Source organism: Enterobacter cloacae complex sp. IR5441, assembly GCF_049238215.1.
Taxonomy (GTDB): domain Bacteria; phylum Pseudomonadota; class Gammaproteobacteria; order Enterobacterales; family Enterobacteriaceae; genus Enterobacter; species Enterobacter hormaechei_C.
Genome location: NZ_JBMKIA010000005.1, coordinates 1 through 57,671, shown reverse-complemented (window position 1 = coordinate 57,671; position 57,671 = coordinate 1). Strand labels below are relative to the sequence as shown.

Below are 57,671 nucleotides of genomic sequence, written 5' to 3'. Positions count from 1 at the left end.
GAAACCATTCTGCCACGCCTGAAAAGCGGCGAGCGCGTCATTATCGCTGCTCACGGTAACTCCCTGCGTGCGCTGGTGAAATACCTGGACAACATGGGTGAAGATGAAATCCTCGAGCTGAACATCCCTACCGGCGTGCCGCTGGTGTACGAGTTCGACGAAAACTTCAAGCCAGTTAAACATTACTACCTGGGTAACGCCGACGAAATCGCTGCAAAAGCGGCGGCCGTGGCGAACCAGGGTAAAGCGAAGTAATATTCGCCGGACATAAAAAAAGCGTGGAGCAATCCACGCTTTTTTATTGCCCGGGACAAACTTAGCCGCGACGCGCTTTAACCGCATCCGCCAACTGACGCAGGATCGCATCGGTATCGTCCCAGCCAATGCAGGCATCCGTCACGCTCTTACCGTAGACCAGCGGCTCGCTGCCCTCCAGGTTCTGGTTGCCTTCCACCAGATGGCTCTCAATCATCACCCCAATCACTGCGCGTTCACCGCTGGCGATTTGCTGACACACATCTGCGCCAACTTCCATCTGCTTTTTAAACTGTTTGCTGGAGTTGGCATGGCTGAAATCGATCATCACCTGCGGTGCCAGACCCGCTTTCTCCAGCCCTGCTTTTACCTCCGCTACGTGTTTAGCACTGTAGTTAGGCTCTTTACCGCCGCGCAGTATGATATGGCAATCGCCATTACCGCTGGTATTCACGATAGCGGAGTGGCCCCACTTGGTCACCGACAGGAAGCAGTGCGGCGCGCCAGCCGCATTAATGGCGTCAATAGCGACTTTAATGGTGCCATCAGTGCCATTTTTGAAACCCACCGGGCATGACAGGCCAGACGCCAGCTCACGGTGAACCTGAGATTCCGTCGTACGCGCGCCAATAGCGCCCCAGCTCATCAGGTCAGCCAGATACTGCGGGGTGATCATATCGAGGAATTCTCCGGCAGCAGGCAGCCCGCTGTCGTTGATCTCCAGCAGCAGCTTACGCGCAATGCGCAGGCCGTCGTTGATCTGGAAACTGTTGTCCATATGCGGATCGTTGATCAACCCTTTCCAGCCCACGGTGGTACGCGGTTTTTCGAAATAAACGCGCATCACGATTTCCAGTTCGCCTTTCAGCTCTTCACGCAGGGCGAGCAGACGGGACGCATACTCTTTGGCCGCAGCAGGATCGTGAATGGAGCACGGCCCAATGACCACCAGAAGACGATCGTCGCTACCTTTCAGGATCTTGTGGATCGCCTTGCGGGCATGAGACACCGTGTTGGCGGCATTTTCGGTGGCAGGGAATTTTTCAAGGAGCGCTACGGGAGGTAATAACTCATTGATCTCTTTAATGCGTAAATCGTCGTTCTGATAATTCATCTTCTTTCCGGCTCTGCCATATCTTTAGTAATGAAAGCAATCCTTTCAATCTAACTTGTCGGCCACGAAGTGTAAACGGGCTTTTACACTTCGCGCAGATAATTCCTGGAATTCGCCTAAAATACACAACAAAATAGCGAAAAATGAGATCTGGCCTAAGCTTTTTACTTGTAACGACTGTTTTTAAATATTTATACGCGATTCCATCCTGACATAACTCAGGAAACTGGGATCTTTCGCCACTGAACAAGATGCACTGTTGGAGAATGTTATCCAGCGTAACGATAAGAACAGGAGCACCATGATGAAAATGACGAAACTGACTACGCTTTTCCTGACGGCAACCCTTACTCTGGCAAGCGGTAGCGTACTGGCTGCTGACGCAGGCTCATCCGGCAGCAACGGCGACGCGAATGCCGCTGCCGAAGCAGGCCAGGTTGCGCCGGATGCAAAACAGAATATTGCGCCAAACAATGTTGATAACAGTAATATCAACACGGGCAATACCAACACCGGCGGGACGAACACAGGCACGATGAACCATGAGGGTATGACTACCGACGAGGTTCATAAAAACTCAGTGTGTAAAGACGGGAAATGCCCGGACCCGAATGACAAAGTAGGCAGCGATGCCAATACCAAAACGGACGGTACTACCCAGTAACCTTCCGTAAGGTAAAACAGGGAGAGCGAATGCTCTCCTTTTTTATTTAAGCTCTTAAAAACGCTAAACTAAAAATAATAATAAATCAGGAACGATACCATGGCGCACTCCCACTCCCACTCCCACTCCCATTCCCACTCCACTGGCGATGAAAATGCCAAACGGCTTCTGCTGGCTTTTGGCGTCACTGCCACCTTTATGATAATTGAGGTCACAGGCGGACTGATATCCGGATCGCTGGCGCTGCTGGCCGATGCCGGGCATATGCTGACCGACGCTGCCGCGCTCCTGTTTGCTCTGCTGGCCGTGCAGTTTGCCCGTCGCCCTCCCAATACCCGCCACACCTTTGGCTGGCTCAGACTGACCACGCTTGCCGCCTTTGTGAATGCGATTGCACTGGTGGTCATTACTCTTCTTATCGTCTGGGAGGCTTTTCAGCGCTTTCGGCATCCACAACCGATAGCCGGGACGACAATGATGGTTATCGCCATTGCCGGGTTGGTCGCCAATATTCTGGCGTTCTGGATATTGCACCGCGGCAGCAGTGAAAAAAATCTGAACGTACGGGCCGCGGCGCTTCATGTGCTGGGCGATCTGCTGGGTTCCGTAGGTGCCATCGTAGCCGCGCTGATCATTATGGGCACGGGCTGGACTCCCATCGACCCGATTCTTTCCGTGCTGGTATCGTGCCTTGTATTACGCAGTGCCTGGCGGCTGTTGAAAGAGAGCGTCAATGAGCTGCTGGAAGGCGCTCCCACGTCGCTGGATATTGGCGAGCTAAAACGCAATCTGTGTCGTTCCATTCCTGAAGTCCGTAACGTTCACCACGTTCACGTCTGGCTGGTGGGTGAGAAACCGCTTATGACGCTGCACGTTCAGGTTATTCCGCCCCACGATCACGATGCGTTGCTTGAACGTATTCGGCACTTCCTTGAGCATCACTACGAAATTGCGCACGCCACCATCCAGATGGAGTATCAGCCATGTAACGGGCCAGACTGTCACCTGAACGAGGCGCAGTCCGGCCACTCACACGCCCATCACCATTAACGGGAAAGCGCGCGCGAGCCACGCTCACGCGCGCTGTTAATCCACATGCGACTGCCGTTCAGGGCAATGACCGTCAGCAGCATGTACTCCAGCGACATGGCATAAACACCCTGGCGGGCAAAAATCACCACGCTAATGACGTTGATGACCACCCACAGCAGCCAGTTCTCAACGTATTTACGGGTCATCAGGATCATTGCGGCAATCGACAACACCATCATGCAGGAATCCCAGAACGGGAAGGCATCCGGCTGAAGCTCAGGCATCGTCACATTTAATCCCAGACCCGACATGACCGAGACCGCCACGCGCGTCAGGAAGGCAAATACCGGATCAATAAAGACGGTCATAAAGCCGATAGCCACCACGCAGGCCGCGAACCAGGCGATGGCTTTTGGCAACGGCAGCCAGCGGATTTGCAGTTCCGCCTCCTGCTGACTGTTTTGCCGAGACCAGGCGTACCAGCCATAGATATTGGCTGCGAAGAAGAACAGCTGTAGAAGCAGGCTGGCGTAGAGCTGGATCTGGAAAAAGATGATCGCAAACAGCGTGACGTTTATCAGCCCGAACGCATAGTTGCTGATCTTCTCAAGGCTGGCCAGCCAGATACAGAGTAAACCGGCCAGCGTACCCACCGCTTCAATCCACGACAGGTCATAGCCGCCCGCACCAATCGGGATATGAACCAGGATGTTCTGTGTGCTAAAAAAATCCATTTTTTCTCCGGGGCGTAATAAGTTAAGTACGTAGTGTAGCCGCAAAATCCAGCATACGGTTAAGTGGAATTAACGCGCCTTCACGCAGAGCGGCATCCACGTGGATCTCATGCGCTGCGCCACCGTTTTCCAGCCCCTCCGCAATCGCTTTGAGCCCATTCATCGCCATCCACGGGCAATGCGCGCAGCTTCGGCAGGTCGCCCCTTCTCCGGCGGTCGGCGCTTCGAGCAACGTTTTTTCCGGCACGGCCTGCTGCATCTTGTAGAAGATACCGCGATCGGTCGCCACAATGAGCTGCTTGTGTGACAGGGTTTTCGCAGCATGAATGAGCTGGCTGGTTGACCCGACGGCATCCGCCATGTCGACGATGGACTGCGGGGATTCCGGGTGCACCAGAATCGCGGCGTCCGGGTATAATCCTCTCATGCGCGTCAGGGCCTGGGTCTTAAACTCGTCGTGAACGATACAGGCGCCCTGCCAGCACAGCACATCCGCACCGGTTTGTTTTTGTACATAGTTTCCCAGGTGACGATCGGGCGCCCAGATGATTTTCTCCCCCAGGCTGTCCAGATGCTCAATCAGCTCAACGGCGATACTAGAGGTCACTACCCAGTCTGCCCGGGCTTTCACCGCCGCAGACGTGTTGGCATAGACCACCACGGTACGATCAGGGTGGGCATCACAGAAGGCGGTGAACTCATCAATCGGGCAACCGAGGTCAAGGGAGCATTCGGCATTCAGCGTCGGCATCAGTATGGTTTTTTCCGGGCTGAGAATTTTTGCCGTTTCGCCCATGAAGCGCACACCTGCAACCAGCAGCGTGGAGGCAGGATGTTTTGCACCGAAACGCGCCATTTCCAGGGAATCTGAGATACAGCCGCCCGTCTCTTCTGCCAGCTGCTGAATTTCCGGGTCGGTGTAGTAATGCGCCACCATCACCGCATCACGCTCTTTAAGCAGGCGCTTGATTTTTTCACGATAGAACTGTTTTTCATCCCGGCTTAGCGGAGCGGGCTTCGGCGGGAAGGGATAGATTGCGGTTTCGGGATCAAACATCACACTCATTATGGCTTCTCGTTTTACTGGCTTAACAATATTGCCTTTGTTTTGCATGAGATAACAAAAATGAGGCAATGGTGTTTTGTATACTAAACAAGATAGCGAATTTGAGGGGGAATGTCATCGGGAATTGATGCCGGTAGCATCTGTCGGGTGGCGGCTTCGCCTTACCCGACCTACAAGGCACTGGCGAACGACAGATAGCAAAAAGGCGCCTTTAGGGCGCCTTTCAACACTGGTGGGTCGTGCAGGATTCGAACCTGCGACCAATTGATTAAAAGTCAACTGCTCTACCAACTGAGCTAACGACCCCTTGCGGGATGTACTTCAAATCTATTCAGGCTGGTGGGTCGTGCAGGATTCGAACCTGCGACCAATTGATTAAAAGTCAACTGCTCTACCAACTGAGCTAACGACCCCTTGCGGGATGTACTTCAAATCTATTCAGGCTGGTGGGTCGTGCAGGATTCGAACCTGCGACCAATTGATTAAAAGTCAACTGCTCTACCAACTGAGCTAACGACCCATTCGGGTGTTGCCTGAATTATCACTCGGCACCAATAAAATTGGTGGGTCGTGCAGGATTCGAACCTGCGACCAATTGATTAAAAGTCAACTGCTCTACCAACTGAGCTAACGACCCGAGTGGTGGGTGATGACGGGCTCGAACCGCCGACCCCCTCCGTGTAAAGGAGATGCTCTACCAACTGAGCTAATCACCCACTCTGTACTGCCAGAACTGCTTTAAGTGGTGGGTCGTGCAGGATTCGAACCTGCGACCAATTGATTAAAAGTCAACTGCTCTACCAACTGAGCTAACGACCCACTTTTGCGCTGCTTTCACGTTGTTTGATATCCCGTGGCAACGGCGGCATATATTACTGATTTAAGAATTCTGCGCAACAAAAATTTCGATGAAGATCACTTAACTGCTTAGGAATCATGCTGCACGACCAGAAATGACGCGATTTCTGGTCATGCGATAATCAACCCATCGAACTCAAACGTTTTTGCGCTTGTTTGGCGCCGTCTGTACCCGGGAATTTTGCAACCACCTGCTGATAAACCGCTTTGGCTTTTGCAGTGTCGCCTTTGTCCTGCATGATCACGCCGACTTTATACATCGCATCAGGCGCTTTCGGTGATTTCGGGTAATTTTTCACCACAGAGGCAAAATAAAACGCCGCATCATCCTTTTTACCCTTGTTGTAATTCAACTGACCCAGCCAGTAGTTCGCATTTGGCTGGTAAGTGGAATCAGGGTACTTCTTAACGAAGTTCTGAAACGCAACGATAGCATCGTCCTGGCGCGATTTGTCCTGCACCAGGGCAATGGCCGCGTTGTAGTCCGTATTCGCGTCACCGCTCTGTACAGGCGCACCAGACGACGCGGAGGCATCTGCCGCAGGTGCAGGCGTTGCCGCACCGCTTTGATCGCCTGCTGCTGGCTGTGCTGCTGCTCCGCCGCTGTTCAGGCTATCCATCTGCAACAAAATTTGCTTCTGGCGCTCCACAACCTGATTAAGCTGATACTGATTCTCCTGGATCTGACCACGAAGGGAATCAATATCATTCTGGTTATCGGAAAGCTGCTGCTGGAGTTGAGTTAAAAGCTGGCTGTGAGCGTTAGAAATACGCTCGAGTTGAGTGACCCGGTCTTCTACCGAGCCTGAGCCGACACTACTGATTGGTGCCTGAGCAAAAGCGGCCCAGGGGGCCGCTATTCCAACCAGTAACGACAGACTCATCAGATGATGTCTGAAGTTACTGCTCATGCAATTCTCTTAGTAAACGAGTACGGCACGACGGTTTTTGGAGTAAGCCGCTTCGTCGTGACCCAGTACTGCTGGTTTTTCTTTACCGTAAGAAACGATGGAGATCTGGTCAGCAGAAACGCCTTTACCCTGGAGGTACATTTTAACAGCGTTTGCACGACGTTCACCCAGGGAGATGTTGTACTCTGGAGTACCACGTTCGTCCGCATGACCTTCTACGGTGACTTTGTAAGACGGGTTGCTACGCAGGAAGTTTGCGTGCGCATCCAGCATTGCAGCGAAGTCAGAACGGATGTCGTATTTATCCAGATCGAAGTAAACGATGTTGTTCTGCTGTAACTGCTGCATCTGAAGACGCGCTTGCTCTTCAGAAGACATATTGCCATTGCCGTTAGCGTCCATACCGGTGCCGGCACCCATCATGCCTTCGCCGCTCTGGTCATTGCTTGCATTCTTGTTAGAAGAACACGCTGCGATTGCCATAACAGGCAGAGCGATCATCAGCCCCTTCAGCACTTTGTTCAGTTGCATTTCTAAGATTCCTTTAGTAATCAATTAATTATTATTACAGATACGGCGACCAGGCAGGTGATTTTACCTGTCCATCAGTTGCCGGAAGACGCGCTTTGAAACGCCCATCTGTAGAAACCAGATTCAGCACGGATCCCATCCCCTGAGAAGAGCTGTAGATTACCATGGTGCCGTTAGGTGCCAGACTTGGCGTTTCATCCAGGAACGTTGACGACAGTACTTGTACGCCCCCCGTTACCAGATCTTGTTTGGCAATGTGCTGCTGACCACCCGCAGTACTGACCATTACCATCGTTTTACCATCGGCACTGACGTCAGCATCCTGGTTCTGAGAACCTTCCCAGGTAATACGCTGCGCTGCTCCGCCGTTGATATTCACTTTATAAACTTGTGGACGACCTGCCTGGTCAGACGTAAAGGCCAGATTCTGGCTGTCCGGGAACCAGGTTGGCTCAGTGTTGTTGCTACGACCATCCGTGACCTGACGGATCTGACCAGAACCAATATCCATCACGTACAGGTTCAGGCTACCGGTTTTAGACAGGGCAAACGCCAGTTTGGTACCGTCCGGAGAGAACGCAGGCGCACCGTTGTGACGCGGGAATGACGCAACCTGACGCACAGCACCGTTAGAGAGCGTCTGGATAACCAGCGCGGAACGGCCGCTTTCGAAGGTCACGTACGCCAGCTTAGAGCCGTCCGGAGACCATGCCGGAGACATCAGCGGCTGTGGTGAACGGTGTACGGTGAACTGGTTGTAGCCATCGTAATCAGAGACGCGCAGCTCATAAGGGAACTGGCCGCCGTTGGTCTGTACTACGTACGCGATACGAGTACGGAACGCACCTTTAATACCGGTCAGCTTCTCAAACACTTCGTCACTCGCCGTATGGCCTGCGTAACGCAGCCACTGCTTGTTCACCTTATACGTGTTTTGAGCCAGAACGGTACCCGGCGCACCGCCGGTATCCACCAGCTGATAAGCGACGTTATAGCCGCCGTCTGGCGCAGGAGTAACCTGTCCGACAACCACGGCATCAATACCCAGTGCAGACCATGCAGCAGGTTGAACTTCCTGAGCGGTACCCGGCTGCTGCGGCAGACGAGAACGATCTAAGGGGTTAAATTTACCGCTGTTACGCAGGTCAGCTGCAACAATGCCGCCAATATCTTCAGGCGCAGCGCCCGGGCCTGCCCACTGGAACGGAACGACACCGATTGGACGCGCTGAGTCGTTCCAGTCGGTAATGTCGATGCTTACTGTGGCATGCACTGCTGACGTCAACAGTACTAAAAAACCAAAAGCTAATCGTAATGCCTGCTTCATCATATCTCCCTTATCCGAACAATAAGTCCTGGATAATTTAGCAGAAGGTTAACAAACTCAAATACACAAAACTATCAGAACCCGATAACCGCAGCTCTGCTTATGGCTTAAAGTTCAGCGAAGCGTCTTTGAACACTTCATAGACAGCCTGTGATGGAGGTTTTGGCAGTTTTGCCTGATTCACTGCCACAAGTGCAGCCTGGCATAACGCTTCATCTCCCCCTTCTGACTCAACGCTCAGCACCATACCATCCGTAGCCAGTTTAATATGCAGTCGGCACGTTTTCCCGGTATAGAGCGATTTATCGTTAAGTCTGCTGGCAATAGCCGCAGCAATCTGATTCTTATAGTCGTTGATCTCAGCGCCAGAAGCACCGTTGTTCTTAGTGTTACCACTTCCTGCCGGTGCTGCGTTACTTCCTTTCGCCCCACCGCCCGTTTTCGGTGCATTCTTACCGGAGCTCAGGTCGCCCAGCAGATCGTCAACCCCTGCGGCAGCGGCTTTTTCCGCAGCAGCGGCCTTTTTAGCTGCGGCTTTTTCGGCAGCCGCTTTCTTATCAGCAGCGGCTTTCTCAGCTGCCGCTTTTTTATCAGCAGCGGCTTTTTCCGCAGCGGCGGCTTTTTCTGCCGCAGCTTTCTCGGCGGCGGCCGCTTTTTTCGCAGCATCGGCAGCCGCTTTCTTCTCTGCTTCCTGCGCAGCTTTTTTGGCGGCTTCCGCTTCGGCTTTCTTCTGTGCGTCAGCGGCCGCTTTTTTCGCCGCTTCGGCTTCTGCTTTCTTCTTCGCATCAGCCGCCGCTTTCTTCGCTGCTTCGGCTTCCGCTTTCTTCTGCGCATCAGCAGCCGCTTTCTTCGCCGCGTCTGCGGCTAACTTAGCCTGAGCATCTGCCTGCGCTTTCGCGTCTGCTGCGGCTTTGGCTGCCGCCTCTTCCGCCTGCTTCTGCTGTTCCTGCGCCTTCTTCGCTGCGGCTTCAGCCTGTTTCTGCTGCTCCGCCTGCTCTTTAGCGGCTTCCTGCGCCTGCAAACGCTCTTTCTCAAGCTGCTTCAGACGTTCCTGCTCGGCGGCCTGCTTTTCACGCAGCTCTTCCGCCTGCTGTTGCGCCTGTTTTTCACGCTGTTCTTCCGCGCGTTTTGCGCTCGCCTGCTGCTGTTGCTGGCGATTATAGTTCTGCACTACCGCACCGGGATCCACCATGACGGCGTCGATGGACGAGCCCCCACCGCCGCCTGATGCATCAAGGTGCTCATCGAACGAACTCCAGATCAGCGCTGCAAAAAGAATTACGTGCAGCACTGCGGAGACGATTATCGCTCGCTTAAGCTTGTCGTTCTGTTCGGTTGCCTTTGACACTATCGGTTCCCAAAAACTACGCAGATGATCAAATAGGCTGAGTCATTAAGCCAACTGACTTAACGCCCGCGCTATGTAGCAAGTTCAGCGCTTTGATAATTTCATCATATGGTACGTCTTTCGCACCACCGATTAAGAAGACCGTCTTCGGATTTGACTCCAGGCGTCGTTGCGCTTCAGCAATAACCTGCTCTGGCGGAAGCTGATCCATACGATCTTTCTCTACCACCACGCTGTACTGCCCTACGCCGGAAACCTCAATGATGACCGGAGGATCGTCATTGGTGCTTACCGCCTGTGATTCTGTCGCATCCGGCAGATCAACTTCCACGCTCTGGGTGATGATGGGCGCCGTCGCCATAAAGATCAGCAGCAGCACCAGCAGCACGTCCAGTAACGGAACGATATTGATTTCGGACTTGAGCTCGCGACGACCTCGTCCACGCGATCTGGCCATGGTTTACCCCTTGTTGCTCTCGGTGCTGGTAAACGCCTGACGATGCAGAATCGCGGTGAACTCTTCCATAAAGTTGTCGTAGTTCAGTTCCAGTTTGTTCACGCGCTGGTTCAGACGGTTGTACGCCATTACCGCCGGAATTGCGGCGAACAGACCGATTGCGGTCGCGATCAGTGCTTCTGCGATACCCGGCGCAACCATCTGCAACGTTGCCTGCTTCACCGCCCCAAGGGCGATAAAGGCGTGCATGATCCCCCACACCGTACCAAACAGGCCGATATACGGGCTGATGGAGCCAACGGTTCCGAGGAAAGGAATATGCGTTTCAAGATTTTCCAGTTCGCGGTTCATGGAGATGCGCATCGCACGCGACGCCCCTTCTACCACGGCTTCCGGCGCATGGCTGTTAGCGCGATGTAAGCGAGCGAACTCTTTGAAACCGCTGTAGAAAATTTGTTCGGAGCCTGAAAGGTTATCACGGCGTCCCTGGCTTTCCTGGTACAGACGAGAAAGCTCAATACCCGACCAGAACTTATCTTCAAACGCTTCGGCTTCGCGGCCAGCGGCATTGAGGATACGCGTTCTCTGGATGATGATGGCCCAGGATGCGATTGAAAAACCAATCAAAATCAACATGATAAGTTTAACCAGAAGGCTTGCCTTCAGGAACAAATCAAGGATATTCATGTCAGTCACTGCTTAAACTCCGCGACAATAGACTTAGGAAGCGCACGAGGCTTCATTATGGTTGGATCAACACAGACAATCAGGACTTCAGCTGAGTTCAGTACCGTGTTCTCTGCATTGACTATCCGCTGCGTGAAAACCAGTGAAGTTCCGCGCATTGATGTAATTTCTGTTTGGACTTCGAGCATATCGTCGAGTCTGGCAGGCGCAAAATACTCAAGCGTCATCTTGCGTACCACGAAGGCAACTCGCTCAGCCAACAGCACCTGTTGACTAAAGTGATGATGGCGCAGCATCTCTGTGCGTGCCCGTTCATAAAAAGCAACGTAGCTGGCGTGGTAGACCACACCACCGGCATCGGTATCTTCGTAATAGACACGTACCGGCCATCGAAACAGCGTTGTATTCACTTTACATCCCGGTAATACAAGAAAAGTTGGAGCTTTCAAACTTCGCTACTATACGCGCGGGAATGATGGTTTGGAATGGGAGAAAGTAAACGGAGAGTAAATTTTTATGGGCCAGGGTAAGCCCATAACGTTAACGGACATTTCTTATTCAGAAGAAGAAGAAAATCAAACCGGCGAGAAGAACCAGATCGGCAATCAGTGGGCAGAAGATGCCCTGCCAGTGTAGCGCTTTCGGACGAAAGCCGACACCGTGAATCACGCCTGCGCACACCGCCCACATAATCAGGAAGCCGTGCCAGATTTCAAGCTCGCTGGTTTTCGCCGCGAAGCGCGACGGGTCCCAGAAGATACAGCCTGCCAGCAGTAATGCCATAATGAGGGAAAGCGCCCTCAAGGGGCGCTTATCCATTACCGCATATAACGTTGCGATAATATTCATTAGTGCTTTTCTTCACCTGCTTTGGTCGCTTCTACATGCTCAAGCGCCAGGGCAGTGATGACACCAAACGCACAGGCAAGAAGCGTCCCTAAAATCCATGCGAAATACCACATATTCAGCTCCTTACTTAGTACATAGAGTGGGTGTTGCTTTCGATATGTTCTTTAGTGATACGACCGAACATTTTCCAGTAACACCAGATGGTGTAAGCCAGAACAATCGGAACGAACACGCAAGCCACATAGGTCATTAAGTTCAGCGTCATATGGCTGGACGTTGCATCCCACATGGTCAGGCTGGCATTCATCATGGTGCTGGATGGCATCACGAACGGGAACATCGCAATACCGGCCGTCAGGATGATGCACGCCAGCGTCAGGGAAGAGAATACGAACGCCAGAGCGCCTTTCTCCAGACGAGACGTCAGCACGGTCAGCAGTGGCAGCAGCACACCCAGAGCCGGGATAGCCCACAGCACAGGGGTATTGTTGAAGTTCACCAGCCATGCACCGGCCTGACGCGCCACCTCTTTGGTCAGCGGGTTAGACGGTGCAGCATGGTTGATAGCGGACGTCACCACGTATCCATCAATACCATACACCACCCACACGCCTGCCAGAGCGAAGCAGACCAGCGTCACCAGCGCTGCCACCTGAGCGGTAGCGCGGGAACGCAGATGCAGTTCACCTACGGTACGCATCTGGAGATAGGTTGCCCCCTGGGTGATGATCATCGCCACGCTCACCACGCCTGCCAGCAGACCAAACGGATTCAGCAGCTGGAAGAAGTTACCGGTGTAGAACAGACGCATATATTCGTCGACGTGGAACGGTACGCCCTGCAACAGGTTACCGAACGCCACACCAATGACCAGCGGTGGAACGAAGCTACCGATGAAGATGCCCCAGTCCCACATGTTACGCCAGCGGGTGTCTTCAATCTTGGAACGGTAGTCGAAACCCACCGGACGGAAGAATAAAGAAGCCAGCACCAGAATCATCGCCACATAGAAACCGGAGAACGCAGCCGCGTAGACCATCGGCCAGGCAGCGAACAGCGCGCCGCCTGCGGTGATCAGCCACACCTGGTTACCGTCCCAGTGCGGGGCGATGGAGTTGATCATGATTCGACGCTCGGTGTCATTACGACCGAGGAAACGGGTGAGCATGCCCACGCCCATGTCGAAACCATCGGTGACCGCGAAACCAATCAGCAGAACACCGATCAGCAGCCACCAGATAAAACGCAATACTTCATAATCGATCATTTGATGACTCCTGTCTTAGCGTGCCGGCTGAGTAGTCGCAACAGACTGCTCGTAGTGGTAGCGACCGGTTTTCAGGCTGCTTGGGCCAAGGCGCGCGAACTTGAACATCAGGAACAGTTCAGCCACCAGGAACAGGGTGTACAGACCGCAAATGAGCAGCATGGAGAAGATCAGGTCGCCTGCGGTCAGGGAGGAGTTCGCTACCGCTGTTGGCAGCACCTCACCGATCGCCCACGGCTGACGGCCATATTCCGCAACAAACCAGCCGGACTCGATAGCAATCCATGGCAGTGGGATACCGTACAGCGCGGTGCGCAGCAGCCATTTTTTCTCACCGATACGGTTACGAATGACTGACCAGAACGAGGCCGCGATGATCAGCAGCATGATAATGCCGCAACCCACCATGATGCGGAACGCGAAGTACAGCGGCGCAACGCGTGGAATAGAGTCTTTGGTTGCCATCTGAATCTGCGCTTCCGTCGCGTCGGAGACGTTCGGGGTATAGCGTTTCAGCAGCAGACCGTAACCGAGGTCTTTCTTCACGTCGTTAAATTGATCGCGAACGGCCTGGTCGGTAGAGCCGGCGCGCAGCTGTTCCAGCAGCGAGTAGGCTTTCATCCCGTTACGGATACGCTCTTCATGCTGCACCATCAGATCTTTCAGGCCAGTCACCTGTTTGTCGACGGAGCGCGTGGCGATAATACCCAGAGCGTAAGGAATTTGAATGGCGAAGCGGTTTTCCTGCGCTTCCTGGTCAGGCACACCGAACAGGGTAAACGCTGCCGGTGCCGGCTGGGTTTCCCATTCAGCTTCAATTGCGGCGAGTTTGGTTTTCTGCACGTCGCCCATTTCGTAACCGGATTCATCACCCAGAACAATCACGGACAGAATCGCGGCCATACCGAAGCTTGCTGCGATAGCAAAAGAACGCTTGGCGAACGCGAAGTCACGGCCGCGCAGCATATAGTAGGAGCTGATGCCCAGCACGAACATCGCGCCGCACACATAGCCAGACGCCACGGTGTGAACGAATTTAACCTGAGCAACCGGGTTCAGGACCAGCTCAGCGAAGCTGACCATCTCCATACGCATGGTTTCGAAGTTGAAATCAGATGCGATTGGGTTTTGCATCCAGCCGTTCGCCACCAGGATCCACAGTGCGGACAAGTTGGAGCCTAATGCCACCAGCCAGGTTACCGCCATATGCTGGACTTTACCCAGACGGTCCCAACCGAAGAAGAACAGACCTACAAAGGTGGATTCGAGGAAGAAGGCCATCAGACCTTCAATGGCCAGCGGCGCACCGAAAATATCCCCTACATAGTGGGAATAGTAAGACCAGTTTGTCCCGAACTGGAACTCCATGGTCAGACCGGTTGCCACGCCCAGCGCAAAGTTGATACCAAACAACTTGCCCCAGAACTTGGTCATATCTTTATAAATCTGTTTGCCGGAGAGGACGTAAACCGTTTCCATGATGGCCAGCAGGAACGCCATACCGAGCGTCAGCGGCACAAACAGGAAGTGGTACATCGCGGTCAAGGCAAACTGTAAGCGCGACAGTTCGACTACGTCTAACATTATGACTCCTTGCTCATCGCATGAAGACTCCGAGAGTGAACCCCGTTAGATAAGGATCCACACGCATGCCCCAATACAAAGTTATCTGCTTCCCATCTTCGTTGCTTATTCTCTTCAGAAGGAAAAAGCAATGATGAAAGGTTACAAATACGTTAAGAAAAAACCAAATTGATCCCGTAAATATAATACGCTGCAAAACCCTTACAATAAACAGGTTTTTATTCGAACAGATTTACGTTTTTCGACGGCGATCAATTTATAGCAAAATTACCACTTTTCGGCCATTTTGATCGGGAACAATTTAACGCCTTTCGGAGGCTTTTTCCAAGGATTAAACATTGATTTAAATCAAAAACAGTCAGAGCTGTTAATGATGTTTCTTTGTGGTGCGGATAGTAAAAACCTTGTTAACAATATGTATATTTAAAGGCGTTATTGGTTATAAAAGCCAGAAGATAATATAAACAGTTGTGATTTTTATTAACGCGCAAGAAAAAACGCATTTTGCCGGAAGATAACCATATAATGTTATCTGCTTCACAGTATTTTTCTTTCGCTTTGCTACCCGCCGAAACGATTACATTTCATTCACCTTTAATAATCTTAAAATTAACACCCTTTCGTGACTATTTGATGAAATAAAGGCCGCAGGAATGCGGCCTTTATTTTGTTCGGAGGGTTACCTTTCAATTTTTATGCTAAAGGTGCGTGACTGGCATGGCCGGAACGACCCCGTAATGGCTGAACCCTCCTCCCCTTGCGCCTTGCGCACCTCATTCATGTCCGTTTCGCAACAGGCCTGGACCTCACGGTTCACAGACAAAGCCACGTCACAGGAGCGGGTCTCCGCAGGGTTGTACAGACGAAGAATCATCTCGTCACGATCCTCCGCTTTTTTCAGCGCACTGAGTACGCATCCGTTAGGCGCCAGCGTTAACAGGCTATAGCTACAAGGGGTGGTGAAAGAGGCGCGGTTAAGCTTCATCGCATTCCACGGGATTTTGTTATAGCAGTGCACTGGCGTTAACCACGACTTCGCCTGCTGCGCAACGCCAGCACTGACGGGCGTACCATTAAAACTGAACAGGCTAAAGCGACAGGTTAACTGGCCCCGCATCTGCGAATCAGGCACCGGCATTTTGATCCCGGACGGTCTGCCGGGGCGCAGCAGTAAATCTTCCTTCCCAAGCACCCCCACGCCGCGAAGCAACGTCAGGGCAAACGTTTTTTGACGCTCGCCAGTCACTTCAAATTCGCGCAACCCTTCGGTAAACAGCGCCATCCCGTTACGCCGTTCCTGGAGCACAGCGTAGTTAAGCAGATTCCACACCGGCAGCGGCGCTTCCTTCCAGCCCTCCTCCTGCCAGTTCGCCATCGCTTCATCCTGTACAGGACGCGTCAGCGAACCGAACTGGGTATCGGCTAACACCGTGTCTGTGGTAAATGGCGTCGGGATCAGCACCCGCACACGGTGGTCATCCGCGTGATTTCCGAGACGCGCCTCAACGTCGATACGTCGGCTGTTATGGCTGAGCGTGACCGTGAGTTCTGCCTCAAGCGTTCCCGTCTGCTGACGCGCAGAACGTTCGGCGAGATCCGCCGGCACCGCCATGCGATGGCGGATCACCGCCCTGCTCTGCCAGGCCTCGTGGATCACCTCAACCTCATGCTCGCCCTGAGCGGAAGTGAGTCTCCACTCTTCCCGTGAAGGCGAGTAGTCGTACTCATCGCCATCATCCGAGCTCTCTTCTATTTCCAGCGCGCGGTCATAGATAAGCCCGGACGCTTTATCGAGCAGACGCAGGGTGCCGTCGTCGTTTAACGTTATTTCCCAGAAAGCATTTTCCAGCAACGCCTCCGACGATTTTTCTGCCGCCAGCAGCTTGCCGGCCACGTGCGGCTCGATATAGAGCGTGCGGTAACCCATTGATGGCAGGATCTGATTGAGCTGGATATCAAACTCCATAAAGGGATCGTAGTTGCCGTAATGCACAATTTGCCGGTCAATCAAGCCGGGGTCGATTTCACGCGCGCTGCGCAGGCAGTAAGGGATTTCATTCCCCCTATCGTCCAGCAGGCGGAACTGGCTGGCGCGCAGACGTATCGTGGTGTTAATCACTTCCTCACGCGGCCAGGGCGTGAGGTTAAACATCACCAGTTTGTCTTCCTCGCTCTGCGGCATGTTGTCGACAATCTTGCGCATATAAAAGCACGTCAGGTTATCGGCCATGTCTTCCGCCAGCTCGAAGCGGGACATCACCTCACGATGCACTTTGTCACTACAGCAGCAGCCGATACTGTCATGGGCGTGATTCTTGAGGATCTCTTTCCACATTTTTTCCAGCAAGCCGTGGTGATACTCAAAGCCCAGCGTCCAGGCAAGCGTGGCCAGCGGCTCAAGGACGTTGACGATTTTATTCTCTATCCGGGCATGGGCGATTTTGATATCCATCCGCGTGGAGCCTATCGTCCGGTGCACGCGCATATATTTACCGTCAATAAACTCCCCTTTCAGCGTCGCCAGTTCATCGCGGTGCGCGTCAATGTGGTCAAACACCTCCTCGAAGCGGCTCATCACAAACTGACGCTGCGGATAGATTTCGCGCAGCTTATCCATCACCGCAAAGATGTTCTGCTGGAGCGGCATCTGATCATGGCCGTTAGGCAGTAAGATTTCTTTCGTCACGGAGGCTTTTTCAAGCACCTCGAAGTACGTGTCGAGCCGTTTGCGCAGCCCGGCCTCATCCTCCGGTAAGTACTTACCAATCGCGTAGCCCAGCGGCAGCACCTGTGCCGTCACTTCGCTGCCGTCCTGACTTTGCCAGAGAAATTCGGTTTTATCGGTACCGTGCCGCTCGGAACACCCGCGCCAGAACATGGTGCGCGTGATGCCAAAACCGTTGTAAATGTGCGGCAACTGGGAGGACATGCCGAAGGAGTCCGGCAGATAGCCAATTTTCATGGGCTCGCCAAAGGCCAGACAGTCGCGTATACCGTACATCAGATTTCGGACGATCGACTCGCCGGAAACAAGGGTGGTATCCGTCTGGGTATACCACGGCCCGATAATCAGCTTCCCGGCCGCCACCAGTGCCTTCACGCGTGGCCTGTTTTCCGGTTTCACGGCAAAATAATCTTCCAGCACCGCCGTCTGGCCGTCGAGTACGTAGTATTTATACTCTGCGTCCTGCTCAAGACGAGTGAGGATCTCTTCCATATTATTGACCAGAAGAATACGTGACGCTTCGGTGGTGAAGTACCACTCCCGGTCCCAGTGCATATGTGGCGTGATATGAACGCGAGATACAGCTTTCATCTTCGTTTCCTGTCGGTGCGTGTTTAGGAGGGTATGTCTTCAGTCACGTAGGTGCCGCTCTTCACGGCCTGGCGTCGCCAGAGCAGTAAAATGAGCGTAGAGATTGCGGCGCCAGCCAGCGCGGCGCCAAACCAGCCGACAGCGGCCATCACGCCGCCCAGCCCGGCATCATGCAGTAAGAAGAGCGAGAAAATGCCCGCGCCGGGGGTGGATAGCCCAATCCCCATCGCCCCGACAATCGCTCCGGTCACCATTGACCCCAGAACAAATGAGCCAATGACCCGCAACGGATCCTCGATAGCCATCGGAATTGCCCCTTCGGTGATGCCCGCCAGCCCCAGCAGCCAGGTGGACTTGCCGGTTTCAATTTCGAACTGTTTGAACAGGTTCGGAGCCAGCATCGTTGATGCCGTCACGGTAAAGGCCGATACCATTTTGACGGAGGCAAAAATCGCATAAGGCCCGTATACGCCATTGGCCATCGCTCCCAGACAGAACGCGTAAGAGGCTTTGTTGACCGGACCGCCCAGATCGAACGAGCACATAAAGCCCAGGATCGCCCCCAGCAGCAGCGCGTTCGCGCCGGACAGACCGTTAAGCCAGGCGGTCAGGGCATTATTGATCCAGGCCACCGGTTCGCCGATCACAAACAGCATCAGGCTGCCTGCGCCCAGCACGCCAATCACCGGATAGAGATAAAAGGTCAGAAAGCCGTTGTAGCGGCTACTCAGCCGGATGTGGTTTTTCACCCAGCGCATCAGGTAGCCCGCAATCAGCCCGCCGACGATGGCCCCGAGAAAACCAGAGCCGATCATATTGGCGGCAAGACCCGCCGCAAAGCCCGGCGTTAGCGCAGGTTTATCCGCCAGCGAGTAAGCGGTATAGGCCGCCAGAACAGGCACCATCAGAATACCAAGCATCCCGCCGCCCAGTTTGCGGTACATCCACAGCCACGAGTTTTCCTGATCGAACAGATGCTGCAAGCCCAGGATTTGCGCCAGCAGTACCGACACGGCCAGCACCGTGCCGCCAGCGACAATCAGCGGCACCGCAAAAGAGATACCGCTGAGCAGCGCCTGCTTGAGTTCGGTTTTAACGCACTTTTTCGCGTCCGTGTCGACGTGCGCAGGACGCGCATCGGATACAGGCTGTAGCGCCAGCGCACGCTCAATGAGCGCTTCCGCATGGCGTAAGGGTTCCGCGACGGGCACGGAAATGGCGGGGATCCCCTGAAAACGCTCACGCTCTTTGATCGCCACTTCCGCCGCGAAGATACACGCTTTTGCCTCCTGCAACTGCTGCGCGGTGATGCGCCCCTCAATACCATTTGCCCCCTGCTTTTCGACCACCACATTGACGCCGAGCTTACGTCCCGCTTTTTCGAGATATTCCGCTGCCATGTAGGTATGGGCGATCCCGGCCGGACAGGCGGTAACGCAGACGAGCGTCGGGGCATTCCCCGCAACGGCGGTTTCTTGTGCGTCAGGCGCCGTTTCCAGCGCCGCAAGCACCGCTTCCGCGCTGGTCGCCGTCATCACGCGCGCCCTGAGCTCGTCATCCGCCAGGCGAGACGTTAGTTCCGTCAGGACCTGAATATGCGTTGATCCCGCTTGTGCGGGAGGAATGGCGAGCAGAAAAATTAGCTCGACCTCCTCCGGTCCGTCCACACCTTCCCAGGCCAGCGGCTCACGCAGTGTGGCCACGGCAAAAGCCGCTTCGTTTACCGCCACTGATTTACCATGAGGTACGGCCAGCCCCTCGCCCAGCGCCGTCGGGCCAAGCGATTCCCGATGGAAAACGTCAGCCAGAAACGTATCGGCGTTGGCTATTTTGCCCAACGCCACCAGCCGCGTCGCAAGCTGACGGATTGCCTCATCACGGCTGGTAAACTGCGCCTGCACGCAGACAGCACGGGGGTCGGTCAGAGTCGTCAGGTTCATAAGATCCTCACCTATCCAAAGTTATTGTCTGGGCAGGATTGTGGCAGACCGGACAATACATTTATGTGATCATTTTCACTAACACTGATATTTGTATCTTATTTGTATTATTTACAAATTCACCACTGAAGGCATAATTCTCTGAAAAGGTATTAAAAAGGCGCGACACAATGGGCAATAAACCGATGTACCGGCAGATCGCCGATGCGTTCCGCGAGAAAATTAATGCCGGTGAGTTAAAACCTGGCGACGCGCTGCCGACGGAATCCAGCCTTCAGGAGGCGTTTAGCGTCAGCCGGGTCACCGTGCGGCAGGCTTTGAAGCTGCTCGCCGACGAGCAGATCATCGAAAGTATTCAGGGCAGCGGCTCGTATGTAAAAGAGGAGCGGGTGAATTACGATATTTATCAGCTCACCGGTTTTTACGAAAAATTAGCGGATCGCAACGTCGATACGCACAGCGACGTCAGCATCTTCGAAGTGGTGAAAGCCGATGAGCGGCTCGCGGCAAAACTTGCGCTCAATCCGGATGATAAGGTCTGGCACGTCAAGCGCGTACGCTTCATCAGGGAAAAGCCGGTGAATCTGGAAGAGACATGGATGCCGCTGGCGATGTTCCCCGACCTCACCTGGGAAGTGATGGAACAGTCGAAATACCATTACATTGAGCAGATCAAAAAGATGGTGATCGATCGCAGCGAGCAGGAGCTGGTGCCAGTCATGCCATCGGATGAGGCGATTGCCGCCCTGGCGCTCGATCCGGCAAAACCGATTCTGGAAAAAGTCTCTCGTGGCTTTCTGAAAGACGGCCGGGTATTTGAATACAGTCGCAACGTGTTTAACACCGACGACTATAAATTCACTCTGGTGGCTAAACGCAGGCAATAAAAAAAGGCCGCTTTACAGCGGCCAACCATGTCGAAACGGACATTTTTTTATACTTCAACGCGCCCCATTCGGGGAGCAGAGAGGACTTACTTAATGATGGATTTCAGTGCTTCACCGATATCCGCCAGGCTGCGAACGGTTTTCACGCCTGCGGCTTCCAGTGCTGCGAATTTCTCATCAGCCGTACCTTTACCGCCTGCGATAATCGCGCCCGCGTGACCCATACGTTTGCCTTTCGGCGCGGTCACACCCGCGATGTAACCCACCACCGGCTTGGTCACATGATCTTTGATGTAAGCAGCCGCTTCTTCTTCCGCGCTACCACCGATCTCACCGATCATCACGATCGCTTCGGTCTGTGGATCTTCCTGGAACAGCTTCAGGATGTCGATGAAGTTAGAGCCCGGGATCGGGTCACCGCCGATGCCCACGCAGGTGGACTGGCCGAAACCGTAGTCGGTGGTCTGCTTAACCGCTTCATAGGTCAGGGTACCGGAACGGGACACGATACCCACTTTGCCTGGGCGATGAATGTGGCCCGGCATGATACCGATTTTGCATTCGCCTGGAGTGATAACGCCTGGGCAGTTCGGGCCGATCATGCGCACGCCTGCTTCGTCCAGCTTCACCTTCACGGTCAGCATATCCAGCGTCGGGATGCCTTCGGTGATGGTGATGATCAGCTTAATGCCTGCGTCGATCGCTTCCAGAATAGAGTCTTTGCAGAACGGCGCCGGTACGTAGATCACGGTCGCGGTTGCGCCCGTCGCTTCTACCGCTTCACGCACGGTGTTGAACACCGGCAGGCCCAGGTGCGTGGTGCCGCCTTTACCTGGCGTTACGCCGCCAACCATCTGCGTACCGTAGGCAATCGCCTGTTCGGAGTGGAAAGTCCCCTGGCTACCGGTGAAGCCCTGGCAGATAACCTTGGTATCTTTATTAATTAAAACGGACATTATTTCCCCTCCACTGCGGCAACAACCTGCTGAGCTGCATCCGTCAGACTTTTCGCTGCAATAATATTCAGGCCGCTGTCAGCCAGTTTTTTCGCGCCGAGTTCAGCGTTGTTCCCTTCCAGACGTACAACAACCGGAACGTTAACGCCCACTTCTTCTACCGCGCCGATGATACCGTCGGCGATCAGGTCGCAACGTACGATACCGCCGAAGATGTTCACCAGAACCGCTTTCACGTTGCTGTCAGAGAGAATGATTTTGAACGCTTCGGTTACGCGCTCTTTAGTTGCGCCACCGCCCACGTCGAGGAAGTTCGCTGGCTCACCGCCGTGCAGCTTAACGATGTCCATGGTGCCCATTGCCAGGCCCGCACCGTTAACCATGCAGCCGATGTTGCCATCCAGCGCGACGTAGTTCAGCTCCCACTGTGCAGCCTGTGCTTCACGCGGATCTTCCTGAGACTGATCGCGCATTTCACGCAGATCGGACTGGCGGAACAGCGCGTTGCCGTCAGCGCCCAGCTTGCCGTCGAGGCAGATCAGGTCGCCCTGGGTGGTGATCACCAGCGGGTTGATCTCGATCAGCGCCAAATCGCGCTCCAGGAAAATGGTCGCCAGACCCATGAAGATCTTGGTGAACTGCTGAACCAGCTTGCCTTCCAGACCCAGTTTGAATGCCAGCTCACGACCCTGGTAAGGCATTGGGCCCGCCAGCGGATCGATAGCCACTTTGTGGATCAGGTGCGGGGTTTCTTCCGCCACTTTTTCGATTTCCACGCCGCCTTCGGTAGACGCCATGAACACCACGCGACGGGAGCTACGGTCTACGACTGCGCCGAGGTACAGTTCTTTCGCGATGTCGGTTGCCGCTTCCACCAGGATCTGGTTAACCGGCTGGCCGTTCGCATCTGTCTGGTAGGTTACCAGACGCTTGCCGAGCCAATGTTCAGCAAACGCACGGATCTCTTCTTTGCTCTTAACAACCTTCACACCGCCCGCTTTACCACGGCCACCAGCGTGAACCTGACATTTAACTACCCACGGGCCGGAACCGATTTTAGACGCGGCTTCTTCTGCTTCACGCGGGGTAGTACAGGCATAACCCACCGGAGCCGGTAAGCCATACCGGGCAAACAGCTGTTTGGCCTGATATTCATGTAAGTTCATGTGTTCTATCCATCCTTCAGGTAATCGTTAGGTAGTGCTTTTGTAGGCCCGGCAAGCAACGCGCCGCCGGGCAAGACTGCAAAAACTAGACGTCCAGCAGCAGACGCGTTGGATCTTCCAGCAGCTCTTTAATGGCAACCAGGAAGCCTACGGACTCGCGGCCGTCGATCAGGCGGTGATCGTAAGAGAGCGCCAGGTACATCATCGGCAGGATCTCCACTTTACCGTCTACCGCCATTGGACGATCTTTAATGGCATGCATACCCAGGATCGCGCTCTGCGGCGGGTTGATGATCGGGGTAGACATCAGCGAGCCGAACACACCACCGTTGGTAATGGTGAAGTTACCGCCAGTCAGGTCCTCAACGGTCAGCTTGCCGTCACGGCCTTTCACGGCCAGCTCTTTGATTTTCTTCTCGATGTCAGCCATACCCAGGGTATCCACGTCACGCAGAACCGGGGTAACCAGGCCGCGCGGGGTAGAAACCGCCATGCTGACGTCGAAGTAGTTGTGGTAAACCACGTCATCGCCATCGATAGACGCGTTCACTTCCGGGTAGCGTTTCAGCGCTTCAACTACCGCTTTCACGTAGAAGGACATGAAGCCCAGACGGATACCGTGACGTTTTTCAAACGCGTCACCGTACTGCTTGCGCAGATCCATGATTGGCTTCATGTTGACTTCGTTAAAGGTGGTCAGCATCGCGGTGGAGTTTTTCGCTTCCAGCAGACGCTCGGCCACGCGCTTACGCAGGCGGGTCATCGGCACGCGTTTTTCGCTACGTGCGCCCAGAGCTGGCTGTGCCGCTGGTGCTGCCGCAGGGGCTTTCGCTTCCGCTTTCGCCTCAGAAGGCGCTTTTGCCAGATGCTTGTCGATGTCTTCGCGCGTCAGACGGCCACCCACGCCGGTGCCTTTGATGGCTGCCGGATCGAGGCTGTGCTCAGCCAGCAGGCGACGGATCGCCGGGCTGAGCGCGTCATTGGTCTGATCGGACAGAGACGCCTGCTGGCGCTGGGCCGGAGTAGACGCTTTCTCTTCAGATTTGGCGCTGGACTCTTTGCCCGCGCTATTGCCTTCACGCAGGCGACCCAGGATCTGGCGAGAAGTGACGGTCGTACCTTCATCTTCCAGGACTGCATCCAGAATGCCATCCGCTGAAGCCGGTACTTCCAGTACCACTTTGTCAGTTTCGATTTCTACCAGCACTTCGTCACGGGTTACCGCGTCGCCTGGTTTTTTGTGCCAGGTGGCGACGGTTGCATCTGCTACGGACTCAGGCAGGTCGGGAACAAGAATATCTACGCTACTCATTATGTATCCTTTAATTAATCGACGTTCAGCGCGTCATTGACCAGATCTTGTTGCTGCTTCTGGTGAACGGACATATACCCTACCGCCGGAGAGGCGGAGGCCGGGCGACCTGCATAACGCAGGGCAGACCCAAATGGAATCACTTCACGGAAATGATGCTGGCTGCAATACCATGCGCCCTGGTTGAGCGGCTCTTCCTGGCACCAGACAAAATCATGAACGTGAGCGTACTGTTTCAGCACTTCCTGCATCGCCTGATGCGGGAACGGATAAAGCTGTTCGATACGCACGATGGCGACATCTTTCTGATCGTTCTTACGGCGCTGTTCCAGCAGGTCGTAATAAACCTTACCAGAACACATTACGACACGCTTAACGGCCTGCGGATCCAGCTCGTCAATTTCACCGATGGCCGGCAGGAAGGTGCCGTTTGCCAGCTCTTCCAGGCTGGAGACCGCCAGTGGATGGCGCAGCAGGGATTTTGGTGACATGACTACCAGCGGACGGCGCATACCGCGCAGCGCCTGACGACGCAGCATGTGGTAAACCTGAGCCGGAGTGGACGGCACGCAAACCTGCATATTCTGCTCGGCGCAGAGTTGCAGATAACGCTCCAGACGCGCGGAGGAGTGCTCCGGACCTTGTCCTTCATAGCCGTGCGGCAGCAGCATCACCAGACCGCACATACGGCCCCACTTCTGCTCACCGGAGGAGATGAACTGGTCGATGACGACCTGCGCACCGTTGGCGAAGTCACCGAACTGCGCTTCCCAGATGGTCAGGGTGCGGGGTTCTGCGGTGGCGTAGCCGTATTCGAAGGCCAGAACCGCTTCTTCTGACAGCACGGAGTCCCAGACCTTGAACTGGCCCTGACCGTTATGCACGTGCTGAAGCGGAGTGTACGTTGAACCGTTAGACTGGTTGTGTACAACCGCATGACGGTGGAAGAAGGTGCCACGACCCGCATCTTCACCGGACAGACGAACCGGAATACCTTCGTCAACCAGCGTCGCATAGGCCAGCGTTTCCGCGCCGCCCCAGTCGAACAGCTTCTCACCCGCCGCCATTGCCTGGCGATCGCCATAGATCTTGGCCACGCGGGACTGCATCTCGATCGCTTCCGGCACGGTGCTGATGCGTTTAGCCAGTTCCTGCAAACGCTTCATCTCAACCTTGTTCGGGTAGCTCTCGTCCCACTCGTGGTTGAGGTACGGCGACCAGGTAAAGGAGTGCATGTTCATTGGGCGCAGCTCTTTGACCACGCATTCACCCGCGTCCAGCGCGTCGCGGTAGAGGTTGACCATCTCGGTCGCATCTTCCAGCGTCGCCACTTTTTCGCTTTCCAGCTTGTCAGCGTAGATTTTACGCGGCGTCGGGTGTTTTTTGATTTTCTGGTACATCAGCGGCTGGGTTGCACTTGGCTCATCCGCTTCGTTGTGGCCGTGACGGCGGTAGCAGAAGAGGTCAATGAACACATCGCGCTTGAAGGTGTTACGGAAGTCCAGCGCCAGACGGGTAACGAAAGCAACGGCTTCAGGGTCATCCGCGTTAACGTGGAAAATTGGCGCCTGAACCATTTTACCGATGTCGGTGCAGTACGGGGTGGAACGCGCATCCAGCGGGTTAGAGGTGGTGAAGCCCACCTGGTTGTTGATTACGATGCGAACGGTACCGCCCACTTCATAACCACGCGCTTTCGACATGTTCAGGGTTTCCTGAACCACGCCCTGCCCTGTGACCGCCGCATCACCGTGAATAGTGATTGGCAGTACTTTATTGCTGCTCGGCTCGTCCAGACGATCCAGACGCGCACGCACGGAACCGATAACCACCGGGCTGACGATTTCCAGGTGCGACGGGTTAAACGCCAGCGCCAGGTGAACCTGACCGCCCTCGGTTTCGATATCCGACGAGAAGCCCATGTGGTACTTCACGTCACCGGTGCCGAGGTGCTCTTTATGTTTACCCGCAAATTCGTCGAACAGATCCTGCGGCTTTTTACCCAGCACGTTAACCAGCACGTTCAGGCGACCACGGTGCGCCATGCCCAGCACCACTTCGCGCGTGCCGCTCTTACCGGCATGACGAATCAGCTCTTTCAGCATCGGGACTAACGCATCGCCGCCCTCCAGTGAGAAGCGTTTTGCGCCAGGGAATTTCGCGCCCAGATAGCGCTCAAGGCCTTCCGCTGCGGTCAGTTCGCTGAGGAAACGTTTTTTCTCTTCTGCTGAGAAATTCGCGTGGCCTGCCACGGATTCGATACGCTGCTGGATCCAGCGTTTCTCTTCGGTGGAGGTAATGTGCATATATTCCGCGCCGATGGAGCCGCAGTAGGTTTGCTTGAGCGCGTCAATCAGATCGCCCAGCTTCATCGTGTCTTTGCCGATGGCAAAGGAACCTACGTTAAAGCTTTCCTGGAAATCGGCCTCGGTCAGATCGTGATAAGCCGGATCGAGATCCGCTACACGTTCCTGCTGCCACAGTCCCAGCGGATCGAGATTCGCATGCTGGTGACCACGGAAGCGATAAGCGTTGATAAGTTGCAGGACTTTAACCTGCTTCGCATTGGTGTCAGGGTCGGAAATCGCAGAAGAGTAACGTGAGGCATCCTTCGCCAGACGACGGAAATAATCACGTGTTTTTGAATGGAATTGATCCGGTTTGACCCCTGTACCAGGCAACTGCTGGAACATGGAACGCCAGTTTGCGTCCACTGAGTCAGGATCGGTTAAGAAGTCTTCATAGAGCTGTTCTATCCAGCTCTGGTTTGAACCAGAGAGGTAAGAAGAGTCCAGCCAGGCTTTCATTGCGCCGTTCTGCATCGTGATCCCTTAAGCATTTTTATGCTTACTTTCGCCGTAGAAACTACCACGCACACCACGTGTACGTGCCGGGGTTCACCTGCGAGCTCTTTGTGGCCCGCGAAGGAACCTTTAGAAACTGTCTAAATAATCTTCGTCGTTCCGGCTGCGACTGCGTTGCGGCTTTCACTCACCCCAGTCACATAGTCAACTATGCTCCAGGGGATTCGTTCAACCGCGCCTTGTCTCGCGCTGAACGTCTCGATTATTTACTTATCTGGCAGTTTTTAAAGGTTTCTGCAATTTGCCCGGTGGCGCTACGCTTACCGGGCCTACTGTTACGTAGGCCGGATAAGCGCAGCGCCATCCGGCGTTGTTACTTACGCACTGCGCTGCAACAACATCGACTTAATATGGCCGATGGCGCGCGTCGGGTTCAGCCCCTTAGGACACACACTGACGCAGTTCATGATGCTATGGCAGCGGAATACGCTGAAAGCGTCACTTAGCCCTTCCAGACGATTCTCGGTTTCGGTATCGCGGCTGTCGATCAGGAAGCGATAGGCAGCCAGCAGACCCGCAGGGCCGATAAATTTATCCGGGTTCCACCAGAATGACGGGCATGACGTTGAACAGCATGCACAGAGAATACACTCGTACAACCCATCGAGTTTTTCACGCTGCTCAGGAGACTGTAAGTGCTCGCGAGCGGGTGGATTTTGCCCATTATTCAATAAGTAAGGCTTAATCTTCTCATATTGTGCATAGAATTGCCCCATGTCCACCACCAAATCACGCACGACCGGCAGGCCAGGCAAAGGACGGATCACAATTTTCTGGCCAGGACGCTGTAGCGCTGAAATTGGCGTGATACAGGCCAGACCGTTTTTGCCGTTCATGTTTACACCGTCAGAGCCACACACCCCTTCACGGCAGGAGCGGCGGAACGACAGCGTAGGATCTTTCTCTTTCAGCTGGATTAAGGCATCCAGCAGCATCATGTCACGACCTTCTTCCGCTTCGAGGGTGTAATCCTGCATACGCGGAGCATCGTCTACATCCGGGTTATAACGATAAACTGAGAATTCGAGTTTCATTATCCTGTCTCCGCATTAGTAAGTACGAATCTTCGGCGGGAACGCCGGACGCAGTTTCGGTTCCATGTTAACGCTACGACGCGTCATGGTTTCCGACTCTGGCAGATACAGGGAATGGCACAGCCAGTTTTCGTCATCACGATCCGGGAAGTCGAAGCGGCTATGGGCGCCACGGCTTTCGGTACGGAAGTTTGCCGACATCGCAGTGGCGAACGCGGTTTCCATCAGGTTATCCAGCTCCAGGCACTCAACGCGCTGGGTGTTGAACTCGCTGGAGGTATCATCCAGACGGGCATTCTTCAGACGCTCGCGGATCGCTTTCAGCTGCTCAAGCCCTTTGGCCATCGCGTCACCTTCGCGGAATACCGAGAAGTTGTGCTGCATACACTCCTGCAACGCCTTACGGATCTCCACCGGATCTTCGCCGCTACGGTTGCCGTTCCAGCGGTTGAGGCGCTCAAGAGAGGCATCTATTTCGTCGTCGGTCGCATCACGCAGCGCGCCCTGCTCGGCAATAGATTCCTGGAGATGCAGCCCCACCGCACGACCAAATACCACCAGGTCCAGCAGGGAGTTGCCGCCCAGACGGTTTGCGCCGTGCACGGATACGCAGGCAATTTCGCCTACCGCGAACAGGCCAGGGATGACCACGTCTTCGCCCTGCTCGTTCACGGTCAGCGCCTGACCGGTCACTTTGGTCGGAATACCGCCCATCATGTAGTGACAGGTTGGGATAACCGGAATTGGCTCTTTCACCGGGTCGACGTGCGCGAAGGTGCGGGACAGCTCCAGAATGCCCGGCAGACGGGATTCCAGCACTTCTTTACCCAGATGGTCGAGTTTCAGCTTCGCGTGTGGACCCCAAGGGCCGTCACAGCCGCGGCCTTCACGGATTTCGATCATGATGGAACGCGCCACCACGTCACGGCCCGCAAGGTCTTTTGCGTTTGGCGCATAACGCTCCATGAAGCGCTCGCCATGTTTGTTCAGCAGGTAACCACCTTCACCACGGCAGCCTTCTGTCACCAGTACGCCCGCACCGGCGATACCGGTTGGGTGGAACTGCCACATCTCCATGTCCTGCACCGGCACGCCAGCGCGGATCGCCATCCCAACGCCGTCACCGGTGTTGATATGGGCGTTGGTAGTGGACTGATAGATACGGCCTGCGCCGCCGGTCGCCAGCACGGTTGCGCGGGCTTTGAAGTAGACCACTTCACCGGTTTCGATGCACAGGGCGGTACAACCCACCACGGCGCCATCGGCGTTTTTCACCAGATCCAGCGCATACCACTCGGAGAAGATGGTGGTGTGGTTTTTCAGGTTCTGCTGATACAGCGTGTGTAGCAGCGCGTGGCCGGTACGGTCAGCCGCCGCTGCGGTACGTGCCGCCTGCTCGCCGCCGAAGTTTTTCGACTGGCCGCCAAACGGACGCTGATAGATGGTGCCATTTTCCAGACGAGAGAACGGCAGACCCATGTGGTCCAGCTCCAGAATCGCTTCCGGGCCGGTTTTACACATATATTCGATGGCATCCTGGTCACCGATGTAATCGGAACCTTTTACCGTATCGTACATATGCCATTCCCAGTTATCTTCATGGGAATTACCCAGCGCAACGGTGATACCGCCCTGCGCAGACACAGTGTGGGAACGGGTCGGGAATACTTTAGAGAGCAGCGCACAGGTCTGGCCGCTCTGGGAAATTTGTAGTGCGGCGCGCATACCTGCGCCACCCGCACCAATCACAACAGCATCAAATTCTCTGACTGGCAGTTTCATTACACACCCCACACCACAACAAATCCATAAATGACGTAAACCAGCAGAGCAACAACAATAATCAGTTGCAGCGGAAGGCGAATCGCCAGCGGTTTAACGTAATCGGTCAACACCTGCCACATGCCAATCCAGGCATGAATAAGGATGGAGAACAGAGCCAGCAGGGTGAACACTTTGGTGAAGGCCGATCCGAAGAAACCACTCCAGATTTCCCACGTCAGCGTGCCGCTGGTCGCGAAGAAACCGATCATATAGATGATGTAAAGGGTGAGAACGATGGCGGTAGCACGGACCAGGATGAAGTCATGTACGCCGTTGCGTCCTAATGCGGAGGCGTTGCTTACCATACGAGAACTCCTGCGAGAAGTGAAAGCACGACAGTGATCACAAATGAAATGTTAGCGGTACGTTTACCGGCCTCGAACGTCTCTTCCAGGTAGCCAAAGTCCATCAGCATATGGCGAACGCCGCCAACCACGTGATAGGCCAGCGCGGTCAGAATGCCCCACATGATAAATTTCACGAAGAAGCTGTTCATAATGGCTGAGGCCTGGAGGAATCCTTCAGGGGATGAGAGGCTGGTTCCCAGTAACCACAGCAAGATACCGACCGCCACAAACGTAATCACACCAGAAACACGGTGCAGAATGGACGCTATTGCTGTTACAGGGAATCGGATCGTTTTCAGATCCAGATTGACAGGTCTTTGTTTTTTCACATTTCTTATCATGAATAACGCCCACATGCTGTTCTTATTGTTTCCTTCCTCCGGACTGCGATGCGGGTCAGACAGCGTTCCTTTTCTATAACTGCGCGTCATGCAAAACATTGCTTCCAAATGCTAAAACGACACGTTACAACGCTGGGTGGCTCGGGATTGCAGGGTGTTCCGGAGACCTGGCGGCAGTATAGGCCGTTCACAAAATCATTACAATTAACCTACATACAGTTTGTTGGGTTTTCTCTGGAACAGTGATCGGGGTCACGATAACAACATCTTTTTAATTTTTAATCATCTGATTTGACAAATGTTAAACAATATTGTTACAAACGTCATCAGAAAAGGCATATAATGCGCAAAAGTTATGAGGTCTCTCTTTCACCTGACAAATAGTTATGTAACAGTGTGATGGTATTGACCGAAGTTATCAGGACAGTTATTAGTGATATACAGGTTTGAATAATTCGGACTGCAAAAACGCTGATTTGCTGTTGTTTCACTGATATTTCATTCGTTTACCTGCAAGGCGCCATAGCTCTGTACCCTGGTTTCTCCTCGTGAGCTGAGCGGTAAGCCAAATAACAATCTGGTAACGATGATTAACAGCTGAAAGCAAATCCGGTAAAGCGCAGTCTTAAGCATAAGGCGCTAAGGAGACCGTAAATGGCTGATACAAAGGCAAAACTCACCCTAAATGGTGATGATGCTATTGAACTGGATGTGCTAAAAGGCACGCTCGGTCAGGATGTTATTGATATCCGTACGCTGGGTTCCAAAGGGGTATTCACCTTTGACCCTGGATTCACCTCCACCGCATCTTGCGAATCCAAAATCACCTACATTGACGGTGACGAAGGTATCCTGCTCCATCGCGGCTTCCCCATCGATCAGTTAGCCACCGAATCCAACTATCTGGAAGTGTGCTACATCCTGCTGAACGGCGAAAAACCGACGCAGGCCCAGTACGATGAATTTAAAACCACCGTGACCCGTCACACCATGATCCATGAGCAGATTACCCGTCTGTTCCATGCGTTCCGTCGTGACTCTCATCCGATGGCGGTCATGTGCGGTATTACCGGTGCGCTGGCGGCGTTCTACCACGATTCTCTGGACGTGAATAACCCACGTCACCGTGATATCGCGGCGTTCCGTCTGCTGTCTAAAATGCCTACCATGGCGGCGATGTGTTACAAATACTCTATCGGTCAGCCGTTTGTGTACCCACGCAACGACCTCTCCTACGCGGGTAACTTCCTGCGTATGATGTTCTCCACGCCGTGCGAAGAGTACGAAGTGAACCCGGTGCTGGAACGCGCGATGGACCGTATTCTGATCCTGCACGCTGACCACGAACAAAACGCCTCGACCTCTACCGTCCGTACCGCGGGCTCTTCCGGCGCGAACCCGTTCGCCTGTATCGCTGCGGGCATCGCCTCCCTGTGGGGACCGGCGCACGGCGGCGCGAACGAAGCGGCACTGAAGATGCTGGAAGAGATCAGCTCCGTTGAGCACATTCCTGAGTTCGTGCGCCGCGCGAAAGACAAGAATGACTCCTTCCGTCTGATGGGCTTCGGTCACCGTGTTTACAAAAACTACGACCCGCGCGCGACCGTCATGCGTGAGACCTGCCACGAAGTGCTGAAAGAGCTGGGCACCAAAGATGATCTGCTGGAAGTGGCGATGGAGCTGGAACACATCGCGCTGAACGACCCGTACTTCATCGAGAAGAAACTCTACCCGAACGTCGATTTCTACTCTGGCATTATTCTGAAAGCGATGGGCATTCCGTCTTCCATGTTCACCGTAATCTTCGCCATGGCCCGTACCGTGGGCTGGATTGCGCACTGGAACGAAATGCACAGCGAAGGCATGAAAATCGCGCGTCCTCGTCAGCTGTATACCGGCTACGAGCAGCGTGATTTTAAGTCTGACATTAAGCGCTAAAAAACACGCCCGGCGGCGCTTCGCTTGCCGGGCCTACAAGTGCGAGATGTAGGCCGGGTAAGGCGTAGCCGCCACCCGGCTTTTTTACATCTGGCACCCAGGACACCAGTAAAACGGCCTGGAAGAGATCGTCGCCTTCTCAATCACCCCGCCGCACCGCTCACACTTTTTACCCGCCCGATGAAACACCTTGAAGCGGAACAGCGCCCCGTGATGCTTGTTCTCATCCACCACGCCGCGCGTGTTGTACGACAGCCGTGGAATATCCAGTAACGCGTGCGACAGCGCCTCTAGCTGTTCATCGCTCAGCTGCGACGCTTTGTGCTGCGGCGCCAGCCCCACTTCCCAGAGGATCTCCACCCGCAGGTAGTTTCCCAACCCCGCCAGAAATGCCTGATCGAGCAACAGCCCGGAGAACTGCCGGTTGCGGAATGTGGGGGATAACAACCGGGCTTTCACATCGCTTGCCGTCAGACGCATGTCCAGCACGTCCGGCCCGACCCGCTGTAAGAACGGATGCGTCAGCAGCTGCTCCGGCGTTAACATTTCGATATCAGAGGCGCTGTAAAGCAGGATCGCCTTATCCGCCGTTTGTAGCCGCACGCGCAGCACGCGGGTCGTTTGCGGCTGCTCGTCCGCCTCCACCACCCGCCAGACACCGTAAAGCTGATTATGGCTGTATAACGTCAGGTTATGGGAAAAGTGGGTGAGTAACGCCTTGCCGCGCGTTTCAATGTGGGTCACCGTCTGCCCCACCAGCTGCGATTCAAACGGCTTGAGTTGAGGAAAGGCAAACCAGACGTGTGTCAGAGGTTTGCCCTTTATCGCCGCCTCCAGGCTATCCGCCGCGCGGCGGATCTCCGGACCTTCAGGCATGTTTTTGTCCTTTCATGATTATTCTGCGCTGACAACAATGCCCTCTTCCGAGAACGCCATCCGCAGGCGTCGCGCAAACTGGAGCGCATGCTCGCCGTCACCGTGTAAGCACACCGTATCAGCCTGAACGTTTGCCGTTGTACCCTCCGTTGAGGTTACTCGCCCGAAGCGCACCATCTCCAGGGTCTGCGCCAGCGCTTTACCTTCGTCGGCGATCAGCGCACCGGCCTGCGTACGCGGAACCAGGCTACCGTCCGGCAGGTATCCCCGATCGGCAAACACTTCCTGCCGCGTAGTCAGCCCCAGCCGTTCTCCGGCACGAATAAGCTCGCTGCCCGCCAGGCCCACCAGAATCAGTTGCGGATTACAGTCCCGCACCGCGCGGGCAATGGCATCCGCCAGCACCGGATCTTTCGCCGCCTGGTTATAGAGCATGCCGTGCGGCTTGACGTGGCGCAACACGCCATTCTCAGCGCGCACTATCGCCTCCAGCGCGCCGATCTGGTAGAGCATTTGCGCGTAAACCGTCTCAGGGGGCAGATCCATCGCCGTGCGACCAAAGTTTTCCCGGTCGGGAAAGCTGGGGTGAGCGCCAATCGCCACGCGGTTTTTCATGGCATTGCGCACGCTCGCCAGCATGGTCTGCGCATCGCCGGCATGAAACCCGCAGGCGATATTCACCGAGGAGACCAGCGTCATCAGCGCCGCATCGGCGTTGCTGCCCTCCCCCAGATCGGCGTTTAAATCAATCTTTACCATCGAGCCTCCACGCCAGCTGTTCGAGATAACGCTGCTGATCCTGCCGGGCTTTCAGCGCCTCCTCCAGCGAACACTGCACAAAATGAATGGGCTGACCTAGAGGAATTTGCGCCAGATGGTAGCGATCCGCTTCGATAATGCAGGCAATACGCGGATATCCCCCCGTGGTTTGCGCATCGTTCATCAGTACGATGGGCTGCCCGTTGCCCGGCACCTGAATCACCCCGGGCAACAGACCATGGGAAAGCAGCTCCCGGTCAGTCGTGCGGGTCAGCGGCTGGCCCTGAAGCCGGTAACCCATGCGGTTACTCTGCGGGCTGATCTTCCACGGCGAGCGCCAGAAAGACTCTTTCGCGGCTTCATCAAACTCCTGGTATTCCGGTCCTGGTAAGGCGCGGATCACGTTCCCCCACAGCAGCTGTTTCACGCCCTGCGTGGTGGTGAAATGGCGCGTTGAGGTCTTTATTCGCAGACGATCGCCGTCACGCAGCAGCCGTCCTTCATGGCCGCCCATTCCCGCTTTCTGGTCGGTGCTGGATGAGCCCAACACCTCAGGCACGTCGATCCCCCCCGCCACCGCAAGATAGCTGCGCACGCCGTGCAGAGGACGCTTGAGCGTCAGACGCTGCCCGGCCTTCGCCCGCAGGCGCCAGCCGGTCCACACCGCTTTGCCGTCCAGCGTCGCGTCACAGCCCGCGCCGGTTAAGGCAAACCAGGTTTCCTGACCAAACTCAATCACGCACTGACCCAGCGTAATTTCTAACGCCGCCGTGCTGCCTGCGTTACCTACCAGCAGGTTGGCAATCTCCAGCGAAGGGCGATCGAGCGCACCGCAGTAGCTCACGCCCGACTGACGCAGCCCAAAACGCCCGGCATCCTGTACCGAGGTGTAAAGCCCTGCGCGAATAAGCGTTAACATACCCCCTCCTTCTGCGGGATAAAGCGCAGGGTATCCCCCGGACGCAGAAGTATGGGCGCGTCCTGGCCTGGTTCAAATAACGGCGTGGACGTGTGCCCAATCAGCTGCCAGCCTCCCGGTGAGGCGAGCGGATAAATTCCCGTTTGCTCGCCACCAATCGCCACGCTGCCCGCCGGTACGCTCAGGCGCGGCTCAGCCCGGCGCGGCGTATGCAGCTGGGGCGATAACCCGCCCAGATAGGGGAAACCCGGCTGAAATCCCAAAAACCAGACAACATAGTCGACTGAGCTATGCAGCTCCACAACCTGCTTCTCCGTTAATCCACAGTGTTCGGCCACCACGCCAAGGTCGGGACCTCCCTTGCCGCCATAGACAACCGGGATCTCAATCGTCCGCGATTCCGGCTCCAGCGCCTCGCTCTCCTCCCACCAGCGTTGCAGACGCTCAATGGCATCCAGCGCCCCCGTGTGCGGATCACGCAGCACCACGGTGATATTATTCATACCCGGAATAGCTTCAACCACGCCGGGTAGCTCGGGCAGTCGCTGAGCCAGACGCCAGATACGCTTTTGCGTAGCAAGCGTCACCGGAGGCTCAAGCTCCAGAACTACCGCGGTTTCACCCAGAAGATAACAACGCGCTCGCTGCACTTAACTACCTCTCATCAGGCCGGATTAGGGATATCAATAAACGTCACATCCAGATCGGTATTTTCCGTCAGCCACTCGCTGAGGGCGCGGATGCCGCCACGCTCGGTGGCGTGATGGCCCGCCGCGTAAAAATGCAGGCCTTGTTCACGGGCTGAGTGAATGGTCTGCTCGGAGACTTCGCCGGTAATGAAGGCGTCGACACCAAAACGCGCCGCGCTGTCAATAAAGCCCTGGCCGCCGCCGGTGCACCATGCCACGCGCTTCACGGTATCCGGCCCGGTGTCGCCGCACCACAGCGGACGACGCCCCAGGCGCGCTTCGATCCACGAAGCCAGCTCCAGACCCGGAACCGGCATCGACAGTTCGCCCCACGGCACCAGAGGTTCAATTTCACCCATCACGGTAATCCCCAGCAGCTGCGCAAGCTGAACGTTATTTCCCAGTTCAGGATGCGCATCGAGCGGCAGGTGATAGCCGTACAGGTTGATGTCATTCGCCAGCAGCGTTTTGAGTCGGTTGCGCTTCATGCCGCGAATAATCGGTGATTCGTTTTTCCAGAAATAACCGTGGTGGACAATCACCGCATCGGCTTCCTGACGCACCGCCTCATCCAGCAGCGCCTGGCTTGCCGTCACGCCGGTGATGATTTTTTGCACCGCCTCGCGCCCCTCCACCTGCAAGCCATTCGGGCCGTAGTCGCTAAACGAAGCCGTGTTGAGTTTTTCGTTAATCAGGCGTTCCAGTTCACTGTTTTTCATCATCATTCTCTCAAACTTTTCGGGCGGCTTCGTACGCCGCCAGCGTGGCGACGCGCGCCTGTTTATGGTCGACAATGGGACGGGGATAGTTCAGGGTAACACGCTGTTTATCCGCCCATACCCAGGGTTCATGAATGGCTTTGGCCGGGACATCCTTAAGCTCCGGCAGCCAGCGACGGATAAACTCGCCGTCGGCGTCAAATCGTTGTCCCTGCGTGGTCGGATTGAAGATCCGAAAATAGGGAGCCGCATCCGTTCCGGTGGAGGCCGCCCACTGCCAGCCGCCGTTATTCGCCGCCAGATCGCCATCGATCAGCTGAGAGATAAAATAACGCTCTCCGGTTCGCCAGTCGATAAGCAGATCCTTCACCAGGAAGCTGGCGGTAATCATACGCAGACGGTTATGCATCCACCCGGTTTCATTGAGCTGCCGCATAGCCGCATCAACAATCGGGAAGCCGGTGAGCCCACGCTGCCATGCTTTAAGCAGCTTCTCATTCGACTGCCACTGTACCTGTTCGGTCCAACGAATAAAGGGCCGATGTTTACACAAATCAGGATGATACGTCATCAGATGGCGATAAAACTCACGCCAGATCAGTTCGTTCAGCCACACTGCGCCCGCCCCCCCGTCTAAGGCCTGAGGCTGTTCCGCCAGCAGGCGATGTAAACACTGGCGCGGAGAGAGCGCGCCCAGCGCTAAACAGGCCGACAAGCGGCTGGTGCCTTCAGTCGCTGGAAAATCCCGACGCGCCTCGTACTCTGCCGCCCCCTGCGTGCAGAACTGACGCAACCGGGCAATAGCTGCTTTCTCACTGGCGGGGAATAGTGTTTCATCGAACGACTGCTGGGGATAATTCAGCCTGATCGCCGGCAGATCCGTTATCGTTTCCCCTCTCACGGTCGGGGCGGTAACGCACTCAGGTAGTCCCTCTTTCAGGCGTTTGATAAAGGCATTTTTAAACGGCGTGAAAACTTTATACATCTCGTGGTTACCGGTCATTACGCTGCCCGGCGCGAGCATCACGCTGTCATCAAAGCCTTCACAGACCACGCCCGCAAGGGTTTTCTCCAGCTGACGATCCCGCTGTTGCTCGTTGAATTCATACTGATAGTTGTAATAAAGATGCGTTACTGCGTGCTGCTGGCAGATTGCCTGCACCGTCTGGCGCTGCGCGGCGAAATCATGGGCCTCTTTATAGATCAGCGGAATGCCTTTTTCAGCCAGTGAATGTTGCAGGTCATTCAGATACGCGCTGAGTAGTGCCACTTGCCGGGGCGCCATGTCATGCTGCCGCCACTGTTCAGGCGTGGCGATAAACAGTGCCAGCACATTCGCGTCTTTAGCGCGGCAGGCCGCCGCGAGAGCGAAGTTGTCGTGAATGCGTAAATCCGCGCGAAACCAAACCAGATGGGTGGGCATAAAACTCCTGGCAATTGTCCATTATGTCCGTAAGGGCATGCCGTAAAAGGAAAAAGGCACGCATTGAACTACTTTGCCATGAAGTGTAGACGGGATGAAATAAAAAAGGCCGCCCAAGGCGGCCTTAACGCTACTTGTCCTGCGCTATCAGGGTAAAGGCAATAAACACATCCGGTTTATCACTCTTTACAACGAGTGCGCTGGCGACAATGAACGCGATGCATAAATAGCGTTTCACTATGCGGTCCCTGCTGCTAACCGCTCCACCTATCACCACCGGTGATAAATCGGTGGACACAAGCCCGGGTAGGTGGGCTGCTTTACGGCTATGGATACACCTTTCCCAGGACCGATGCCCATTTGCGAGATGGCGGAAAGGGACGTGGCATAATAATTAGCACCAACACCAAAAGTAAGTTATTTCAGTAAAATTAGGAATTTATAAAGGTGAAGTGGATTGTGAACTTTTTAAAGAAGGGTATGATAAAAATCCCGGGTAGGGGCTGCAAGATTACCCAACGGACCGCGAATCCCGAGGGACAAAAAAACCGCCACATTGCTGTAGGCGGTTTTTTTATGGCTACGATGTCACACCGTATCAGTAGAAATCGCAGGTCGCTTTCTCGGCCTGATCCATCCACACCGGCTTCTCGCTGGTTTTCGCCCAGACGCGGTGCAGGTAACTGTAGAAACGTGCGCGATCTTTCCAGAACAGCATCACCGGCAGGGCCAACACGCCAGCCACTACGGCGAAAGTGCGACGCATGAAAATGATATGAGCCGGAAACTCTTTATAAAGATCCATAATTTTCTCCCCTGTAGTTGGCCGGAAACCGTCTCCGGAAAATGTGAAATCTGTGACCTGGTTAAAATAATACCGCTTTGTTTGTAATTTTACTACTCATCCGACCACTTATTTTCATCCATTTCGTGAATATTTACATTCACGCCTGTAATTAAGTTACAAAAAAGTTAACAGTTTACTTACCAATAGTTAAATTGTGGTCTTTTCCCTTTTTTATACTTTTTTTACACCTGCCCTTCTGATTTTTGCAAAATCTTTGCGCCGTAAATCCTACCGTTAGCACAACAACAAAAGTCACCCGGAGGTGGATTGTGAGTGCAGGTCTGATTGCCGGCATCGTGCTGGTGTTCCTGTTATTGGGTTATCTGATTTATGCCCTGATTAAGGCGGAGGCATTCTGATGGCTGCTCAGGCGTTTTTGCTTATTGCCAGCTTTTTACTGGTACTGTTTGTGCTCGCCAGGCCGCTGGGAACAGCGCTGGCGCGGCTGATAAACAACGTGCCATTGCCGGGCACGCGAAATATTGAAAACGTGCTCTGGCGCATTTCAGGTATCAGCAACCAGGAAATGAACTGGCGCCAGTACCTGATGGCGATACTGCTTCTGAATATCGTGGGGCTTATTGCCCTCTTTACGCTGCTCATGCTCCAGGGCAGTCTGCCATTGAACCCGCAGCAGTTACCGGGTTTATCCTGGCATCTGGCGCTGAACACGGCGGTCAGCTTTGTCACCAACACCAACTGGCAGTCTTACGCCGGTGAAACCACGCTCAGCTACTTCAGCCAGATGGCCGGGTTAACCGTGCAAAACTTTCTTTCTGCGGCCAGCGGTATCGCGGTGATCTTCGCCCTGACGCGCGCGTTTGCCCGTCAGAATGTCAGCACCCTCGGCAACGCCTGGGTTGATGTCACGCGCATCACCCTTTGGATCCTGGTGCCTGTTGCGCTGATTATTGCCCTGTTCTTTATTCAGCAAGGCACTCTGCAAAACCTGCTGCCTTATACCCCTTACACCTCGCTTGAAGGGGCCAGGGAACTCCTGCCTATGGGGCCAGTGGCGTCGCAGGAAGCGATCAAGATGCTGGGCACCAACGGCGGCGGCTTCTTCAACGCCAACTCATCACATCCGTTTGAAAACCCAACGGCATTAACCAATTTTGTACAGATGCTGGCGATCTTCCTGATCCCCGCTGCGCTCTGCTTCGCCTTTGGCGATGTGGTTAACGATCGCCGCCAGGGACGTACGCTGCTGTGGGCGATGTCGTTGATCTTCGTGGTCTGCGTTGCACTGGTGATGTGGGCCGAATGGAACGGCAACAGCCACTTCATGCAGCTGGGGGCTAACAGCAATATCAACCTGGAAGGCAAAGAGAGTCGCTTCGGCATTCTTGCCAGCAGCCTTTATGCGGTGGTCACCACGGCGGCCTCCTGCGGGGCAGTGAACGCCATGCACGACTCTTTTACCGCGCTCGGCGGCATGATCCCGATGTGGCTGATGCAGATTGGCGAGGTAGTTTTCGGTGGGGTCGGTTCGGGGCTGTACGGCATGCTGTTGTTCGTTCTGCTCGCCGTGTTTATCGCCGGGCTAATGATCGGCCGCACGCCGGAGTATCTCGGCAAAAAAATCGACGTCCGTGAAATGAAATTAACCGCGCTGGCAATCCTGGTCACCCCCACCCTTGTGCTGCTCGGTACCGCGCTGGCGCTGATGACCGACGCCGGGCGCAGCGGCATCTTTAACCCGGGCATTCACGGCTTTAGCGAAGTGCTTTACGCCGTTTCGTCTGCCGCCAACAACAACGGCAGCGCCTTTGCAGGGTTAAGCGCCAACTCGCCGTTCTGGAACTGTTTGCTGGCGTTCTGCATGTTCATCGGACGTTTCGGCGTGATTATTCCCGTCATGGCGATCGCTGGAACACTGGTGAATAAAAAGATCCAGCCGACCACCACCGGTACGTTACCGACTCACGGCGCGCTGTTCGTCGGCCTGCTGATTGGCACCGTTTTGCTGGTGGGTGCCCTGACCTTTATCCCCGCCCTCGCGTTAGGCCCGGTTGCGGAATATCTCTCTTTACGCTGATTTTGCGGAGAATTTGTCATGAGTCGTAAACAACTGGCCCTGCTCGAACCGACGTTAGTTCGTCAGGCCCTCATGGATGCGGTAAAAAAACTGAGCCCGCGCGTGCAGTGGCACAACCCGGTGATGTTTATTGTCTGGACTGGAAGTTTACTCACCACCGCACTGGCGATTGCCATGGGAACGGGACACCTTTCAGGGAATGCAACCTTTACCGCCGCCATCAGCCTGTGGCTGTGGTTTACCGTGCTGTTCGCCAACTTCGCCGAAGCGTTAGCGGAAGGCCGCAGTAAGGCACAGGCCAACAGCCTGAAAGGGGTAAAAAAGACCGCCTTTGCGCGCAAATTACGCGAACCTAAATACGGCGCGCAGATGGACCACGTTCCGGCGGATGAACTGCGCAAAGGTGACGTGGTGCTGGTGGAAGCTGGCGACATCATCCCCTGCGACGGTGAGGTGATTGAGGGCGGCGCGTCGGTAGACGAAAGCGCCATTACCGGGGAATCCGCACCGGTGATCCGTGAGTCGGGCGGAGATTTCGCCTCAGTTACCGGCGGAACGCGCATTCTTTCCGACTGGCTGGTGATCCAGTGCAGCGTTAACCCGGGCGAAACCTTTCTCGATCGGATGATCGCCATGGTGGAAGGCGCACAGCGTCGTAAAACGCCGAACGAGATCGCCCTGACCATTCTGCTGGTGGCGCTCACCATTGTTTTCCTGCTGGCAACGGCGACCCTGTGGCCTTTCTCCGCCTACGGCGGTACAGCGGTTAGCATCACCGTACTGATCGCCCTGCTGGTCTGTCTGATCCCCACCACTATCGGCGGCCTGCTTTCCGCGATTGGCGTGGCGGGGATGAGCCGGATGCTGGGCGCGAACGTCATCGCCACCAGCGGACGCGCCGTTGAAGCGGCGGGTGACGTAGACGTGCTGCTGCTGGATAAAACCGGGACCATCACCCTGGGCAATCGTCAGGCCTCTGACTTTCTACCTGCTCCCGGCGTGGATGAAAAAACGCTGGCTGACGCGGCGCAGCTTTCCTCGCTGGCCGATGAAACGCCGGAAGGCCGCAGTATCGTGATCCTCGCCAAGCAGCGCTTTAACCTGCGCCAGCGCGACGTTCAGAGCCTGCACGCCACGTTCGTGCCCTTTACGGCGCAAACCCGAATGAGCGGAATTAACATTCAGGACCGGATGATCCGTAAAGGGTCCGTTGATGCCATTCGCCGTCATATTGAAGCCAATAATGGACACTTCCCCCCGGAAGTCGACAACCTGGTGGAAAGCGTGGCGCGTCAGGGAGCAACCCCGCTGGTGGTGGCGGAAGGTGCAAGCGTTCTGGGGGTTATCGCCCTGAAGGATATCGTTAAAGGCGGTATTAAAGAGCGTTTCGCCCAGATGCGTAAGATGGGCATTAAAACAGTGATGATCACCGGGGATAACCGTCTGACTGCGGCGGCCATTGCCGCCGAAGCGGGCGTGGATGATTTCCTTTCCGAAGCGACGCCGGAAGCGAAGCTGGCACTCATTCGCCAGTATCAGGCGGAAGGCCGTCTGGTGGCGATGACCGGCGACGGCACCAACGACGCCCCGGCGCTGGCGCAGGCCGACGTGGCGGTGGCGATGAACTCCGGTACCCAGGCGGCAAAAGAGGCGGGCAACATGGTGGATCTCGACTCGAACCCGACCAAGCTGATCGAAGTGGTACATATCGGGAAGCAGATGCTGATGACGCGCGGCTCGCTGACCACGTTCAGTATCGCCAACGACGTGGCGAAGTATTTCGCCATCATTCCGGCGGCTTTTGCGGCAACCTACCCGCAGCTGAATGCCCTGAACGTGATGCACCTGCACTCTCCGGCCTCGGCCATTTTGAGCGCGGTGATCTTCAACGCGCTGATTATTGTCTTTCTTATTCCGCTGGCGCTGAAAGGGGTGAGCTATAAGCCGCTGACGGCCGCCGCCATGCTGCGCCGTAACCTGTGGATTTACGGTCTGGGTGGGCTGGTGGTGCCCTTTATTGGGATCAAGGTTATCGACATGCTGTTAACGCTGTTCGGGCTGGTTTAAAAGGTGGATCCAATGACGATGTTACGTCCCGCTATACTGTTGTTTATTCTGCTGTCTCTGATTACCGGCGGGCTTTACCCGCTGATGACTACCGCGCTGGGCCAGTGGTGGTTTAAAGATCAGGCCAACGGCTCGCTGATTATCCAGAACGGTGAAAACCGCGGCTCGCGTCTGATTGGGCAGAACTTTACGGACCCGCGCTACTTCCAGGGACGCCCTTCCGCCACTGCGGAAAGCCCGTATAATCCAATGGCCTCCGGCGGCAGCAATCTGGCTGGCAGTAATCCTGACCTGGACAAAGCCGTTGCTGAACGCGTTGCCGCCCTGCGCGCCGCGAATCCGCAGGCCAGCCGTGAGGTGCCGGTTGAGCTGATCACCGCTTCCGCGAGCGGGCTGGATTACAGCCTGACGCCGGATGCGGTGGTGTGGCAGATCCCACGCGTGGCAGCCGCCCGTCAGCTGACCGTCGAGCAGGTGAGCCAGCTGGTTGCAGAACATACGCAAAAGCCGCTGGTCAGCTTCATCGGCATGCCGATAGTGAACATTGTTGAGCTGAATCTGGCGCTGGACGCGCTAAGGAAGAACTAAATGACCGACGAGCCCATGCGCCCGGATCCGGACAGGCTGCTTGAACAGACGGCTGAAGCCCACCGCGGCAAGCTGAAAATTTTCTTCGGCGCCTGCGCGGGCGTCGGGAAAACCTTCGCCATGCTGACGGAAGCCCAGCGGCTTCGGGCGCAGGGGCTTGATATTCTCATCGGCGTGGTGGAAACCCACGGTCGCAAAGAGACGGCTGCGCTGCTGACGGGGCTGGCGACGCAGCCGCCCCAGCGTATCAGCCATCGCGGGCGGCTGGTCACGGAGTTTGATCTTGATGCCGCCCTCGCCCGCCGCCCTGCCCTGATCCTGATGGACGAACTGGCGCACAGCAATGCGCCAGGCTCCCGCCATCCGAAGCGCTGGCAGGATGTTGAGGAGCTGCTTGAGGCAGGCATTGACGTCTTCACCACGGTAAATGTTCAGCATCTGGAAAGCCTGAACGACGTAGTGAGCGGCGTAACCGGTATCCAGGTGCGGGAAACCGTCCCCGATCCGTTTTTTGATTCTGCCGATGAAGTCGTACTGGTTGACCTGCCGCCGGACGATCTACGCCAGCGCCTGCACGAAGGCAAAGTGTATATTGCCGGCCAGGCCGAACGCGCCATCGAACATTTTTTCCGCAAAGGAAACCTGATTGCCCTGCGCGAGCTGGCCCTGCGCCGCACCGCCGATCGCGTTGATGACCAGATGCGCGCCTGGCGAGACCTACAGGGACAAGAGCGCGTCTGGCACACGCGGGACGCCATTCTGTTATGCATTGGTCACGGCAGCGGCAACGAAAAACTGGTTCGCACCGCCGCCCGGCTGGCAGCGAAATTTGGCAGCGTCTGGCATGCGGTCTACGTCGAAACGCCGCAGCTGCATGGCCTGCCAGAAAATCAGCGTCGCGCCATTTTGAGCGCGCTGCGGCTGGCGCAGGAGCTGGGTGCCGAAACCGCCACCCTTTCCGAACCGCAGGAAGATAAAGCCATTCTGCGCTACGCGCGCGAGCACAACCTGGGCAAGATTGTCATTGGACGTCGACAGCATCGCCGCTGGTTTAGCCGCGAATCTTTTGCCGACAGGCTGGCCCGCCGCGCGCCGGATCTTGATTTAGTCATCGTCGCGCTGGATGACAAGCCCGCCCCTCTGCCCAACCGTACGCCGGATGCTCGCACCTTTGGCGATAAATGGCGCATTCAGATCCGGGGTTGCCTGGTGGCCGTGGTCCTTTGCGCCCTGATTACGGTGATTGCCAGCCAGTGGCTCATCGCCTTCGACGCCGCCAATCTGGTCATGATTTATCTGCTCGGCGTCGTTGTGGTCGCGCTCTTTTATGGCCGCTGGCCGTCGGTGCTGGCAACGGTGATCAACGTCATCAGCTTCGACCTTTTTTTTATCGCTCCGCGCGGGACGCTTGCTGTCTCGGACGTGCAGTACATTCTGACTTTTGCCGTGATGCTTACCGTCGGGCTGGTGATCGGGAATCTGACGGCAGGCGTACGCTACCAGGCACGCATTGCCCGCTATCGCGAGCAGCGCACGCGCCATCTGTATGAAATGTCAAAATCGCTGGCGGTTGGGCGCACGCAGCGGGATATCGTGCAGACCAGCGAGCAGTTTATCCGTTCGACCTTTCATGCCAGCAACCTGATTTTGCTCCCCGACGAACAGGGGCGCCTTCGCCCGCTGACCTCCCCTTCGGGGATGACGCCCTGGGATGAAGCGATTGCCCGCTGGAGTTTCGATAAGGGGTTACCTGCCGGCGCCGGCACCGACACGCTGCCCGGCGTGCCTTACCAGATCCTGCCGCTGCGCAGCGCGGATAAAAATCACGGGCTGGTCATCGTCGAGCCGTCTAACCTGCGTCAGTTGATGATCCCCGAGCAGCAGCGCCTGCTGGAAACCTTCACCCTGCTGGTCGCCAGCGCCCTTGAACGGCTGGCGCTCACCGCCAGCGAAGAGCAGGCGCGGCTGGCAAGCGAGCGCGAAAGTATTCGCAATTCGCTGCTGGCAGCGCTGTCTCACGATTTGCGCACCCCGCTTACCGTGCTGTTCGGCCAGTCTGAAATTCTGACGCTGGATCTGGCGGCGGAAGGATCAAAGCACGCGATGCAGGCCAGCGAAATTCGCCAGCATGTGCTCAATACCACGCGACTGGTGAACAACCTGCTGGACATGGCGCGCATTCAGTCCGGCGGGTTTAACCTCAAAAAAGAGTGGCTCACCCTTGAGGAGGTTGTCGGCAGCGCGCTGAAGATGCTGGAGCCGGGTCTCGGCGGGCGCCATATCGAGCTGGATATGCCGGAACCCCTGACGTTAATCCATGTGGATGGCCCGCTGTTTGAGCGCGTGCTAATTAATCTGCTGGAAAATGCCGCTAAATACGCCGGGGCAAAGGCCCGGCTGGGGATCGCTGCCTGGGTGGATAAACGTGTGCTGCGGCTCGACGTCTGGGATACCGGGCCGGGTATTCCGGCCGGTCAGGAGCGCGCCATATTCGAAAAATTTGCGCGCGGTAATAAGGAATCCGCCATACCGGGCGTTGGACTGGGGCTGGCGATCTGCCAGGCGATTGTCGACGTGCATGGCGGCACCATTTCCGCAGAGAACCGCCCGGAAGGTGGGGCACGCTTTTGTGTTACACTTCCTCTTGAAACCCCACCAGAACTTGATGAATTACCAGAGGATGTGTGATTAACGTTCTGATTGTTGAAGATGAGCTCGCTATCAGCCGATTTCTGCGTACCGCGCTGGAAGGCGACGGTTTGCGCGTGCATGAAGCCGGTACGCTTCAACGGGGGTTAATTGAAGCCGCCACCCGCAAGCCAGATCTGGTGATCCTGGATCTGGGACTTCCGGATGGCGACGGCATCGATTTTATTCGTGAGGTGCGTCAGTGGAGCCAGATGCCCATTCTGGTGCTCTCTGCCCGCACTGAAGAGACGGATAAAATCGCCGCGCTGGATGCCGGAGCGGATGATTATCTGATCAAACCGTTTGGCATTGGCGAGTTACAGGCCCGGCTTCGTGTGGCGCTGCGTCGACACAGTGCCACGTCCCCTTCTGATCCGGTGTACGCCTTTGGCGATATCCGCGTCGATCTTGCTGCCCGCCGCATCGTGCGAGGGGAAGAAGAGATTCACCTTACGCCTATCGAATTTCGTCTGCTGGCCGTGCTGCTCAATAACCACGGAAAAGTGTTAACGCAGCGACAGCTGTTAAGCCAGGTCTGGGGACCGAATGCTGTCGAGCATAGTCACTATTTACGCATTTATATGGGACACCTTCGCCAGAAACTTGAAGCCGATCCCGCGCGTCCTCGTCATTTATTAACAGAAACCGGTATCGGATATCGGTTTATGATCTGAATAAGTATTCACTTTAATTTTAAATAAAAAACATACCAGCCTGAATATAGCCATGAAAATAACGATGAGTTTATTTTCATGGCTATATTCGCCCTCTTTAAACACAATTAAAACATCAATTTAACACCAAACCAACAAAACAGCATTTTGATCTGCGTTATTCACTCAAAACGACTAATTATTTCTGAAATGATCGGTTATTGGTGATCTGTTTCACAGTTAATCCCTTTTTCCTGGATAAAATGACCATGCTTTCAATTACTGAAAGGAAACTGAACATGGAAAACAATAATCGTTTAATGCCCCATATAAGGCGGACAACACATATCATGATGTTTGCCCACCGTAACTGTTTTGACTTTCATCTCTTTAACGCCCGGTAGTCCTTCGACTTCTGGCGCATCTGCTTACAGGTTATCCTGAAAAACGCTATTTTACAGGCTGTTGCCTGTGAACACCTGCGCTCATTCCTTGTGATTCAGATTCTCCGCAACCGGGCGGACTGAATTCTACTCAGCAAAAAAGCAATTAACTGATTTCGTATCAGCGGACACGCTTTGCTTTTTTTTCCGGAAATAATCGATTTCTTTACCGCAAGAAGTCGAGGGCCCCATATTGCATGAAATAAAGAGATAAAGATGAAAACGTTAAAAATTGCCGTCAGCCGTGCCTGCCCTGAATGCTTTACCACTTCGCGCGACATCGTGGATATCACCGCATCAGATTATATTGATGTGGCAGCCGTGGTTCTGGCCGTCAGCGATATTTTCAATGGCGCCATAGAAGAAATTGAAGCCACGGGATTCGGTATCCCGGTGTTTATTGCCACGCATAAAGAAGAAAGGGTTCCGGCTGAATTTCTGTCGCGTATTCACGGCGTTTTTGAGTACTCCGACACCAGCAATGCGTACTACGGACGCCAGCTTGAAGCGGCTGCGCAGAAGTACGAAACCCAGCTCCGCCCGCCGTTCTTCCGCGCGCTGGTCGATTACGTCCAGCAGGGGAACAGCGCGTTTGACTGCCCCGGACATCAGGGAGGCCAGTTCTTCCGCCGCCATCCGGCCGGAAACCAGTTTGTCGATTTCTTTGGCGAAACGCTTTTCCGCGCCGATCTGTGCAATGCCGACGTGGCAATGGGCGATCTGCTGATCCACGAAGGCGCGCCATGCATCGCCCAGCAGCATGCGGCAAAAGTCTTTAATGCGGATAAAACCTACTTCGTGCTGAACGGCACCTCCTCTTCCAACAAGGTGGTGCTCAATGCCCTGCTCACGCCAGGCGATCTGGTGCTGTTCGATCGCAATAACCATAAATCTAATCACCACGGGGCGCTGTTACAGGCGGGCGCGACGCCGGTGTATCTGGAAACGGCGCGCAACCCGTACGGGTTTATCGGCGGTATCGACGCACACTGTTTCGACGAGAGCTACCTGCGGGAGCTGGTGTCAGAGGTCGCGCCTGGCCGTGCGCGGGATGAACGTCCGTTCCGTCTTGCGGTGATCCAGCTGGGCACCTACGACGGTACCATTTATAACGCCCGTCAGGTGGTGGATAAGATTGGTCACCTGTGCGATTACATTCTGTTTGACTCCGCCTGGGTGGGTTACGAGCAGTTTATCCCGATGATGGCCGACTGCTCGCCGCTGCTGCTGGAGCTGAACGAAAACGATCCGGGCATTCTGGTGACCCAGTCGGTGCATAAGCAGCAGGCGGGCTTCTCGCAAACCTCGCAAATCCATAAGAAGGACAGCCACATAAAAGGCCAGCCGCGCTATGTCCCGCATAAACGCCTCAACAACGCCTTTATGATGCACGCCTCCACCAGCCCGTTTTATCCGCTGTTTGCCGCCCTGGATATCAACGCCCGCATGCACGAGGGGCAAAGTGGGCGCAACATGTGGATGGACTGCGTGGTGACGGGTATCGAAGCGCGGAAACTGATCCTTCAGAACTGTCAGTTTATTCGTCCGTTCGTGCCGGAGACGGTGGATGGCCGTCCATGGTAAGGCTGGGATACGGCAGAGATTGCGACCGATCTGCGCTTCTTCCATTTCGTTCCGGGCGAACGCTGGCACGCCTTTGAGGGATATGCCGAGCATCAGTATTTTATCGATCCCTGCAAACTGCTGCTAACTACGCCGGGCATCAACGCCCGCACCGGTGAGTACGATGATTTCGGCGTGCCCGCGACCATCCTCGCCAACTTCCTGCGTGAAAACGGCATCGTGCCGGAAAAATGCGACCTCAATTCCATTCTGTTCCTGCTCACCCCGGCGGAGGACATGGGCAAATTGCAGCAGCTCGTCGCCCAGCTGGTGCGCTTCGAAAAACTGCTCCAGAGCGATGTGCCGCTGAAAGAGGTTCTGCCCTCTCTTTATAAGCAACATCCGGAACGTTATGCGGATTATACCCTGCGTCAGATTTGTCAGGAGATGCATGACCTCTACGCCCGCCATAACGTGAAGCAACTGCAAAAAGAGATATTCCGCAAGTCTCACTTCCCACGCGTCATGATGAACCCGCAGGAGGCGAACTATGCCTATCTGCGCGGTGAGGTCGAGCTGGTGTCCCTGCGCGACGCGGAAGGCCGTATCGCCGCGGAAGGCGCGCTGCCTTACCCACCGGGGGTGTTGTGCGTGGTGCCGGGAGAAGTCTGGGGCGGTTCCGTGCTGCGCTATTTCGCCGCGCTGGAAGACGGGATCAATCTGCTGCCGGGTTTTGCGCCGGAGTTACAGGGGGTTTACGTCGAGGAGTGTGACGGTCGCAAACAGGTGCGCTGCTACGTCATCAAACAACCTGCCGCTCAGCCATCGCTGCTGAAAGGAGAAAAATTATGAGTAAGGCCAACAAGATGGGCGTGGTGCAACTCACTATTCTCACCATGGTGAATATGATGGGTTCGGGGATCATCATGCTCCCCACCAAGCTCGCTGAAGTGGGGACGATTTCGATTATCTCCTGGCTTGTTACCGCCGTGGGTTCGATGGCGCTGGCGTGGGCGTTTGCCAAGTGCGGCATGTTCAGCCGCAAGTCCGGCGGGATGGGCGGCTATGCCGAATATGCGTTTGGTAAGTCCGGTAACTTTATGGCGAACTATACCTATGGCGTGTCGCTGCTGATCGCCAATGTGGCGATTGCCATTTCCGCTGTCGGTTACGGCACAGAGCTGTTTGGCGCGACGCTGACCCCGGTGCAAATTGGGCTGGCGACCATCGGCGTGCTCTGGATCTGCACCGTCGCTAACTTTGGCGGCGCGCGCATCACCGGACAGCTCAGCAGCATCACCGTCTGGGGCGTCATCATCCCGGTTGTCGGCCTGTGCATCATCGGCTGGTTCTGGTTCAGCCCGTCGCTGTACGCCAATTCCTGGAATCCGCATCACGTACCGTTCTTCACCGCCGTGGGATCGTCCATCGCCATGACGCTGTGGGCCTTCCTCGGGCTGGAGTCGGCCTGTGCGAATGCGGAAGTGGTGGAAAACCCGGAGAAAAATGTGCCGATCGCGGTACTCGGCGGGACGCTGGGGGCGGCGGTGATCTATATCGTCTCGACCAACGTGATTGCGGGAATTGTGCCCAACATGGATCTGGCTAACTCCACGGCGCCGTTCGGACTGGCGTTTGCGCAGATGTTTACGCCGGAGGTAGGGAAAGTGATCATGGGACTGATGGTGATGTCCTGCTGCGGCTCGCTGCTGGGCTGGCAGTTCACCATCGCCCAGGTATTCAAATCTTCCGCTGACGAAGGTTATTTCCCGAAAATCTTCTCCCGCGTCACCAAAGCGGATGCACCGGTGCAGGGCATGCTGGCGATTGTCATCTTCCAGAGCGGATTGTCGCTGATGACCATTAGCCCGTCGCTGAACAGCCAGTTTAACGTGCTGGTCAACCTGGCGGTGGTGACGAACATCATTCCGTACATTCTGTCGATGGCGGCGCTGGTGATTATTCAGAAGGTGGCGAAGGTGGATCCGCGCAAAGCCCGGGCGGCCAATATCGTGGCGCTGATTGGGGCGATTTACAGCTTCTATGCGCTCTACTCGTCCGGTCAGGAGGCGATGCTGTATGGGGCGATGGTGACATTCATGGGCTGGACGCTGTACGGTCTGGTCTCACCACGGTTTGAACTGAAGAATAAACATAGTTAAAAAAGAAGCCCGGTGGCGCTGGCGCTTACCGGGCCTACGAGGTCAATGCAAAACGGCAACCCTGAGGTTGCCGTTTTTTATGTTTTCTCCCTCTCCCAGTGGGAGAGGGCCGGGGTGAGGGCATCAGCCCGCACCAGATCACGACTTACGCGTTTTTCAGCACTTCGCTGACAATCTCTACCGCTTCTTTCTCAATCTGCTGACGGTGCTCAGCGCCGAGGAAGCTTTCACAATAGATTTTGTACGCATCTTCCGTACCGGATGGACGCGCGGCGAACCAGCCGTTTTCGGTCATCACTTTCAGGCCGCCGATCGATGCGCCGTTACCCGGCGCCGCCGTCAGACGCGCGGTGATCGGGTCACCTGCCAGGGTACTGGCACTGACCATCTCCGGAGAGAGTTTTGACAGAGCTGCTTTTTGCGCAGACGTGGCGCCAGCCTGAATACGGTTATAGCTTGGCGCACCAAAACGTTCCGCCAGCTCGTTGTAATGTTCCTGCGGGTTCTTACCGGTGACCGCGGTGATTTCCGCCGCCAGCAGGCACATGATGATGCCGTCTTTATCGGTTGACCATGGGGTGCCGTCGAAGCGCAGGAAGGATGCCCCCGCGCTCTCTTCACCGCCAAACCCGAAGCTGCCGTCGTGCAGACCGTCAACAAACCACTTGAAGCCCACCGGCACTTCCACCAGCTTGCGGCCCAGCGCATCGACCACACGGTCAATCATGGCGGAAGAGACCAGCGTTTTACCCACCGCGACCTCTTTGCCCCACTGCGGACGGTGCTGGAAGAGATAGTTAATCGCAACAGCCAGGTAGTGGTTCGGGTTCATCAGCCCGGCAGGGGTGACGATACCGTGGCGGTCGTAGTCCGGGTCATTGGCAAACGCCAGATCGAACTTGTCGCGCAGCGCCAGCAGGCCAGCCATTGCGCATTCGGAGGAGCAGTCCATACGGATCGCGCCGTCTTTGTCCAGGTGCATAAAGCGGAAGGTCTGATCGACGTGATCGTTCACGATGGTCAGATCCAGCTTGTAGTGCTCGGCAATGCGTTTCCAGTATTCAATACCGGAGCCGCCCAGTGGATCCACGCCCAGCTTCAGACCGGCTTTCTGGATAGCGGCCATATCAACGATATCCGCCAGCCCTTCCACGAACGGCTGCACCAGATCCTGCTCTTTCACGTGGCCGGAGGCCATGGCTTCATCCAGCGAGATGCGTTTCACACCGTTCAGACCGTTAGCCAGTAACGCGTTGGCACGATCTTCCACCACTTTCGTGACGTTGGTATCCGCCGGGCCACCGTTAGGTGGGTTGTACTTGATGCCGCCATCTTCCGGTGGGTTGTGGGACGGGGTGATCACAATGCCGTCAGCCTGCGCGCCACCTTTTTTGTTGTGTACCAGAATAGCGTTAGAAACCGCTGGCGTTGGCGTAAAACCGTTGTTCTCCTGAACAATCACGTCTACGCCGTTCGCCGCCAGCACTTCCAGCACGGAGATAAAAGCAGGTTCAGACAGGGCGTGGGTATCTTTCCCTACATAGCACGGACCGGTGACGCCATTTTTGGCGCGCTCTTCCGCGATGGCCTGAGCAATGGCCAGAATGTGCGGTTCGTTAAAGCTGTGGCGCGCCGCACTACCGCGGTGGCCAGATGTACCAAACTTCACTGCGTGTTCTGCGTTGCCCACCACCGGCTTCAGCACGTAGTACTGCGCGGTCAGTTGAGCGACGTTAATCAAATCGCTTTGTTGTGCAGGTTGTCCTGCACGGCTGTGATTTGCCATTGCCTGGTCCTTCTGATGCAAGGGTTAAATTGTACCGCAAACCTTTTCGATCAATTCCGCCGGGAACTGCATGGACTGCATGATATGTTCGATCATGCTGCACTTACGGCCCGTATTGGTGTTGGTGATCACCCAGTATGGTGTACCGGGAACGTGTTTGGGTTTGGTTTGGTTGCCATTTTGCAGCAGGGTCTGCTCGTCGCCTGCGAAGTAAACGCGCGTGCGACCGTGCAGCGACTCTGTCGCTTCTGCAAATGCGTTGTTATCCAGTGAATAAAGTGTAGACAGCACCAGCATAAAGCGGTTAACCGCCTTTTTCTGCTCGGCATATTCATCGGACAGCAGCAGCTCGCGCATCGCGCGCACTTTGTCTTTTGCCGGCATGACGGCAGGTTTTACTTGTGCAACAACGCTCGGCTGAGACACGACATCTTTAGTGACAGGAGTGGGCTGTGAGGCGGCGGAAATTTTAAGCATGCGCCGTAAAATGTCGGACGCGCTCTCCCCAATATGCCGCGTCTGGCTGGCAATATACTGATAGAGTTCGTCATCAACTTCGATTGTTTTCATCTTAATCCAGTGCGATATCTTATCTGAATACAAGTCGTTGAGATTATAAGGTCAAATCCCAACAGCGGATAGCGTCAAACCAGGTTGGCGGCAAAAGTCAGATTAAACTGGATCCTTGCCCCCGGGCGGCAGAATGGTCAACATGATACCCTAACCTGACAAACCTAAAAAAAGAACTTTGCCATGAAATTGAATACCCGAGCGCAAACTGCACAATCGCCGAACAATAATTCTCCCATCGTACTGGTTCACGGCCTGTTTGGTAGCCTGGATAATCTGGGTGTGCTGGCGCGCGATTTAGTGACCGATCACGCGATCCTCCAGGTTGATATGCGCAATCACGGTCTTTCTGGGCGCTCGGAGGAGATGACCTACGCAGCCATGGCGCAGGATCTGCGGGACACCCTCGATGCGAATAATATCCAGAAAGCGACGCTTATCGGGCATTCAATGGGCGGCAAAGTGGTGATGGCGCTCACTGCGCTGGCCCCTGAGCGAATTTCCGGGCTGGTGGTCATCGACGTTGCGCCCGTCAATTACGACGTTCGCCGTCACGATGAGATTTTTACCGCCATCAATGCGGTCACCGAAGCGGGTGTCGCAACCCGCCAGCAGGCGGCTGCCGTTATGCGTGAGCATCTTGATGAGGAAGGCGTAGTTCAGTTCCTGCTGAAATCGTTTGTTGACGGACAATGGCGCTTTAACGTCCCGGTATTGTGGGATCAGTATTCGCATATTGTGGGCTGGGAAACCGTCCCCGCCTGGCCGCACCCTACCCTTTTTATTCGCGGCGGCAACTCCCCTTACGTCACTGATGCGTATCGTGACACGCTGCTGGCGCAATTCCCGCAGGCTCGCGCTCACGTTATTGCGGGTGCCGGGCACTGGGTACACGCGGAAAAACCGGATGCCGTCCTGCGCGCCATTCGCCGCTATCTTACTGATACAGCGAATTGATTAAAAAGCCAGCGACCGGAAGACGACGGGCTTCCAGTCGTTGGCGTGTGGATTTGGGTGATGTATGATGGCGCGCTTATCGCCCGGGCATTAGCAGGGCGGCGTGTTTCCCCCGAAGTCTCAGAATCATGGCCAAAGAACAAACGGACCGTACGACACTAGATCTGTTCGCGAATGAGCGTCGACCGGGACGACCGAAAACGAATCCGCTTTCGCGCGATGAACAGCTGCGTATCAATAAACGCAACCAGCTTAAACGCGATAAAAATCGTGGGCTTAAGCGTGTCGAACTGAAGCTGAATGCCGATGCCGTCGATGCGCTTAACGAGTTAGCTGACGCGCGCAACATCAGCCGCAGCGAACTGATCGAAGAGATGCTGATCGCCCAGCTTGAGACGTTACGCGGCAAGGCGTGAGTCAGAAAATCCCCAATATTACCTTTTTCATGTAGCACATAGTGCAGTCCTGCGTGATAGCTGTTTCCGCAGGGTTGCCTGTTCTGCTATTATTGCCCTTATCCGTGGACAATTTGCGCCACCATACCATTAAGTTTCAAGAGGTTATTTTACTCATGGCAATCATCGGCATTTTCTTTGGCAGTGATACCGGCAATACTGAAAATATCGCAAAAAACATTCAAAAACAGCTCGGTAAAGACGTTGCTGATGTGCATGACATCGCCAAGAGCAGCAAAGAAGATCTCGAGGGCTATGACATCCTGCTGCTGGGCATCCCGACCTGGTACTACGGTGAAGCACAGTGTGACTGGGACGATTTCTTCCCGACGCTGGAAGAAGTAGACTTCAACGGCAAGCTGGTTGCCCTGTTTGGCTGTGGCGATCAGGAAGACTATGCTGAGTATTTCTGTGATGCGCTGGGCACTATTCGCGACATCATTGAGCCACGCGGTGCGGCGATCGTCGGTCACTGGCCAACGGCGGGTTACCATTTCGAAGCGTCCAAAGGTCTGGCAGATGACGATCACTTCGTTGGCCTGGCCATTGATGAAGACCGTCAGCCAGAGCTGACCGCTGAGCGTGTAGAAAAATGGGTTAAGCAGGTTCGTGAAGAGCTGAACCTGGACGATATCCTTAACGCCTGATATCCCTGCGGCGCAACTCCGGTTGCGCCCGTTTTCCAGGTAAAACCGATTAAATTAATTGCTACAAACTTTTAACTTTTTCGCCCAGACCTGTACAATATCCCCCTGGTAAAAAGTGGGTGCCATCGAACAAGTTTGTTGGTGATACCACGTTTTTATAAGCATACTTTGCTTGAGACTTGCAGTTTTCATTTAGCCATGGCAGTTCTATAATGAGACGCATTATCCCAAGTGCATTTTCTGTCACTTCTTCTTTTGAAGTGAATCGTTTAGCAACAGGACAGATTCCGCATGACTGACAACAATACCGCATTAAAGAAAGCTGGCCTGAAAGTAACGCTTCCTCGGTTAAAAATCCTTGAAGTGCTTCAGGGGCCAGACAATCACCATGTCAGTGCGGAAGACCTTTATAAGCGTCTTATCGATATGGGTGAAGAGATTGGGCTGGCAACCGTCTATCGTGTGCTGAACCAGTTTGATGACGCGGGCATTGTTACTCGTCATAATTTCGAAGGCGGTAAATCCGTGTTCGAGCTGACTCAGCAGCATCACCACGATCACCTGATCTGCCTCGACTGTGGCAAGGTCATTGAATTTAGCGATGATTCCATTGAATCACGCCAGCGTGAAATCGCCGCCCGTCATGGCATCCGCCTGACCAACCACAGCCTGTACCTGTACGGTCACTGCGCTGAAGGCGATTGCCGCGAAGACGACCACGCGCACGACGCGAAATAATATCGTGTTCATACTCTGAGCCAGCCGTAAGGTTGGCTTTTTTTTGCCTGAAAAAAGCCCGGTGGCGCTGCGCTTACCGGGCCTACGGGCTGTGACACCGTTGTAGGCCCGGTAAGCGCAGCGCCACCGGGCGTAAAGCAACTTATTTATTGTTATTGCGAATCTCGTCCCAGATCTTATCGCAACGCTTCGCCACTTCCTGATCGTTACCGCTTTTCCGCGCCTGGATACAGGCCTGGTAATCCATCACGCGAACATTTTCCTGCGTCGCAAACTGCTCATGCGCTTTCTCTTTTTTCAGCACATTCAGCACGCTCTGGCAGGCTTCAATCTTCTCTGGCGATCCTTGTGCTGTATTGATGCAGGCGCTATACGCCTCCTTCAGACGGGAGTCTTCTTTCTGCGCCTGATCCTGCGCACACGCCACCAGCCCCGATGCCAGCAGCGCAACGATTACCATTTTTTTCATCATATGCAGTCTCCATGCAGGCGGGATTTCGCCCGCCTGCGTGTTCATCAGAAGATTGTGAATGGCGCAATGACCATGAATTTCACGTCACGTTCATCCTGGAAGATGTTGCCGTAACCGCCCGCGTAGCTCGGGATATCGGAGTGGTTGTCATACTGGGTGAAGTGCAGTTTGAACATCGTGCCTTTCGCACGGCCCTCCTGAAGGGTGTAAATCGCATCCAGGCTGTATGAAGACTCTTTCAGACGGTAGTTCGGATCGTAGTAGGCGTCTGGCGTAGCCATATCTGCTGGCTTCGCGTCCCAGGCGTACGCGTAGGACGCACCCACTGCCCAGCCAGGCAGGTTCCAGTTCTTCAGGTCATACATTGCGCCGAAGAAGACCGCCTTTTCGCCGTCGGCGTTGAAGTCAGAGCGGTTATCCCACCAGATATCCAGACGACCATTGGAAGAGGCGTAGGTTGGCGTCATACGTTGCAGGAAGTAGCCCTGCTGCCCTTCTGCCTTGACCCATGTTCCCTCCAGACGTAAATCAACCTGACCTACCTTGTAGCCGAAGGTCAGCGCCTGTAACCACGCGGTGCCGTCATAGATATCATTTACGCTGCCATCACTGACTTTGTCGCGCGTACCGTAGAACTGATAGCTGGTGCTCAGCGGGCTACCCGCGATATCAAATTTGTAGCTGGCTTTAGCAAAGTACTGATCGATATAGCCTTCAGCCTGACCAAAAGCAGCTTCCAGCACCAGATCGTTTTTGAAGTCGTACTTCGCCCCCAGCGAGTGGAGATAATCAACTTTGGTTTTTTTATCATTCTGATAGAACTTGTCCATCTCAATGTGCCACGGCGCTTTGTACTCGTTGGTCCACATATAGGAGAAGCTCAACGCTGATGAATCCCCTAATGATTTTGGTAAAAATCATTAAGTTAAGGTGGATACACATCTTGTCATATGATCAAATGGTTTCGCGAAAAATCAATAATCAGACAACAAGATGTGCGAAC

At 55.1% G+C, this 57,671-nt stretch carries 51 protein-coding genes, 6 tRNA genes and 2 pseudogenes (1 of these 59 running past the window's edge); 18 read left to right on the top strand and 41 right to left on the bottom strand.

Translation table 11 applies throughout. The annotated features are described in order from the left end of the window. Positions 1-255, top strand: partial view of a 2,3-diphosphoglycerate-dependent phosphoglycerate mutase gene (gpmA, locus tag ACOTX5_RS08300; protein WP_006809557.1) — the final stretch only. 498 nt of this gene lie to the left of the window's left edge; 255 of the gene's 753 nt are visible here — the last part of the coding sequence; its start codon lies off the left edge, out of view; its stop codon occupies positions 253-255. Positions 256-316: 61 nt separating this feature from the next. Here the strand turns inward: gpmA and aroG are convergent, their stop codons facing one another. Beyond that, positions 317-1,369, bottom strand: a complete 1,053-nt coding sequence (aroG, locus tag ACOTX5_RS08295) for a 3-deoxy-7-phosphoheptulonate synthase AroG (protein ID WP_003858564.1) — start codon at positions 1,367-1,369, stop codon at positions 317-319. Positions 1,370-1,673: 304 nt separating this feature from the next. Here aroG and ACOTX5_RS08290 point away from each other — a divergent pair, with 304 nt between their 5' ends. Together ACOTX5_RS08290 and zitB are read left to right on the top strand one after the other, a co-directional pair. Next, positions 1,674-2,033, top strand: coding sequence for a protein YbgS (locus tag ACOTX5_RS08290; RefSeq protein ID WP_003858566.1), 360 nt, complete (start codon positions 1,674-1,676; stop codon positions 2,031-2,033). A 99-nt stretch (positions 2,034-2,132) separates the two neighbouring features. Beyond that, a complete protein-coding gene (gene zitB / locus ACOTX5_RS08285; protein WP_144427710.1) occupies positions 2,133-3,083 on the top strand; it encodes a CDF family zinc transporter ZitB in 951 nt (316 codons plus the stop codon). Here the strand turns inward: zitB and pnuC are convergent. The 21 genes from pnuC to mngA form a co-directional block, all read right to left on the bottom strand. After that, on the bottom strand, positions 3,080-3,799 hold the full coding sequence (gene pnuC / locus ACOTX5_RS08280; RefSeq protein WP_023296141.1) for a nicotinamide riboside transporter PnuC: 720 nt from the start codon (positions 3,797-3,799) through the stop codon (positions 3,080-3,082). The genes zitB and pnuC overlap by 4 nt on opposite strands. Positions 3,800-3,821: 22 nt before the next feature. After that, positions 3,822-4,865 (bottom strand): quinolinate synthase NadA, encoded by a 1,044-nt coding sequence (gene nadA, locus ACOTX5_RS08275; protein WP_017384960.1) that lies wholly within the window; start codon positions 4,863-4,865, stop codon positions 3,822-3,824. A 230-nt stretch (positions 4,866-5,095) separates the two neighbouring features. Then, positions 5,096-5,171 (bottom strand) — tRNA-Lys (locus ACOTX5_RS08270). Positions 5,172-5,202: 31 nt separating this feature from the next. Further along, a tRNA-Lys gene (locus ACOTX5_RS08265) sits at positions 5,203-5,278 on the bottom strand. 31 nt (positions 5,279-5,309) lie between these two features. After that, positions 5,310-5,385, bottom strand: a tRNA-Lys gene (locus tag ACOTX5_RS08260). 41 nt (positions 5,386-5,426) lie between these two features. Beyond that, positions 5,427-5,502, bottom strand: a tRNA-Lys gene (locus tag ACOTX5_RS08255). Between the two features lie 3 nt (positions 5,503-5,505). After that, positions 5,506-5,581: transfer RNA gene (locus ACOTX5_RS08250), tRNA-Val, on the bottom strand. Positions 5,582-5,608: 27 nt separating this feature from the next. Next, positions 5,609-5,684: transfer RNA gene (locus ACOTX5_RS08245), tRNA-Lys, on the bottom strand. A 161-nt stretch (positions 5,685-5,845) separates the two neighbouring features. After that, positions 5,846-6,634: a cell division protein CpoB gene (gene cpoB, locus ACOTX5_RS08240; protein WP_045910633.1), complete on the bottom strand. Its 789-nt coding sequence runs from the start codon at positions 6,632-6,634 to the stop codon at positions 5,846-5,848. Between the two features lie 9 nt (positions 6,635-6,643). Continuing rightward, positions 6,644-7,165 carry a peptidoglycan-associated lipoprotein Pal gene (pal, locus tag ACOTX5_RS08235; protein WP_003858578.1) on the bottom strand — a complete coding sequence of 174 codons (522 nt, stop codon included), beginning with the start codon at positions 7,163-7,165 and terminating at the stop codon, positions 6,644-6,646. A gap of 34 nt (positions 7,166-7,199) precedes the next feature. Next, complete coding sequence (tolB, locus tag ACOTX5_RS08230; RefSeq protein ID WP_017384962.1) at positions 7,200-8,492, bottom strand: Tol-Pal system beta propeller repeat protein TolB; 1,293 nt, start codon at positions 8,490-8,492, stop codon at positions 7,200-7,202. Between the two features lie 100 nt (positions 8,493-8,592). Further along, positions 8,593-9,840 (bottom strand): cell envelope integrity protein TolA, encoded by a 1,248-nt coding sequence (tolA, locus tag ACOTX5_RS08225; RefSeq protein ID WP_026094363.1) that lies wholly within the window; start codon positions 9,838-9,840, stop codon positions 8,593-8,595. Between the two features lie 28 nt (positions 9,841-9,868). Continuing rightward, positions 9,869-10,297 carry a colicin uptake protein TolR gene (gene tolR / locus ACOTX5_RS08220; RefSeq protein ID WP_003858589.1) on the bottom strand — a complete coding sequence of 143 codons (429 nt, stop codon included), beginning with the start codon at positions 10,295-10,297 and terminating at the stop codon, positions 9,869-9,871. Between the two features lie 3 nt (positions 10,298-10,300). Continuing rightward, positions 10,301-10,993, bottom strand: a complete 693-nt coding sequence (gene tolQ, locus ACOTX5_RS08215; RefSeq protein ID WP_003858590.1) for a Tol-Pal system protein TolQ — start codon at positions 10,991-10,993, stop codon at positions 10,301-10,303. Continuing rightward, complete coding sequence (gene ybgC, locus ACOTX5_RS08210; RefSeq protein ID WP_003858593.1) at positions 10,990-11,394, bottom strand: tol-pal system-associated acyl-CoA thioesterase; 405 nt, start codon at positions 11,392-11,394, stop codon at positions 10,990-10,992. The genes tolQ and ybgC overlap by 4 nt, the downstream gene beginning before the upstream one ends. Before the next feature lie 148 nt (positions 11,395-11,542). Beyond that, the gene (gene ybgE, locus ACOTX5_RS08205) at positions 11,543-11,833 is read right to left on the bottom strand and encodes a cyd operon protein YbgE (protein WP_003858596.1); all 291 of its coding nucleotides are present in this window, start codon (positions 11,831-11,833) and stop codon (positions 11,543-11,545) included. Next, entirely contained in the window at positions 11,833-11,946 is a 114-nt protein-coding gene (gene cydX, locus ACOTX5_RS08200; protein WP_003858598.1) for a cytochrome bd-I oxidase subunit CydX, read from the bottom strand. Before cydX ends, ybgE begins: the two co-directional genes overlap by 1 nt. 14 nt (positions 11,947-11,960) lie before the next feature. Further along, positions 11,961-13,100, bottom strand: a complete 1,140-nt coding sequence (gene cydB, locus ACOTX5_RS08195) for a cytochrome d ubiquinol oxidase subunit II (protein ID WP_023303309.1) — start codon at positions 13,098-13,100, stop codon at positions 11,961-11,963. A gap of 15 nt (positions 13,101-13,115) precedes the next feature. Then, positions 13,116-14,684, bottom strand: a complete 1,569-nt coding sequence (gene cydA / locus ACOTX5_RS08190; protein ID WP_003858601.1) for a cytochrome ubiquinol oxidase subunit I — start codon at positions 14,682-14,684, stop codon at positions 13,116-13,118. Between the two features lie 679 nt (positions 14,685-15,363). Beyond that, positions 15,364-18,000: a mannosylglycerate hydrolase gene (mngB, locus tag ACOTX5_RS08185; protein WP_047727126.1), complete on the bottom strand. Its 2,637-nt coding sequence runs from the start codon at positions 17,998-18,000 to the stop codon at positions 15,364-15,366. A gap of 23 nt (positions 18,001-18,023) precedes the next feature. Next, positions 18,024-19,940 carry a PTS 2-O-a-mannosyl-D-glycerate transporter subunit IIABC gene (gene mngA / locus ACOTX5_RS08180; protein WP_045910635.1) on the bottom strand — a complete coding sequence of 639 codons (1,917 nt, stop codon included), beginning with the start codon at positions 19,938-19,940 and terminating at the stop codon, positions 18,024-18,026. A gap of 170 nt (positions 19,941-20,110) precedes the next feature. Here mngA and ACOTX5_RS08175 point away from each other — a divergent pair, with 170 nt between their 5' ends. After that, positions 20,111-20,827, top strand: coding sequence for a GntR family transcriptional regulator (locus tag ACOTX5_RS08175; protein WP_045328913.1), 717 nt, complete (start codon positions 20,111-20,113; stop codon positions 20,825-20,827). Positions 20,828-20,913: 86 nt separating this feature from the next. Here ACOTX5_RS08175 and sucD read toward each other — a convergent pair whose 3' ends face one another. The 8 genes from sucD to sdhC all read right to left on the bottom strand — a co-directional run bounded on the left by sucD (position 20,914) and on the right by sdhC (position 30,686). After that, on the bottom strand, positions 20,914-21,783 hold the full coding sequence (gene sucD, locus ACOTX5_RS08170; RefSeq protein ID WP_003858609.1) for a succinate--CoA ligase subunit alpha: 870 nt from the start codon (positions 21,781-21,783) through the stop codon (positions 20,914-20,916). Next, positions 21,783-22,949, bottom strand: coding sequence for an ADP-forming succinate--CoA ligase subunit beta (gene sucC / locus ACOTX5_RS08165; protein ID WP_017384968.1), 1,167 nt, complete (start codon positions 22,947-22,949; stop codon positions 21,783-21,785). The genes sucD and sucC overlap by 1 nt, the downstream gene beginning before the upstream one ends. Positions 22,950-23,034: 85 nt before the next feature. Next, the gene (gene odhB / locus ACOTX5_RS08160) at positions 23,035-24,261 is read right to left on the bottom strand and encodes a 2-oxoglutarate dehydrogenase complex dihydrolipoyllysine-residue succinyltransferase (protein WP_003858613.1); all 1,227 of its coding nucleotides are present in this window, start codon (positions 24,259-24,261) and stop codon (positions 23,035-23,037) included. A 14-nt stretch (positions 24,262-24,275) separates the two neighbouring features. Next, positions 24,276-27,083, bottom strand: coding sequence for a 2-oxoglutarate dehydrogenase E1 component (gene sucA, locus ACOTX5_RS08155; RefSeq protein WP_003858615.1), 2,808 nt, complete (start codon positions 27,081-27,083; stop codon positions 24,276-24,278). A gap of 359 nt (positions 27,084-27,442) precedes the next feature. Next, a complete protein-coding gene (gene sdhB / locus ACOTX5_RS08150; protein ID WP_017384969.1) occupies positions 27,443-28,159 on the bottom strand; it encodes a succinate dehydrogenase iron-sulfur subunit SdhB in 717 nt (238 codons plus the stop codon). Between the two features lie 15 nt (positions 28,160-28,174). Beyond that, positions 28,175-29,941 carry a succinate dehydrogenase flavoprotein subunit gene (gene sdhA / locus ACOTX5_RS08145; RefSeq protein WP_017384970.1) on the bottom strand — a complete coding sequence of 589 codons (1,767 nt, stop codon included), beginning with the start codon at positions 29,939-29,941 and terminating at the stop codon, positions 28,175-28,177. Then, positions 29,941-30,288 carry a succinate dehydrogenase membrane anchor subunit gene (sdhD, locus tag ACOTX5_RS08140; protein WP_003858621.1) on the bottom strand — a complete coding sequence of 116 codons (348 nt, stop codon included), beginning with the start codon at positions 30,286-30,288 and terminating at the stop codon, positions 29,941-29,943. The genes sdhA and sdhD overlap by 1 nt, the downstream gene beginning before the upstream one ends. Continuing rightward, positions 30,282-30,686 (bottom strand): succinate dehydrogenase cytochrome b556 subunit, encoded by a 405-nt coding sequence (sdhC, locus tag ACOTX5_RS08135; protein WP_026080740.1) that lies wholly within the window; start codon positions 30,684-30,686, stop codon positions 30,282-30,284. The genes sdhD and sdhC overlap by 7 nt, the downstream gene beginning before the upstream one ends. A 639-nt stretch (positions 30,687-31,325) precedes the next feature. Here sdhC and ACOTX5_RS08130 point away from each other — a divergent pair. Continuing rightward, positions 31,326-32,609, top strand: coding sequence for a citrate synthase (locus tag ACOTX5_RS08130; protein WP_006809584.1), 1,284 nt, complete (start codon positions 31,326-31,328; stop codon positions 32,607-32,609). 84 nt (positions 32,610-32,693) lie between these two features. Here the strand turns inward: ACOTX5_RS08130 and nei are convergent, their stop codons facing one another. The 7 genes from nei to ACOTX5_RS08095 form a co-directional block, all read right to left on the bottom strand. After that, positions 32,694-33,485 (bottom strand): endonuclease VIII, encoded by a 792-nt coding sequence (nei, locus tag ACOTX5_RS08125; RefSeq protein ID WP_015571114.1) that lies wholly within the window; start codon positions 33,483-33,485, stop codon positions 32,694-32,696. An 18-nt stretch (positions 33,486-33,503) separates the two neighbouring features. Then, positions 33,504-34,244, bottom strand: a complete 741-nt coding sequence (pxpA, locus tag ACOTX5_RS08120) for a 5-oxoprolinase subunit PxpA (protein WP_045910636.1) — start codon at positions 34,242-34,244, stop codon at positions 33,504-33,506. Continuing rightward, positions 34,231-35,163 (bottom strand): 5-oxoprolinase subunit PxpC, encoded by a 933-nt coding sequence (pxpC, locus tag ACOTX5_RS08115; RefSeq protein ID WP_023315643.1) that lies wholly within the window; start codon positions 35,161-35,163, stop codon positions 34,231-34,233. Before pxpC ends, pxpA begins: the two co-directional genes overlap by 14 nt. After that, on the bottom strand, positions 35,157-35,813 hold the full coding sequence (gene pxpB, locus ACOTX5_RS08110; protein ID WP_003858633.1) for a 5-oxoprolinase subunit PxpB: 657 nt from the start codon (positions 35,811-35,813) through the stop codon (positions 35,157-35,159). Before pxpB ends, pxpC begins: the two co-directional genes overlap by 7 nt. 14 nt (positions 35,814-35,827) lie before the next feature. Continuing rightward, on the bottom strand, positions 35,828-36,571 hold the full coding sequence (locus ACOTX5_RS08105; RefSeq protein ID WP_026094364.1) for a type 2 GTP cyclohydrolase I: 744 nt from the start codon (positions 36,569-36,571) through the stop codon (positions 35,828-35,830). Positions 36,572-36,581: 10 nt separating this feature from the next. Then, on the bottom strand, positions 36,582-37,994 hold the full coding sequence (gene phrB / locus ACOTX5_RS08100) for a deoxyribodipyrimidine photo-lyase (protein WP_023296128.1): 1,413 nt from the start codon (positions 37,992-37,994) through the stop codon (positions 36,582-36,584). A gap of 598 nt (positions 37,995-38,592) precedes the next feature. Then, positions 38,593-38,799 (bottom strand): YbfA family protein, encoded by a 207-nt coding sequence (locus ACOTX5_RS08095; RefSeq protein ID WP_003858637.1) that lies wholly within the window; start codon positions 38,797-38,799, stop codon positions 38,593-38,595. Positions 38,800-39,110: 311 nt separating this feature from the next. Between ACOTX5_RS08095 and kdpF the strand changes: the two genes are divergently transcribed. The 9 genes and pseudogenes from kdpF to potE all read left to right on the top strand — a co-directional run bounded on the left by kdpF (position 39,111) and on the right by potE (position 51,043). Further along, positions 39,111-39,200: a K(+)-transporting ATPase subunit F gene (gene kdpF, locus ACOTX5_RS08090; protein ID WP_063438744.1), complete on the top strand. Its 90-nt coding sequence runs from the start codon at positions 39,111-39,113 to the stop codon at positions 39,198-39,200. Then, on the top strand, positions 39,200-40,879 hold the full coding sequence (kdpA, locus tag ACOTX5_RS08085) for a potassium-transporting ATPase subunit KdpA (protein WP_045910638.1): 1,680 nt from the start codon (positions 39,200-39,202) through the stop codon (positions 40,877-40,879). The genes kdpF and kdpA overlap by 1 nt, the downstream gene beginning before the upstream one ends. A gap of 18 nt (positions 40,880-40,897) precedes the next feature. After that, entirely contained in the window at positions 40,898-42,946 is a 2,049-nt protein-coding gene (gene kdpB / locus ACOTX5_RS08080; RefSeq protein ID WP_032652983.1) for a potassium-transporting ATPase subunit KdpB, read from the top strand. Between the two features lie 12 nt (positions 42,947-42,958). Next, the gene (gene kdpC, locus ACOTX5_RS08075) at positions 42,959-43,534 is read left to right on the top strand and encodes a potassium-transporting ATPase subunit KdpC (RefSeq protein WP_032652982.1); all 576 of its coding nucleotides are present in this window, start codon (positions 42,959-42,961) and stop codon (positions 43,532-43,534) included. Then, a complete protein-coding gene (gene kdpD / locus ACOTX5_RS08070) occupies positions 43,535-46,222 on the top strand; it encodes a two-component system sensor histidine kinase KdpD (RefSeq protein ID WP_045910639.1) in 2,688 nt (895 codons plus the stop codon). Beyond that, on the top strand, positions 46,219-46,896 hold the full coding sequence (gene kdpE / locus ACOTX5_RS08065; protein WP_003858643.1) for a two-component system response regulator KdpE: 678 nt from the start codon (positions 46,219-46,221) through the stop codon (positions 46,894-46,896). Before kdpD ends, kdpE begins: the two co-directional genes overlap by 4 nt. Before the next feature lie 278 nt (positions 46,897-47,174). Continuing rightward, positions 47,175-47,279 carry a leader peptide SpeFL gene (speFL, locus tag ACOTX5_RS08060; protein WP_003858645.1) on the top strand — a complete coding sequence of 35 codons (105 nt, stop codon included), beginning with the start codon at positions 47,175-47,177 and terminating at the stop codon, positions 47,277-47,279. A gap of 255 nt (positions 47,280-47,534) precedes the next feature. After that, positions 47,535-49,733 (top strand): annotated as a pseudogene (gene speF, locus ACOTX5_RS08055) (ornithine decarboxylase SpeF). Then, positions 49,730-51,043, top strand: coding sequence for a putrescine-ornithine antiporter (gene potE / locus ACOTX5_RS08050; protein ID WP_032652978.1), 1,314 nt, complete (start codon positions 49,730-49,732; stop codon positions 51,041-51,043). The pseudogene speF and the gene potE overlap by 4 nt, the downstream one beginning before the upstream one ends. Before the next feature lie 145 nt (positions 51,044-51,188). Here the strand turns inward: potE and pgm are convergent, their stop codons facing one another. Both pgm and seqA read right to left on the bottom strand, forming a co-directional pair. Further along, positions 51,189-52,829, bottom strand: a complete 1,641-nt coding sequence (pgm, locus tag ACOTX5_RS08045) for a phosphoglucomutase (alpha-D-glucose-1,6-bisphosphate-dependent) (RefSeq protein ID WP_015571122.1) — start codon at positions 52,827-52,829, stop codon at positions 51,189-51,191. 24 nt (positions 52,830-52,853) lie between these two features. Next, positions 52,854-53,399, bottom strand: coding sequence for a replication initiation negative regulator SeqA (gene seqA, locus ACOTX5_RS08040; RefSeq protein WP_003858650.1), 546 nt, complete (start codon positions 53,397-53,399; stop codon positions 52,854-52,856). Between the two features lie 183 nt (positions 53,400-53,582). Between seqA and ybfF the strand changes: the two genes are divergently transcribed. The 4 genes from ybfF to fur all read left to right on the top strand — a co-directional run bounded on the left by ybfF (position 53,583) and on the right by fur (position 56,196). Continuing rightward, positions 53,583-54,356, top strand: a complete 774-nt coding sequence (ybfF, locus tag ACOTX5_RS08035) for an esterase (protein WP_045910642.1) — start codon at positions 53,583-53,585, stop codon at positions 54,354-54,356. Positions 54,357-54,484: 128 nt separating this feature from the next. Then, positions 54,485-54,772, top strand: a complete 288-nt coding sequence (gene ybfE, locus ACOTX5_RS08030) for a LexA regulated protein (protein ID WP_003858652.1) — start codon at positions 54,485-54,487, stop codon at positions 54,770-54,772. 155 nt (positions 54,773-54,927) lie between these two features. Continuing rightward, positions 54,928-55,458, top strand: a complete 531-nt coding sequence (gene fldA / locus ACOTX5_RS08025; RefSeq protein ID WP_003858653.1) for a flavodoxin FldA — start codon at positions 54,928-54,930, stop codon at positions 55,456-55,458. A gap of 291 nt (positions 55,459-55,749) precedes the next feature. Continuing rightward, on the top strand, positions 55,750-56,196 hold the full coding sequence (gene fur, locus ACOTX5_RS08020; RefSeq protein WP_010428651.1) for a ferric iron uptake transcriptional regulator: 447 nt from the start codon (positions 55,750-55,752) through the stop codon (positions 56,194-56,196). Positions 56,197-56,338: 142 nt separating this feature from the next. On the opposite strand, the gene chiQ is transcribed toward fur, so the two are convergent. Next, complete coding sequence (gene chiQ, locus ACOTX5_RS08015; protein ID WP_032102682.1) at positions 56,339-56,665, bottom strand: ChiQ/YbfN family lipoprotein; 327 nt, start codon at positions 56,663-56,665, stop codon at positions 56,339-56,341. Positions 56,666-56,712: 47 nt separating this feature from the next. Next, positions 56,713-57,567: pseudogene (locus ACOTX5_RS08010) on the bottom strand (OprD family outer membrane porin); the annotation flags it as partial. Between the last annotated feature and the right edge of the window lie 104 nt (positions 57,568-57,671).

Excerpts from the sequence above, each read along its gene's own strand:
- sucA (WP_003858615.1), bottom strand. The coding sequence starts at position 27,083 with ATGCAGAACGGCGCAATGAAAGCCTGGCTGGACTCTTCTTACCTCTCT.
- ACOTX5_RS08095 (WP_003858637.1), bottom strand. The coding sequence starts at position 38,799 with ATGGATCTTTATAAAGAGTTTCCGGCTCATATCATTTTCATGCGTCGC.
- tolR (WP_003858589.1), bottom strand. The coding sequence starts at position 10,297 with ATGGCCAGATCGCGTGGACGAGGTCGTCGCGAGCTCAAGTCCGAAATC.
- mngB (WP_047727126.1), bottom strand. The coding sequence starts at position 18,000 with ATGAAAGCTGTATCTCGCGTTCATATCACGCCACATATGCACTGGGAC.
- mngA (WP_045910635.1), bottom strand. The coding sequence starts at position 19,940 with ATGAACCTGACGACTCTGACCGACCCCCGTGCTGTCTGCGTGCAGGCG.
- kdpC (WP_032652982.1), top strand. The coding sequence starts at position 42,959 with ATGACGATGTTACGTCCCGCTATACTGTTGTTTATTCTGCTGTCTCTG.
- seqA (WP_003858650.1), bottom strand. The coding sequence starts at position 53,399 with ATGAAAACAATCGAAGTTGATGACGAACTCTATCAGTATATTGCCAGC.
- pxpA (WP_045910636.1), bottom strand. The coding sequence starts at position 34,244 with ATGGTAAAGATTGATTTAAACGCCGATCTGGGGGAGGGCAGCAACGCC.
- speFL (WP_003858645.1), top strand. The coding sequence starts at position 47,175 with ATGGAAAACAATAATCGTTTAATGCCCCATATAAGGCGGACAACACAT.
- sdhB (WP_017384969.1), bottom strand. The coding sequence starts at position 28,159 with ATGAAACTCGAATTCTCAGTTTATCGTTATAACCCGGATGTAGACGAT.
- ACOTX5_RS08130 (WP_006809584.1), top strand. The coding sequence starts at position 31,326 with ATGGCTGATACAAAGGCAAAACTCACCCTAAATGGTGATGATGCTATT.
- cpoB (WP_045910633.1), bottom strand. The coding sequence starts at position 6,634 with ATGAGCAGTAACTTCAGACATCATCTGATGAGTCTGTCGTTACTGGTT.
- kdpA (WP_045910638.1), top strand. The coding sequence starts at position 39,200 with ATGGCTGCTCAGGCGTTTTTGCTTATTGCCAGCTTTTTACTGGTACTG.
- pgm (WP_015571122.1), bottom strand. The coding sequence starts at position 52,829 with ATGGCAAATCACAGCCGTGCAGGACAACCTGCACAACAAAGCGATTTG.
- fldA (WP_003858653.1), top strand. The coding sequence starts at position 54,928 with ATGGCAATCATCGGCATTTTCTTTGGCAGTGATACCGGCAATACTGAA.
- fur (WP_010428651.1), top strand. The coding sequence starts at position 55,750 with ATGACTGACAACAATACCGCATTAAAGAAAGCTGGCCTGAAAGTAACG.
- kdpD (WP_045910639.1), top strand. The coding sequence starts at position 43,535 with ATGACCGACGAGCCCATGCGCCCGGATCCGGACAGGCTGCTTGAACAG.
- cydA (WP_003858601.1), bottom strand. The coding sequence starts at position 14,684 with ATGTTAGACGTAGTCGAACTGTCGCGCTTACAGTTTGCCTTGACCGCG.
- ybgE (WP_003858596.1), bottom strand. The coding sequence starts at position 11,833 with ATGAATATTATCGCAACGTTATATGCGGTAATGGATAAGCGCCCCTTG.
- ACOTX5_RS08105 (WP_026094364.1), bottom strand. The coding sequence starts at position 36,571 with ATGAAAAACAGTGAACTGGAACGCCTGATTAACGAAAAACTCAACACG.
- sdhD (WP_003858621.1), bottom strand. The coding sequence starts at position 30,288 with ATGGTAAGCAACGCCTCCGCATTAGGACGCAACGGCGTACATGACTTC.
- ACOTX5_RS08290 (WP_003858566.1), top strand. The coding sequence starts at position 1,674 with ATGAAAATGACGAAACTGACTACGCTTTTCCTGACGGCAACCCTTACT.
- cydX (WP_003858598.1), bottom strand. The coding sequence starts at position 11,946 with ATGTGGTATTTCGCATGGATTTTAGGGACGCTTCTTGCCTGTGCGTTT.
- sdhC (WP_026080740.1), bottom strand. The coding sequence starts at position 30,686 with ATGTGGGCGTTATTCATGATAAGAAATGTGAAAAAACAAAGACCTGTC.
- aroG (WP_003858564.1), bottom strand. The coding sequence starts at position 1,369 with ATGAATTATCAGAACGACGATTTACGCATTAAAGAGATCAATGAGTTA.
- sucC (WP_017384968.1), bottom strand. The coding sequence starts at position 22,949 with ATGAACTTACATGAATATCAGGCCAAACAGCTGTTTGCCCGGTATGGC.
- sucD (WP_003858609.1), bottom strand. The coding sequence starts at position 21,783 with ATGTCCGTTTTAATTAATAAAGATACCAAGGTTATCTGCCAGGGCTTC.
- pnuC (WP_023296141.1), bottom strand. The coding sequence starts at position 3,799 with ATGGATTTTTTTAGCACACAGAACATCCTGGTTCATATCCCGATTGGT.
- ACOTX5_RS08175 (WP_045328913.1), top strand. The coding sequence starts at position 20,111 with ATGGGCAATAAACCGATGTACCGGCAGATCGCCGATGCGTTCCGCGAG.
- nei (WP_015571114.1), bottom strand. The coding sequence starts at position 33,485 with ATGCCTGAAGGTCCGGAGATCCGCCGCGCGGCGGATAGCCTGGAGGCG.
- zitB (WP_144427710.1), top strand. The coding sequence starts at position 2,133 with ATGGCGCACTCCCACTCCCACTCCCACTCCCATTCCCACTCCACTGGC.
- ybfE (WP_003858652.1), top strand. The coding sequence starts at position 54,485 with ATGGCCAAAGAACAAACGGACCGTACGACACTAGATCTGTTCGCGAAT.
- ybfF (WP_045910642.1), top strand. The coding sequence starts at position 53,583 with ATGAAATTGAATACCCGAGCGCAAACTGCACAATCGCCGAACAATAAT.
- chiQ (WP_032102682.1), bottom strand. The coding sequence starts at position 56,665 with ATGAAAAAAATGGTAATCGTTGCGCTGCTGGCATCGGGGCTGGTGGCG.
- odhB (WP_003858613.1), bottom strand. The coding sequence starts at position 24,261 with ATGAGTAGCGTAGATATTCTTGTTCCCGACCTGCCTGAGTCCGTAGCA.
- tolB (WP_017384962.1), bottom strand. The coding sequence starts at position 8,492 with ATGAAGCAGGCATTACGATTAGCTTTTGGTTTTTTAGTACTGTTGACG.
- potE (WP_032652978.1), top strand. The coding sequence starts at position 49,730 with ATGAGTAAGGCCAACAAGATGGGCGTGGTGCAACTCACTATTCTCACC.
- cydB (WP_023303309.1), bottom strand. The coding sequence starts at position 13,100 with ATGATCGATTATGAAGTATTGCGTTTTATCTGGTGGCTGCTGATCGGT.
- kdpB (WP_032652983.1), top strand. The coding sequence starts at position 40,898 with ATGAGTCGTAAACAACTGGCCCTGCTCGAACCGACGTTAGTTCGTCAG.
- pxpC (WP_023315643.1), bottom strand. The coding sequence starts at position 35,163 with ATGTTAACGCTTATTCGCGCAGGGCTTTACACCTCGGTACAGGATGCC.
- phrB (WP_023296128.1), bottom strand. The coding sequence starts at position 37,994 with ATGCCCACCCATCTGGTTTGGTTTCGCGCGGATTTACGCATTCACGAC.
- nadA (WP_017384960.1), bottom strand. The coding sequence starts at position 4,865 with ATGAGTGTGATGTTTGATCCCGAAACCGCAATCTATCCCTTCCCGCCG.
- sdhA (WP_017384970.1), bottom strand. The coding sequence starts at position 29,941 with ATGAAACTGCCAGTCAGAGAATTTGATGCTGTTGTGATTGGTGCGGGT.
- pal (WP_003858578.1), bottom strand. The coding sequence starts at position 7,165 with ATGCAACTGAACAAAGTGCTGAAGGGGCTGATGATCGCTCTGCCTGTT.